This window comes from Salinisphaera sp., assembly GCF_035690525.1.
Lineage (GTDB): Bacteria > Pseudomonadota > Gammaproteobacteria > Nevskiales > Salinisphaeraceae > Salinisphaera.
Genome location: NZ_DASSKM010000136.1, coordinates 1 through 41,230, shown reverse-complemented (window position 1 = coordinate 41,230; position 41,230 = coordinate 1). Strand labels below are relative to the sequence as shown.

Genomic DNA, 41,230 nt, shown 5'->3' with positions numbered 1-41,230 from the left:
ATGGCGCGATTTTGGACTGCAACCCGAAGGGCCGGCGGCTATTTTTCCGCAATTCTGCGTTGCAGCTCGCTTATGTAGCTGGGCTACACCGCGCTCGCTGCGCCTTGCCTTGCGAAAAAATAGCCGTCGGCGCGGCGTCGTGAGGGCCATGAACAGGCTCTTGGCCGCCAATCGCGACGGCCTGGCCGCCTGATCCGTGGCGCTGGCCACCGTGTACAGCCGGGCGCAGACCGGCTTGATCGCGCCGCCGGTCGCGGTGGAGGTGGATCTGGCCGGCGGCCTGCCTCAGCTTGCGATCGTCGGGCTGCCGGAAACCGAGGTCAAGGAGTCCAAGGACCGCGTGCGCGCCGCGATCACCAACAGCGGCTACCAATTTCCCACGCGGCGGATCACGGTCAATCTCGCCCCAGCCGATCTGCCGAAGGAGGGCGGGCGCTTCGACCTCGCCATCGCGCTCGGCATCCTGGCGGCCTCCGGTCAAATTCCCGCCGACGCGTTGTCCGGCCACGAATTTCTGGGCGAGCTGTCATTGTCGGGCGCGCTACGCGGCGTACGCGGCGCGCTGCCGGCCACGCTCGCGGCCGCCGCTGCCGGGCGACGCCTCGTGCTGCCGGCCGACAACGGCGGCGAGGCCGCGCTGGCCGGTGACGATACGGCGCGAACCGCGAGCCATCTGGCCGATGTCGCCACCACTCTGGCCGGCGGCGAGACGCAGTGGCGGACGCCGAGCCCCGAGCCGGCCAAAAACGCCGCCGCCGTGCCCGACCTGGCCGAGGTGCGCGGCCAGCCGCAGGCCAAGCGCGCCCTGGAAATCGCGGCGGCCGGCGGCCATTCGCTGCTGATGATCGGCCCGCCGGGCGCGGGCAAGACCATGTTGGCCTCGCGTCTGGTCGGCCTGCTGCCGCCGTTGACGCGCGACGAGGCGCTGGAAGTCGCGGCGATCGCGTCGATCTCCGGCGGCGGCTTCGACCCGGCGCTGTGGGGCGCGCGCCCGTTCCGGGCGCCGCATCATACGGCTTCCGGCGTGGCCCTGGTCGGCGGCGGACCCACGCCGCGCCCCGGCGAGATCACGCGGGCGCATCGCGGCGTGCTGTTTCTCGACGAGTTGCCCGAGTTCGATCGCCGTGTGCTCGAAGTGCTGCGCGAGCCGCTTGAATCCGGCCATATCGTGATTTCGCGGGCCGCGCGTCAGGCCGAGTTTCCGGCGGCGTTCCAGTTCACGGCCGCGATGAACCCGTGTCCCTGCGGTTATCAGGGCGATGCATCGGGGCGCTGCCATTGCACGCCCGAGCGGATCGAGCGCTATCGCTCGCGAATATCCGGGCCGCTGCTCGATCGTATCGATATGCATCTCAATGTGGCGCCGATCACCAAAAAAGTGCTGATGGCACCCGAACCCGACGCGGAATGCTCGTCCGTGGTGCAAGCGCGCGTTATTGGTGCAAGGCGGCGCGCCGTCGAGCGCAGCGGCGGCGCCAACGCCGCGCTCGCGCCCGGCGAAGTCGACCGACACTGTACGCCCGGCACCGAGGCGGCGCGCCTGATCGAACGCGCGATCGACCGGCTTGGGCTGTCCGCGCGCGGCTATCACCGTATTCTGCGGGTGGCGCGCACCATCGCCGATCTGGCCGGCCACGGCCGGATCGAGGAGCCGGACATCGCCGAGGCCATCGGTTATCGCCAACTCGATCGCGGTTAGCCGCCCGGATTGCTGTTGACCTAGCAACGCACAGGCGCCACCCGCGCGGCATCGGCTGCTAAAATCGCGCGACCATGGCGCAACCCAAGCTCAACCCCCAGCAGGATGCCGCGATGCGGTATCTCGACGGCCCGTTGCTCGTTCTGGCCGGCGCCGGCTCGGGCAAGACCGGCGTGATCACGCGCAAGATCGCGCATCTGATCGCGCGCGGCTACGAGGCGCGCCGGGTGGTCGCGGTGACGTTCACCAACAAGGCCGCGCGCGAGATGAAACAGCGCGCGTCCAAGCTCATCTCGGCCGACGCGGCCCGCGGGCTCACGGTGAGCACGTTTCATAGCCTCGGCTTGCAGATAATCCGCGAGGAGCACGCGGTACTCGGCTACAAACCGCGGTTTTCGATCTTCGATGCCGAGGACACCGAAAAGGTGCTGGCCGATCTCGTGGGCCGCGACGCCGATCAGCGCAAAGCCACGAAAGCGGCCGTCAGCACATGGAAATCGGCGCTGATCGATCCCGAGGCCGCGCTGGCGCAGGCCACCGGCAACCAACTCCCGCTGGCGCGGGCGTACGGCGAGTACCAGCGCCGCCTGAAAGCTTATAACGCGGTCGATTTCGACGATCTGTTGACGCTGCCGGTACAGCTTCTATCGACCGACCACGGCGCGCGCGAGCGCTGGCAGAATCGCTTTCGCTATCTGCTGGTCGACGAGTATCAGGACACCAACGCCGCCCAGTACGAATTGATGCGCCTACTGGCCGGCGCGCGCGCCGCGTTCACCGTGGTCGGCGACGATGATCAGTCTATCTATGCCTGGCGCGGCGCCCGACCCGGCAACATCGCCGATCTGGCGCGCGATTTTCCGCATCTCAAGGTCATCAAGCTCGAACAGAATTATCGCTCGGTCGGCAATGTGCTGTCGGCGGCCAACCGGCTGATCGGCGCCTCGAGCCAGCGCGCCTATGAAAAGAATCTGTGGAGCGCGATGGGCCCGGGGGATCGCGTACGCGTGCTCGCCGGGCCCGACGAGGCCGGCGAGGCCGAACGCATCGCCAGCGAGATCGCTTCGCATAAACTGCGCGCCGGCAACGCCTTTGGTGCCTACGCCGTGCTTTATCGCGGCAATTTTCAGTCGCGCGCCTTCGAAAAAGCACTGCGCGAGCGCGATATCCCCTACCGCGTCTCCGGCGGGCGCTCATTTTTCGAGCGCAGCGAAATCCGGGATCTGGTGACCTATCTCAAATTGATGGTCAATCCCGATGACGATGCCGCTTTTTTGCGCATCGTCAACCTGCCGCGGCGCGAGATCGGCCCGGCCACGCTGGAGGCGCTGGGCCGCTATGCCGGTTCGCGCCATATCAGCCTGTTCGACGCGGCCCGCGGCATCGGCCTGGCCGGCGGCGTGGGCGAGCGCTCGGGCCGGCGCCTGGCCGATTTCGTCGACTGGACGCGGAATCTGGCCTGGGACTCCGAGGGCATGACGCCGCGGGAATTGATCGACCGGTTGATCGTCGATATCGATTATCGCAACTGGCTGCGTGAGACCTCGGCCAACACCCGGGCGGCGCGCAAGCGCATCGAGAACCTGGATGAATTCATCGGCTGGCTGGACCGTCTGGGCAATGCCGAGAACGGCAAGCCGGTCACGCTGGACGATGTGGTCCGGCGCTTGTCGCTGATGGACTTCGCCAATCAGTCGGAAAAAGACGTCGAAAACCAAGTCCACCTGCTCACGCTGCACGCGGCCAAGGGCCTGGAGTTCGATCACGTGTTCCTGGCCGGTCTGGAGGAGGGCCTGCTGCCGCACCACGCCTGCCTCGAGGACGACAAGATCGAGGAAGAGCGGCGCCTGCTTTATGTCGGCATCACCCGTGCGCGCAAGAGCCTGGCGCTGACTTATGCCCGCAAGCGTCGGCGCGCCGGCGAACAAACCGACAGCCTGCCCAGCCGATTTTTCGACGAACTGCCGGCCGACGAACTCGAATGGCCGAGCGCGACCGGTACGCGCGGCAAGGCGGCCAACGCCGAACAAAGCCGCGACCGGGTCGCCGAGCTGCGGGCGATGCTGGGGGCCGGCGGCTGATTGCCCGCCCGGGCCCGCGCAAACCCGGCCGCGCTCTTCGAAACCGGAGCCTGGCTTGGAAAATCGAGGCTTCGGGGTCGGCTTTGTATCAGCTGATTCTCGATCGGTTTCGCGTAGGTCGGCTTAGGCCGCAGGCCGCAGGCCGTAAGCCGACAGCCGTGCCCGGCGTCACGACGAGGCGGAGCTCGCCGCCGTTTCAAGGCTCGGTGTTTCGTTCTGTCGGATTACGCCTTCGGCTAATCCGACCTACTGGTCGCGAGGGGCCTCACGGAGGCCGGACCGACAATCGTGCCCCGGCTCATGACGACGCGGCGTAGACTGATGCCACGAATTAAAGCGCAAGTTTCGGAGCGCGAAATTCGCGACGCCGCGATATCTTGTGAACTCGGAATTTGATTCGCCGAGATCGATCGTCATGTCCAAAGCCCCATTCGACCGGAGCCGCTGGCAGGCAGTCGTGAGCAACGACCCGGATGCCGACGGCGATTTTTTCTATGCGGTCAAAACGACGGGCGTCTATTGCCGGCCAAGCTGTGCTTCCAGGCGTCCGCGGCCCGAGAATATGGTGTTCTTCGATACTGGCGCACAGGCGGAGCTCGCCGGCTATCGGGCGTGCAAGCGATGTGCCCCGGGCCGTGCCTCGCCCGCCGAACGAGATCGGGCCCGCGTTGCGCGGGCATGCCGGATGATCGGGATGAGCGAGAAGCCGCCCCGGCTGGCCGACCTGGCGAGCCGGGCCGGTGTCAGCCCGTACCATTTTCATCGCCTGTTTAAACGCATGACCGGATTGACCCCGCATCAATACGCGAGCGCCGAGCGGGACAACAAGGTTCGGGCACGGCTGGCTGAAGGCGGGCGTATGACCGACGCCCTGTTCGATGCCGGCTTTAATTCGAGCGGTCATTTCTACGCCGGCGCCCGGGACACGCTGGGCATGACGCCCAAATCGTTCCGCGATCGCGGCGCCGGCTGTTCCATACGCTTTGCCATCGGCGAGGCCAGGCTTGGCGCTATCCTGGTGGCCGGTACCGAGCGCGGTATTTGTGCGATCAGTCTGGGTGACGATCCGAAGCGCCTGGTCGGCGAACTCCAGGATCGGTTTGCCAACGCCGAGCTGCTCGGCGGCGACCGGGTGTTCGAGCGCTACGTCGCGCGCGTCGTCGGTTTCGTGCAGGCGCCCGGCACGGGTCTCGATCTGCCGCTGGATATTCGGGGCACGGTTTTCCAGCAGCGTGTCTGGCAGGCGCTCCGGCAGATACCTTGCGGTGAAACCGCCACTTACGCCGATATTGCGGCGCGCATCGGCTCGCCCAAAGCGGCACGGGCGGTAGCCGGCGCGTGCGCAGCCAACACGCTCGCGCTGGCCATCCCCTGTCACCGCGTCGTGCGCACCGACGGCGACTTATCCGGCTACCGATGGGGCGTGGAACGAAAGCGGACGTTACTCCGGAACGAGAAAAAGCGCTGAAAGCAGCCTGGCGTCCCAAGAGCGGCAGACTCCACACCAAAGTGCTTGTTATTTCAGGGACAGCGCTCGAGCGTACCGAGGTCATCCAATACGTCGTACAACACCGGGTCGGCGAAGTCGCCGACGACGAGCGCGGCTCCGGCGTCGCGTAGCTCGGCCGGATGGTGCGTGGTGACCAGCCCGATTACGGTTAGTCCGGCATCCACGCCGGCGGTAACGCCTCGCGGCGAGTCCTCGAAAGCGACACCGTGTTCCGGATTAACGTTTAACTTTTCCAGTGTGAGCCGATAAAGCTCGGGATCGGGTTTGAGCGCGCTGGCTTCGTCGGCAAACGTCATGGTTTCGAATGCGTCGGTTAGCCCGAGCGGTGCCAGCGAGGCGCGCGCATCGGCTTCGGGCGCGTTGGTTACGAGCGCCATGCGCCATCCCAGCTCGCCCCCAGCGACCATGAACCGGGTCAGCCCGGGAAGCGGTGCGGCGCGCCGCGTTCGCTCGCGATAGCTGTTGGCCTCGATTTCGCACAGGTGACGGCGCGCGTCGGCATCCAGATCGGGTAGCAGGCGGGCGACCACGTCGTCTTTGTCGCGACCGCGCACGTTGTCTTTATAAAACCGGAAATCGACATCGATGCCGTGGGGCCTGAGCACTTCCAGCCAAGTCGCGCGTGCAAGCCCGTGGGTGTCGCTCAGCGTGCCGTCGAGGTCGAAAAAGAGAACAGGACGCATGGATGATTTCTCGCGGTCGTATGGATTGAAAAAAGCGCGAGACGGGCCGGGCCGCCTCGCGCTTTGGTAACCGGGCGCGTTATAAGCGCCGGCGTAGGGCTTTAGACGTCGAACCAACCGGCGTCGCCGGCATCGTCCCAGTCGTTCTGGTCCCAGTAGCCGTCGTCGTTGGCGTCGTAGGCATCGAATACGCCGTCATAGAACTCGCCGGAATCCAGATAGCCATTGGAATCGGCATCCCAGGCGTTGTAGTCCCAGTCGTAGCCGAGGTCGTTGAACTCGTTTTCCTCGACCAGCCCGTCGTCATTGGTGTCCCAATCGCTATAGGTGCCGATATCGGCGGCCGAGCTATAGAACTCGTCCGTGCTGATCTTGTTGTCGTCGTTGGCGTCAAAACTGTCGAAATTGGCGGCGACGTTCGAGTTCGAGTTCGAGCCCGAGTTGTCGGTGTTGCTCGAGTTCGAGTCCGTGCCGGCGAATGCGGTGGTGCTGCCGAGCGCGATGGCGAGGCCGAGAATCAATTCTTTACGCATGGTCTTCTCCTGTTAGGGGGGGCGACGTGTATTCGTCGTCGTCGGGCGTGTTTCGCCCTGTTGCAGGGCCAACATGCGTGGCTTTTCTTATTTGGATCTTAATGAGACGGCTATCCGCGGCGATCGTGTTCGAAAACAGGTAGTGCTTTCCCTACCCGCCGGGCGCCGGTCAGACCGGCTGGAGAATCAGCGCGGCCAGCGGCGGCAGGGTCAGGGCGATCGATTGTTCGAAGCCGTGGGCGGCTTGTTCGATTGTCGCGATCGGGGCCTCGTTGGCCACGCCGCTGCCGCCGAAGCGTTGGGCGTCGGTGTTGAGCGTTTCCCGGTAGCCGGCGGCGGCCGGCACGCCGATGCGGTAGCCGTGGCGGACCACCGGCGTGAAGTTGAATACGCAGACCGCGACATCGTCCGCCGCGCGCGTTTGCCGGACGAAGGCGAATACGCTTTGGGCATGATCGCTGTGGTCGATCCAGCGAAAGCCGTCATGCGCGCAGTCGGCGCCGTGCAGAGCCGGGGTATCGCGGTAGCAGGCGTTGAGTTCGGCCACCAGCGCACGCACGGCGCCGTGCGGCGGCGTTTCGGCGGCCGCCCAGTCCAGACCGCGGGTGTGATTCCATTCGTCCGGCTGGGCGAATTCGTCGCCCATGAACAGCAGTTTCTTGCCGGGGTGGGTGAACATGAAGCCGTAATAGGCGCGCAGGTTGGCGAAGCGCTGCCAGTCGTCGCCGGGCATGCGGGCCAGGATCGAGCCCTTGCCGTGGACCACTTCGTCGTGCGACAGCGGCAGAATGAAGTTTTCGTCGAAGGCATAGACCAGGCTGAAGGTGATCTCGTTCTGGTGATGGCCGCGGTGCGCCGGGTCGCGCCGCATGTATTCCAGCGAATCGTTCATCCAGCCGAGATTCCACTTGTAGTGGAAACCCAGGCCGCCGTCGTGCGGCGGGCGGGTGACGCCCGGCCAGGCCGTGGATTCCTCGGCGATCATGATCGCGCCCGGGCGCTCGGTGCCGACTATATGATTGAGCTCGCGCAGGAAAGAGATGGCTTCCAGATTCTCGTTGCCGCCGTGGATGTTGGGCACCCAGTCGTCGGCCTCGCGGCTGTAGTCGAGATACAGCATGGAGGCGACCGCATCCACCCGTAGACCGTCGACGCCGAACCGTTCCAGCCAATATAAGGCATTACCGATTAGATAGTTGCAGACTTCGTTGCGGCCGTAATTGAAGATCAGCGTATTCCAGTCGCGGTGGAAGCCCTGGCGCGGATCGGCGTGTTCGTACAGATGCGTACCGTCGAAGCGGGCCAGGCCGTGGGCGTCGGCCGGGAAGTGGGCGGGCACCCAGTCCAGGATTACGCCCAGGCCGGCGTCGTGGCAGGCCTCGATCAGGGCGCGGAAGTCCGCCGGCGTGCCGAAGCGGCTAGTCGGCGCATACAGGCCGACCGGTTGATAGCCCCAGGAACCGTCGAACGGGTACTCGGAGACCGGCAGCAGTTCGACGTGGGTGAATCCCAGGTCGCGGACATAGGGCACGAGCCGCTCGGCGATCTCGGCATAGGTGAGATATTGGTCCGCGCCCTGATTGGAGCGCGCCCAGGAGCCGAGATGTACCTCGTAGACCGTGATCGGCGCCTCGCGCGCGTTGGCCGCTCGGCGGTCGGCGGACAGTGGCGGCGCTGGCGGCGGCAGTTCGGCGACCACCGATGCCCGCGCCGGGCGCAGTTCGGCGGCAAAACCGTAGGGATCGGCCTTGAGCGGCAGCAGTTCGCCGCCCGCCCCGACGATTTCGTACTGATACAGCGCTCCGATGGCGACGCCCGGCACGAACAGTTCCCAGACGCCGGCGCCGTGGCGCAAACGCATCGGATGCCGGCGGCCGTCCCAGTGGTTGAAGTCGCCGACCACGCTGACCCGGCGCGCGCCCGGCGCCCACACCGCGAAGCGCACCCCGGCCACAGCGTCGATCGCGGTCGGATGCGCGCCCAGACATTCGAACGGCCGGTGGTGGGTGCCCTCGGCCAGCAGCCACAGATCGTAATCGCCGATGATCGGCGCGAATCGATACGGGTCGTCGATATCGACGGTATGGCCGCCCCAGGTTACGCGCAGCCGGTAGCGTGGATTCGCGCCGGCATCGGCCAGTACGCCCTCGAACAGGCCGTCGTCGTGAATCCGCGCCAGCTCGGCCAGCGTGGCCCCGGTTTCGGGGTCGACGGCGGCGACGTGCTCGGCTTCCGGCAGCAGGGCCCGCAGGATCGTTTCGCCGGCGCGATAGGATTGCGGGCCCAGCACCGAAAACGGGTCGCCGTGGCGCGCGGCGACCAGCGCGCGGATATGTTCGCGGTTCAGCGTCGGTTTTGTGGTCATAGCGCGGCTCTGGTCCGTTTTTCGGTCCGTTTTTCGGTCCGTTTCTCGGCCGGCTGGCCGTCGCGCACCGGCGCGATACGCCAGATTTCGTCGGCGTATTGGGCGGCCATGCGGTCGCTGGAAAAATCGCCCATGCCGGCGACGTTGATCACCGCGCTGGCCAGCCACGCCGGGCGGTCGCGGTAATGCGCATCGATGCTGTCCTGGGCGTCCAGATAGGCGCGGTAATCGGCCAGCAGCTTGTAGTGGTCGCCGTGTGCGACCAGCGCTTCGACCAGCGGCGCAAAGCGCTCCGGTTCATCCGGGGAAAAGAATCCGGAAGCGATCCGGTGCAGCGCGTCGGCCAGCTCGGGGTCGGCGTCGACCCGGGCCCGTGGGTCGTCCTCACCCGCGCGCAGCGCCGCGATCCGGCCCGCATCGTGGCCGAAGATGAAGATATGGTCTTGGCCGACGCGCTCGCGGATTTCGATATTCGCGCCGTCCTCGGTGCCCAGCGTCAGCGCGCCGTTCATCGCCAGCTTCATGTTGCCGGTGCCCGAGGCTTCCGTGCCGGCGGTCGAAATCTGCTCGGAGAGATCGGCGGCGGGCACGATCAATTCGGCTTCGCGCACGCCGTAATCGGGGATGAACACCACCTTGAGCCGCCCGGCGACGCGGGGATCGCCGTTGACGATCGCGGCCACGTCGTGGATGAGCTTGATGATGCGCTTGGCGGCATCGTAGGACGAGGCGGCCTTGCCGGCGAAGATCACCGTGCGGGGCACCCAGTCGGCCTCCGGATCGGCCACCATGTGCGCATAGCGCGTGATCACGCCGAGCACGTTGAGCAGTTGGCGCTTGTATTCATGGATGCGCTTGATCTGGACATCGAACAGCGAATCCGGGTCGACGGTGATCCCGGTCCGATCGGCGATATGCGCCGCCAGCCGCGCCTTGTTGGCGCGTTTGACGGCGGCGAATTCACGCCGGAAACCGGCATCATCGGCCAGCGGCGCCAGGTCGGCCAGCCGGCCCAGATCGTCGCGCCAGGCGCGCCCGATGCGCGCATCCAGCAGTTCGGCCAGCCCCGGATTGGCCTGGGCGAGCCAGCGCCGCGGCGTCACGCCGTTGGTCACATACGTGAAGCGCTCGGGAAACAGGCGCGCGAAATCGGCGAACACGTGTTCGGCCAGCAGCCGTCCGTGCAGCGCCGACACGCCGTTGACGCGGTGGCTGGCCACCACCGCCAGATGCGCCATACGGACCCGGCGCCCGCCGGCCTCGTCGATCAGCGACACGCGGCGCGCGAGGTCGGCGTCATCCGGCTGTTGCGCGCGCACCCAATCGAGAAACCGCGCGTTGATTTCGAGGATGATCTCCAGGTGCCGCGGCAGCAAAGCGCCGAGCAGCGCCACCGGCCAGCTTTCCAGCGCTTCCGGCATCAGCGTGTGATTGGTATAGGAGAACACGCCGGTGGAGAGTGCCCAGGCGCGGTCCCAGTCGAGTTCGTGCTCGTCCACCAGCAGGCGCATCAGCTCGGCGACCGCGATCGCCGGGTGGGTGTCGTTGAGGTGGATGGCGACGGCGTCGGCCAGCCCGGTCAAGTCGCCGTCCGCGGTTTCCAGGTGGCGCCGCAGGATGTCCTGTAGCGAGGCGCTGACGAAGAAATATTCCTGGCGCAGCCGCAGTTCGCGGCCGGCATCGTTGCTGTCGTCCGGATACAGGATACGGCCGATGTCCTCGGCGCGGTCGGCCGACTCGAGCGCGCGCCGGTGTTCGCCGCGGTTGAACGCCGCCAGGTCGAAGGGCTCGGCCGGCCGGGGCGACCATAAGCGCAGCGTGAGCACGGTGTCCGTGGCGTGCCCCGGCACCGGATGGTCGCAGGCGATCGCCGTCACGCGCTCGGCCGCGATCCAGCGCGGGCCGTGGCCGTGGTCTTCGATCCGGCCGCCGAAGCTGATTGAATAAGCGATCTCCGGCCGGAAAAACTCCCACGGGCAGCCGTTCTCTGCCCAATCTTCGGGTGTTTCGATCTGCCAGCCGTCGCGGATGCGCTGGGCGAACATGCCGTAGCGGTAGCGGATGCCGTAGGCGATGGCCGGCAGGTCGTGCGTGGCCAGCGAGTCCATCAGGCAGGCCGCCAGCCGGCCCAGTCCGCCGTTGCCGAGCGCCGGGGCGTGTTCGTGCTCGGCCAGGGTGTCGATATCCAGGCCCAGGTCTTCGCAGGCGCGCGCCCAGGCATCGTAATCGCCGGCGGCCAGCATCGCGTTGGCGAGGATGCGGCCCGGCAAGAACTCAAGCGACAGGTAACAGGCGCGCTTGACGCCGGCCTGGGCGTGGCGCCGCTCGGTATCGATCCAGCGCCCGGCAAGTCCGTCGCGCACGGCGCTCGACAGCGCCCGGGTCCAGGCGCCGCCGGTCGCGCTCTCGGGCGGCGTGGCGGTCTCCTGCGCCAGCTTGTCGATCAGCGTGTGCGGCGCCGGCTCGTGGCCGCGCGCGTCGCCGGCGGAGTCGGGCATGTTCGGTTGGTCGCTCACGATGTAGTCCTTGAATCCGCGGCCGGCGCCAATGCCGCGTAGAGCGCGGCGTAGCGCGCCGCCGAGCGGTCCCAGCCGAAATCCGCGGCCATGGCGTTGCCGCGGATTTTGTCCCAGTCCCGGACGCGGCGGTAGGTCGCCATCGCGCGTTCCACGGTCTGGATGGTCGCTTGTGCGGAAAGCTGGGGCACCACGAAGCCGGTGGCGCTGCCGTCGGCCAGCGTTCGGCGGTTGCTGTCGATTACGGTATCGGCCAGCCCGCCGACCGGCGTGACCACCGGCAGCGTGCCGTAGCGCAAGCCGTAGAGCTGGGTTAGACCGCAGGGCTCGTAGCGCGAAGGGACGGCAATCAAATCGGCGGCCCCGATCAGACGGTGCGACAGCGCCTCGTCGTAGCCGAGCGTGACCGAGACCCGGGCCGGGTAGGCTTCGGCCTCGCGCCGCAGGGCGGCTTCCAGCGCACCGTCGCCGCTGCCCAGCAGCGCGAATTGGCCGCCGGCCGCGACGATCGCGGGCAGGGCGGCCGCGATCAAATCCAGACCTTTTTGCTCGGTCAGCCGACTGACCAAGCAGAACAGCGGCGCCGTTGGTTCGATCGCCAGGCCCAGTTCGGCCTGTAGCGCGGCCTTGTTGTCGACCTTGGGCGCCGGATCGGCCGCGGTATAGGCAAACGGCAGATGCGCGTCGGCGGCCGGATTCCAGACCTCGGTGTCCACGCCGTTGACGATGCCATCGAGATCGTCCGCGCGCCCCGAAAGCAGCCCTTCCAAGCCCATGCCGGCCGGCGCGGACTGAATCTCGCGGGCATAGGTGGGGCTGACCGTGGTCAGCCGGTCGGCGAAATACAGCCCGGCCTTCATGAAACTGGCCTGGCCGTGAAACTCGATGCCGTCGATATCGAAGAACCGCCCCGGCAGGCCGAGTTCGGGCGCCTGGTCCGCCGGCACCAGCCCTTGAAAAGCTAGATTATGAATCGTGAATACGCTGGCCGGACGTGGCCCGCCGAAGGTGGCCAGCCAAGCCGGCGCCAGGCCCGCGTGCCAGTCGTGGGCGTGCAGTACGTCGGCCCGCCAGCGGCCGTCGAAAAAGTGCGCCGCGGCCCAACCGAGCAGCGCGAAGCGGCGATGATTGTCGGCATAGTCGCGGCCGCGCTCGTCGACGTACGGATTGCCGGGACGGTCGTACAGCACCGGCGCGTCGAGTACATAGGCCGGCGCCGGGCAGCCGGGCAGACGGCCGGCCAGCACCCGAACCTTGGGGGCGCCGAACGCCGCGCCCAGTTCGGCCGCGGTCCGCGCTTGTTGCAGGCTGTCGACGATCGCCGGCAGGCCGGGCAAAAACAGCCGGACGTCGACGCCGGCGCGCGCGAGCGCGGGTGGCAGCGACGCGGTGACATCGGCCAACCCGCCGGTCTTGACCCAGGGATAGATTTCGCTGGCGACGTAGAGAACCCGCATCTGGGGTTAGTGTTCTGTAACGTAAGTTATTAACATAACTATAGTGATTTTTTGTGCCGGGCGAGGCGCCGTAGCGCCGCATGGCGCGAAAAAGCGCCGAAATCGTACTGCATAGCGCGTTACGGAACGCTAAACCTGCCCTCGGCCTCGCACAGCGCGGCCAGCATCGGGCGGGTGATCAGGGTGACGCCCGCGGCCGTACGTTCGAAGCGGGCGCTATCCTCGGCCTCGTCCTCGCCCACGATCAGGCCCGGCGGAATACGACAGCCGCGGTCGACCACGACGCGCTTCAGGCGCGCGCCCTTGCCGATGTGCACGCCCGGCAGGAGCACCGCTTCATTGAGCTTGCTGTCGGTATCGACCACGACCTCGGAGAACAGCACCGAGCTGCGCAGGGTCGAGCCGGTGACGATGCAGCCGCCGGCGAACGTCGAGTGGGTGATGGATTCGTTGAGCACGAACTTGGCCGAGGGCAGTTGTTGCTGATAGGTCCAGATCGGCCAACTGCGGTCGTAGAGATTGAGCGCCGGCGTGATTTCGGTGAGATCCAGATTGGCGGCCCAATAGGCGTCGATGGTGCCGACGTCGCGCCAGTATGATTCCTGCTCCGCGCCCTGACCGACGCAGGAACGGGAAAACGGATGCGCGTGGGCTTCGCCGTCGGCCACCGCGCGCGGGATCACGTTCTTGCCGAAATCGTGCTCCGAGGCCGGATCGGCGATATCGCGCGCCAGTTCCTCGTACAGAAACTCGGCGTTGAATACGTAAATGCCCATGCTGGCCAGCGCCCGGTCGGGCTTGCCCGGCATCGACGGCGGCTCGGCCGGTTTTTCCACGAAATCGGTGATGCGATAATCGCCGTCCACCGCCATCACGCCGAACCCGGTCGCGTCGGCCAGCGGCGCCTCGATACAGCCGACCGTGCATTCGGCGCCCGACTCCGCGTGATCGGCCAACAGCCGCGAATAGTCCATTTTGTAGATATGGTCGCCGGCCAGCACGACAATGTACTTGGCGCGATGGCCGCGCAGAATATCCAGGTTCTGATATACCGCGTCCGCGGTGCCGCGATACCAGGAGGATTCGTCGACGCGCTGCTGGGCCGGCAGCAGGTCCACGAATTCGTTGATCTCGGCGCGCAGGAAATTCCAGCCGTGTTGCAGGTGCCGAAGCAGGCTGTGCGACTTGTACTGGGTGACCACGCCGATGCGCCGGATACCCGAATTCAGGCAGTTCGACAGCGCGAAATCGATGATCCGGTATTTGCCGCCGAAGTATACCGCCGGCTTGGCGCGCCGGTCGGTGAGCTGCTTGAGCCGGCTGCCGCGGCCGCCGGCAAGCACCAGCGCCATCGATTGGCGGGTCAGTTGTTGGGACAGGTTCGGATCGTGTTCCATGGCGTCGTCACTCTCGCTGACGCAATCGGCCGCGCCGCGATCGCGCCGCGCGATCGGAGCGGGTACCAAGTCTGATTCGATCCTAGCCTACGAAACCGCGATTCATGACATGGCAATAGGTCGTACCGGCCGGCGAGCCGGCTCAGCGCGGCCCGGCGGTGGCCCGGCGGTGGCGAAGAACCGAGCGAACGGCGGCAGGATCAGCGCGGTGTCGTCCTGGCGCGCGGCCTCCGCCTCGGCAACCGGCGTGAGCGGCGGCCAGCCGGCGGTGTCGATCCGGGCCTGCGCGCCGCTCAGGTTGATCGCGACCAGCAGGCGTTGCGCCTCGGTCTCGCGCCAGAAACACAGCACGTCGTCGCCGGTGGCCTCGAAGGCAATCGTGCCGTCGCGCAGCGCCGGCTGGGTCTGCCTCCAGGCCAGAAACCGGCGACAGAAGGCGAGCACGGACCGCGGGTCGGCGTCTTGCACGTTCACCGCGCGGCCCATATGCCGGGGGTCCACGGGCAGCCACGGCTCGGCGCCGGAAAAACCGGCGTGCGCGGCGTCGGCCCGCCACGGCATCGGCGTGCGCGCGCCGTCGCGGCCCTTGAACTCGGGCCAGAAGTTGATGCCGTAGGGGTCCTGCAGGCGCTCGTAGGGCACCTCGGCCTCGGGCAGGCCGAGTTCCTCGCCCTGATAGATGCAAATGCTGCCGCGCAGGCATAGCAGGGCGGCGAGCGTGGCTTTGATCCATTCCCGGTCCGGGTCGTCGCCGCCCCAGCGGGTGGCCACGCGCATGACATCGTGATTGCTCATCGCCCAGGCCGGCCAGCCGTCCTTGATCCGCGCTTCCAGGGCTTGGACCGTGTCGCGGATATAGGCCGCGCCGCCGTCGCCGGACAGCAGATCGAACGTGTAGGCCATATGCAGCTTGTCGCCGCCGCCGGTGTATTCGGCCATCACCGCCAGCGCGGTGTCGGCGCCGACTTCGCCGACCTCGCCCATCAGCGCGCGGTCGTCGTAGCCGTCGATCAGCGTCCGCAGGCGTTTCAGAAAGCCGATGTTTTCCGGCCGCGTCTTATCGTAGACGTGGCGCTGCATGGCGTAGGGGTTGGTGGCGTCATACGCGGCCGGGTCGTCGCTGGCCGGGTTGTTCCGAAGTTGTACGTCGTGAAAATAGAAGTTGACGGTGTCCAGCCGGAAGCCGTCGACGCCGCGTTCCAGCCAGAACGCGATATCGTCGAGAATCTGGGCGCTGACTTCGGGGTGGTGATAATTCAGGTCCGGCTGGCTGGCGAGAAAGTTGTGCAGATAGTACTGCCGGCGGCGCGAATCCCAGGCCCAGGCCGAGCCGCCGAACACCGACAGCCAGTTGTTGGGCGGCGAACCGTCGGGTTCGGGGTCGGCCCAGACGTACCAGTCGGCCTTCGGATTGACGCGGTCCGCGCGGCTTTCGGTGAACCAGGGGTGGGCGTCCGAGGTATGCGAGAGCACCTGATCGATGATCACCCTGAGCCCCAGCGCATGGGCGCGTTCGACCAGGCGGTCGAAGTCGTCCAGGCTGCCGAACAGCGGATCGACGTCGCGATAGTCGGAGACGTCGTAGCCGAAGTCGGCCATCGGCGAACGGAAAAACGGCGACAGCCAAACGGCGTCGACGCCGAGCGCGGCGATATAGTCGAGCTTGTCGGCCGCGCCGGCCAGATCGCCGACCCCGTCGCCGTTGGTGTCGAGAAAGCTGCGCGGATAGATCTGATAGATCACCGCGCCGCGCCACCAGTCTGTCTGCCGTGCGGCCATTTGCCCTCCGGCCGTGTCGGGCCGTGATTTGTCAAACGAATAGGACAAGTATACCGGCTGGCAGCGGTATGCCGTTCATGGCCGTCTATGGCTGTTCATGGCTATCCATGGCCTTTGACTTATAATGTGCGGCTTTATCCGTATTGGGCGAAAATGCGAACCCTGGAAGCCGCTGAACGCATGTCGGATGCCTCATTTACACTGGAAACCGGCCGGGCCTGGCCGCTCGGGGCCTATCCGATCGACGGCGGCGTCAACTTTGCGGTGTTTTCCGCGCATGCGAGCGGCGTCGAGTTGTGTTTGTTCGATCCCGACGATCACCGCGAGATCGCCCGCCTACCGCTGCCCGGACTCACCGATCAGGTCTGGCACGGTTGGCTGCCCGACGCCGGGGCGGGTCTGCTGTACGGCTATCGCGTACACGGCGCCTACGCGCCGGACCAGGGACATCGTTTCAACCCGCACAAGTTGTTGCTGGATCCTTACGCGCGCGACTACGCCGGCGCGTTCGAATGGCACGATACCCACTATGGCTACACCCTGGGTGCGGCCGGGGGTGCCGATACCTTCGATAGCCACGACAACGCCGCGTTCATGCCCAAGTGCCGGGTCGTGGACGAGTATTTCAATTGGGAGGATGACCGGCCGCCGTTGATCCCGCTCGCCGAAAGCGTGATCTACGAGATGCACGTCAAGGGTTTCACCGCGCGTCATCCCGACGTGCCCGAGCACCTGCGCGGCACCTACGCCGGGTTGGCCCAGCCGGCGGTCATCGATTATTTGGTGGATCTGGGCGTGACCGCGGTGGAATTGTTGCCGGTGCACGCGTTCCTGGACGAACCCAACCTAGCCGCCGAGGGCCGGCGCAACTACTGGGGCTACAATTCGATCGGCTTCTTCGCGCCGATGGCGCGCTATAGCCTCGACGACGGGCCGGCCGAATTCAAGGGCATGGTCAAGGCGCTGCACGCCGCGGGGATCGAAGTCATCCTCGATGTGGTTTACAACCATACCGCCGAGGGCGACGAATTCGGCCCGACGCTATCGTTTCGCGGTCTAGACAACGCCGCCTACTATCATCTGCAGCCCGACGATCCGCGTCATTATCTGAACCACAGCGGCTGCGGCAATACGCTCGACGCCTCGCAGCCGAACGTGCTGGCCCTGATCATGGATTCGCTGCGTTACTGGGTCGATGTCATGCACGTGGACGGCTTCCGCTTCGATCTGGCGACCTGTCTGGCGCGTACCGGCCAAGGCTTCGACGGCCGCGCCCCGTTTTTGGATGCGGTGCGCCAGGATCCGGTGCTGGCCCGCACCAAACTGATCGCCGAGCCCTGGGACGTGGGGCTCGGCGGCTATCAAGTCGGCGCTTTCCCGCCGGGCTGGAGCGAATGGAACGATCGCTTCCGCGACGATGTGCGCGCGTTCTGGCTGCACGACGATCCATCCGCCGCCGCGTTGGCTTCGCGGCTGGCCGGTTCCAGCGATCTGTTCGCGCACGACGGCCGGGCGCCGCAGGCGTCCGTCAATGCCGTGACCACGCACGACGGCTTTACGCTGCACGATATGGTCGCCTACGCCGACAAGCACAATGAAGCCAACGGCCACGACAACACCGACGGCAGCGACAACGAAATTAGCGTCAACCTTGGCGTCGAGGGCGAAACCGAAGACCCGGCGATCAACGCCGCGCGCCTGCGGGCCCGGTGCAATCTGCTGGCGACCACGCTGCTCTCGCTCGGCGTGCCGATGCTGCTGGCCGGCGACGAAATGGGGGACAGCCAGGGCGGCAACAACAACGCCTACAACCAGGACAACGAAACCACCTGGATCGACTGGGCGGCCGCGGACGCCACGCTTCTCGCCTTCGCCCGCCGGCTGATCGCCCTGCGGCGCGCATATCCTGGGCTGCGCCGCGTGGCCTGGCTGAAAGGCGAGCGTAACGGCAACGGGGAAAAGGACGTCACCTGGCTGAACCGCCACGGCCGGCCGAAACAACCCGAACAATGGGAAAATGCGAGCAATCGGTTCCTCGGCATGCTGCTCGCGCCCTATGAACAGGACGGCTCAGGGTGGCTGCTGCTGGTCAACGGCGAGGACGAGCGTATCGATTTCATCCTGCCGGACGGGCCGTGGCGGCGCGTTGTCGACACCGATGATCCCGCCTGCCTTGAGGACACGCACATCGACGCCCCGCAGTACGCGCTCCAGCCACGAAGCCTGGCCCTTTTGCGCCGTGACGCTGGCGATTGACGGCCGGCGAATAATGATCCTGCCGATCCTGCCGGGTGGATATTTCTCGCGAGTCGATGGACGGTGCGGCCTACACCAAGTATCTCTGCTCATCGTAATGCGCCGTAGTTCAGCTGGATAGAGTATCGGCCTCCGAAGCTGACGGATCACTAGCCTTAATCCGGGTTTAATTTAAATTAAACCAAATACTTGGAGTTGCTGAGCCGGGCGACGCGTTCGACGTCGCTCTTGTGGCTATGGCCGGATTGCCGCAAGCGATGCAGTCGCAGTCTCGGCCGCGAGGCACGCGGGAGACATGTGCGGTACGGCCGGCGCGATCGAGTGCCCAGCCGAGTTTGGTAGATGGCTGGCGTTTCTCGCCCCATGATCGATCAGCTACCTAAGTGTGTAGCGTCGTCATGGGTAAAAATATCAATGCAATGATAAAGGCGTTATATCAGTAAGCCGAATAAAATGACGCTAATATCGTTTAAGTGATATTGTTTATTTATCATTTAAGCGAATAAATGCTGAGGCTTTCCCAACATGAAAGTCACAACGCTGAAGCAGCTTGGGGCGCTCATTCGCGACCAGCGTCGCCAGCGCAACTGGACTCAACAGGAACTCGCAGACGCATCCGGGACGCTACAGTCCTGGCTGTCGGGCGTCGAGAAAGGCAAGGGTAACCCTGAATTCGGAAAGCTCATGGCCGTTCTGCGGGCGCTGGATGTGACGCTGGATTTTCAGCAGCAAGCAACTGCGTCTAAGCCCGTGCCCCATGTAAAAGAAGGCGCGCCCAGGCCGGCTCGTGTCAAAGCGGCGCGGTCTACGGCAAGTGGGCATTTCGTCTCGACCAAGAGATCTCCGGCTCCGGCGACATCGAAAACCACCTCCCGAGGAAGCGCGCAAGAACCTTCTGTCCAAGCGCTTCGGAAGCGTTTCCAGAAGGGCGGCAACAAGTAGTCGGCATGCAACAGACAGTCGACCTTTTCTTGAATGCAAATCCGGTCGGCGCTGTCACCCGGCTGAGCGGAGGACGGTTCGAATTCGAGTACGCGGCGCCATATCGCGCGGACGAGGCCCACCATCCGTTGTCGCTATCCATGCCGACGACGGCGGCTGTGCACCGTGATTCGCGCGGCGAGTCGATCGTGAGCAACTTCATGTGGGGCTTGCTACCGGATGATCGGGAGGTGCTTCGACGATACGCCACGCACTTCAATGTGCCAGAGAACGATCCGCTGGCCATACTCGAGGCGATTGGCGAGGATTGCCCGGGCGCCGTGAGTTTCGGAACGCCCGGCCGAGAGCGCGGTCTTGGGCCACTCGATGAGGCAGCGATGGCCGATGTCATCGACGGGCTGAAGCGTGGTCGTACACCTGAAATTTTCGGCCGTAACCCAGGCTATTTCTCGTTGGCCGGCGCTCAGCCGAAAACCGCCCTGGTCTACCGGGACGGGCATTGGTATATGCCTCTCGGCGACGAACCGAGCACGCATATCGTCAAGCCGGCGATGCGTGATCTCGAAGACCAGCCGCTCAACGAGCATTTCTGTCTGCAGCTCGCACGCGAAGCGGGTCTGGCGGCCCCCGAGAGTTGGGTCGAGCAAGTCGGTAACGAGCAGGCGATCGTGGTGGAACGATTCGACCGTATTACCGATGACGGCTTAGGCACGCTCCGCATCCATATCGAGGATATGTGTCAGGCGTTGGGGTACGCCCCGAGTCAGAAATACGAGGAGAATGGTGGCCCGGGCATCCGCGCGATCGGCGAGTTGCTTCGCGACAACGCTACAGAGCCGGCTGCGGATCTCGAGCAATTCATGCGGGCGGTGATGTTCAACGTGCTTGTTTGCGGCACCGACGCGCATGCGAAGAACTACTCGATCTGGCATGTGGCAGGGCCTCAAATGGCGTTGGCACCGCTCTACGACATCAATAGCGTCTATCCGTACTTCCTACGGCGCAACGAACGGAAGATGGCGATGGCCGTTCGGGGCAAGAAGATCCAGCACGGTATCCGGCCGGAGCACTTCGAGGCAGAGGGACGGGCTCTGGGACTGCCGGCAGAGCAGGTTAGGGCGTGGTTGACCGAAATGGGCGAGCAGCTACCAGAGCGGGCCCAGGTCATCCAGGATCAGATGCCTTATGAATCGCTAGTCATCGATCGGATCGTCGGCGAGATCACGTCCTACACGCGGCGTCTTCTCGGACAGTTGCGCCGATCGCGCGCGAACTATGGCAAGAGATTTACGCTACAAGATGCTAGCGACGAACGGTCGTGATTCCGCGCAGAAAGAAATAGCCCACGAATATGAGCGTGGCCAGCACCGACAGGCCTAGGAACACGATCGGCATGGAGTAGACGCTGCTAAAGCTGAGCACGCTCATGGCGATCGTGCCTATGGCGGCGGTGGTCATTTGGGTGAAGCCGAGCATGGAGGAGGCCGCCCCGGCGGTGCGCTTGAACGGCGCCATGGCGTTGGTCGTGCATACGGGCACGACCAGTCCGACGCCGATGAAACAAATGGCGGTTGGGGCCAGGTATTCCGCCAGATTGCCGTGTTTGCCCACGATTAGGGCGACCGCGAGCTGGGCGATCGAGCCGATGATCAGCACCGCCAATCCGGCCGAGATGATCCATATATCGCGCACCCGGTTGCTGACCAGCGCACACGCGCCCGCGCCGGTGACGAAGCCGATCAGGATGGCGACCGCCACGATGACCACCGCGCCGGTGCCGAGCTGGAGGACGCTGATTACAATATGCGGCGCGCCGAGCAACGCGGTATAGACCACGCCGATACAGCAGCCGGCGAGTATGGCGTAGAACATGAAATCGGGGGCGGCGAGCGGGCGCTTGTAGTTGCGCCACAAACGCGCCGGCTCCAGTGCGCGCCGGTTGCGATTGGGCTTGGTCTCCGGCAGATAACGCCAGACCAGCAGCCACAGCAGCAGCGACAAGGCGAGCAGTATCGCAAAATTGTAGTGCCAACTCGTGACATGCGTTACCAGACTGCCCACCACCGGCCCGATGGCCGGGGCCAGCGCGAATGCGGCCTGCAACTGGGCGTAGACGCGCTCGCGCTGCTCCGCCGGATAGGAATCGCGCACCATAGCCTTGGCGACCACCCCGCCGGCGCAGGCGCCGACGCCCTGGACCAGACGGCCCGCGATCAGCGGCCAGATCCAGAAGCTGAGCAGACAGATCAACGCGCCGAGCGAAAGAATGCCGGCGCCGATAATCATGATCGGCCGCCGGCCGTAACGGTCGGCTAGCGGCCCGTAGGCCAGCTCGCTGACACCGCTGCCGATCAGATACGACGTCATGGTGATCTGGACCAGGCCGTAGCTGGTGCCCAGGGAATGGGCGATGCTGGGCATCGCCGGCGTGTACTCGGTGTCGCCGAAAGGCCCCACCGCCATCATCAGCGCCAGCAAAGGCAGCGCAGGTTTGACGATATCGGTTCGTCTGCGATCACTCATGTATGTGGACTCGGCTCGACTACGCTCGCTCATGCTTTGGGATCCGGACCTTTTTGTAACATTACCGTCCGGATGTCGTATTCGGCCACCATGGGTTCTGCCACGCGCCGACGGTGAAAATGACCATACACCAAGACGCTGTCGGGCTAATAAGGACATATCCTCATACAGCCGCGGTCCCGGAGTTGTTACCGTCAATTTTCTAGGCGAAACAAGTACGACAATGGATGTTTGAGAGCGTATGAAACGCGAGCAAGCCTACGTGGGCGGCCGCTGGGCCGGCGCGAAAAACAACACTCTGGATGTGATCGACCCGGCCGCGCGTGCAGATCGGCTGCCGGCTTGGCATCAGGGGTGCCCGGCAACCGCGAAGCGCTCGCCCGCCTGATGTCCAGTCAGGGCTCATCTGCCTCGACACAGCACGTTAAGCAGCTATTTCGCGAGCGCGTGACGCAACCGCTGGCCGCGTTGATGAGCCAGGAGCGGATGCAGGTCATCGTGTTGCTCGCCTGTGTGCTGGCGCTCGACGGGGCGGACAAAAGCACGGTCGGCGCCGTCGCCACCCAGCTCGAGGCCGCCCTGAATATCGGCAATACCGCGGTCGGCTTGCTGGTCACGGCCTCGACCGGCATCGGCGCCATCGCGACCCTGCCGATGGGCTTGCTGGTGGATCGCTTCAACCGTAAACGCCTGCTGACCGCGGCCATCGTGATCTGGTCGCTGGCCATGATCGTGAGCGGGTTTTCCGGCTCCTATCTCATGCTACTTTTCACGCGATTGGCACTAGGCGCGATCGTGGCCACCGCCGCGCCCGCCGTCGCCTCGATGACGGGCGATTTCTTTCCGTCGTTCGAGCGCGGCCGGATCTGGGGCTATCTACTCGCCGGCGAACTGGTGGGTACCGCGTTTGGCTTCGTGGTCTCCGGCGCCATAGCCGGGCTGGTGAGTTGGCGCGGCGCGTTCTGGTTCCTGGGGTTGATCGGCTTTGTCCTGGCGGTCGTAGTCTGGCGGCGGCTGCCGGAGCCGGCCCGCGGCGGGCACGCGCGCTTGCCGCCTTACCGGATGGGCTCGCTTTCCCAGCATACTGGCGAAGATCCGCAAGAAGATCAGAAAGAGCAGATCGAAAAAGAGATCGAAGCCGAGTCTATCCCGGCCCATAAGCACAAAATTCTCCGCCGCAATCCGGCTCGTCTGTCTTTCTGGCAGTCGGTGGTGTACGTGCTGTCGATCCGTACCAACGTGCTCCTGATCATCGCTTCGGCGCTGGGTTATTTCTACTTCACCGGCGTGCGCACTTTCGGCGTCGTGTTCATGGCCGGTCGTTTCAGCCTACCTACAGCGACCGCGAGCCTGATCACCGTCGGACTGGGTTTGGGTTCGATTATCGGCGTATTTCTCACCGGCTGGCTGGCGGACCGGCTGATTGCCCGCGGGCAGATCACCGCCCGGGTCGTCATCGCCGGGCTGGCTTTCCTGCTGCTGGTCGTGTTTTTTCTACCCGCGCTGCTCACCACCTCGCTACTCATCACGGCCCCCTTGTTTTTCCTGGCGGCCCTGGCCCTGGGCGGCACCAACCCGCCGCTGGATGCCGCCCGGCTGGATATCATGCATTCGCGTCTGTGGGGGCGCGCCGAAAGCATCCGCACCTCGTTGCGCTATGTTTTCGAGGCCATCGCGCCGCTGGCTTTTGGCTATATCTCGGGGTTGTTCGGCGCCAGCGGCGGCGCCTACGGGCCGACAAAAAGCCATATTCAGCAAGGCGCGATCGGCCTCGATTACGCTTTCCTGATACTGCTCGTAATGCCCTTGGTCGCCGGCATTATCTTGATCGCCACCCGCCACTCTTATCCGCGCGATACCGCGACCGCGCTCGCCTCGGAGCACGCCACCCCGGACAGCGAGGACGATTCCTATTGACCCTCGATACCGGGAAGATTTTTCATCGTCCGGTCTTTGGGCTCGTACGGGTCGCGGCGCTTGGCTGTGAACGATAGGTCGGGCTGGCACATTGGGCCTCGCTAACCAGAGGCCGTCATGGCACAATAGCGCCACAGCCAGGATGCATTCTCGCGCATGATTTTACAGCGTCATGCACTTTAACTCATTGCTTTCTAGGCAAAACCGTCAAGCGCCCGTAGCTCAGCTGGATAGAGTGTCGGCCTCCGAAGCCGAAGGTCGCAGGTTCGAATCCTGCCGGGCGCACCAGACATGAAACCCGCCTTGGGCGGGTTTTTTAATGCCTGAAACAAAGTCCGTCCGGGCCAGACAGAATACTTCCAGAAACTCCCTAGCCGAAAGACTACGGATGGCCCGCGTCGCTCGAGCCTCTAAATTGGATGGATATGTCGAAACCGATATTCGGAGGCTCGAGATGCCGTTCAATCCGATGCATGACGAGCACTTGCCGGTAACGTCGCTGCATAGTGGCGATGGCCACGAAGTGCTTACGGATGTGTATTGCCTGCCGGTACAGATCGTGAATGTGTACTTCATCGGTACGCCCGATCGGCCCGACAACTGGGTTCTCGTCGACGCGGGCATGCCGGGGACCGAGAGCGAAATCATGGCGGCCGCCCATGCCCGCTTCGGGCCCAGTGCGCGTCCGCGCGCCATCGTGCTCACCCACGGCCATTTTGATCATGTGGGCGCGGTCGTGGAACTGGCCCGGCACTGGGATGTGCCGGTCTATGTCCATCCGCGCGAAATGCCGTTCGTGACCGGGCAGAGCGCCTATCCCGAACCGGATCCGTCGGTCGGTGGCGGCATGGTGGCGCGCCTGTCGCGGTGGTTTCCGAACAAGCCGGTGGATCTCGGCGACCACGTCCGGGAACTGCCCGAGGATGGCAGCGTCCCCGAGCTGCCGGATTGGGAATGGATCCATACGCCGGGCCATACCCGCGGGCATATCTCGCTATTCCGGCAGGTGGATCGGGCGATGGTCGTGGGCGACGCCTTCGTCACGGTGCAACAGGAATCGTTGTACAAGGTGTTCACGCAACAGCGTGAACTGAGTGGGCCGCCACGTTATTTCACCGAGGACTGGACCGCGGCCAAGGCATCGGTGCAGCGCCTGGCCGAGCGGGCGCCCTCGGTGGCGATGACGGGCCACGGCATGGCCATGGGCGGCCCCGAACTCCGCGAGGGGCTGCGCGACCTGATCGAACGCTTCGACGAACTCGCGACCCCCGATTGAAGGCGGCCATGCTTGGCTTGCCACGATTACAATCGTCTATACCGATTGTCATATAATGAGTGAACGAGGTTCTCGTGGACCAACAGACCCGTATCGAAGTCGAGGCCGCGGCGTTCCGCGATCTGCTCGCGCATTTGAACGAACGAACCGATGTGCAGAACATCGATCTGATGAATCTTGCCGGGTTCTGCCGTAACTGTCTGGCCAAGTGGTATCGCGCGGAAGCCGAGCGGCGTGGCGTGGCGATGGATTATGCGCAGGCACGCGAACGCGTCTACGGCATGCCGTACGACGATTGGAAGGCGCGTTACCAAGCCGAGGCCGGCGCGGAGCAGCAGGCGCTGTTCGAATCGACCCGTCCCCGTCACGCGGATACCAGCGGCGGACATTAACGGCTATCGCTCCCGTTTTTGGCTACCGTTTTTCGCTATCGTCAAGCCGATACGGCGTGGCGGCGATTTACCGGGTCGCCGGCGCAGGGCGGTCGAGGTCCGCATGAGCCGAGGGTTGGGTGCGTCGCGAATGCTGATTCGCGTGACACACGTGCCGAAGCAGCACGCGGGCGATGCGATCGGCCGGATCGTTTCGGTCGGTGCGGGCCTGAAAATAGCGCCCCAGGCCGAACGTCGACGGGCCGGTCGAAATGATCGAGGCCGGATCGATCAGGATGCTGTTGAGCGGCGTGCCCGCGGCGTCGAACTCGAGTTGCAACGCGCGGGTGAAGCTGATCAACGCCTGCTTGGACACGCTGTACATCCCTTGTATCGGTGCGTCTTGCGCGGAAATGACCGAGCCGATGTTCACGATCGTGCCGTTTTGGATGCCGGAGCGCGACAAGTATTCGCCGGCCACGAGAGAACCGTTGACGGCGCTCCAGAGGTTGCGTTCGAACAGTTCGCGATGTCGATCGGTGTCGATGTCTAATAACGGGCCGAAGGACGCCCAGCCCGGGTCGTTAACCCAGGTGTCGAAGCCTCCGAAATGCCGGTCGGCGAGTTCGGCGATGTGAGCGAAGTCTTGGGTGTTGTTATTGCGCAACTGCGCGGTGATCGCCTGTCCGCCCGTGTGCGTGATTTCGGCGGCCAGCGCATCGAGCCGGTACGCCGTTTCGTCGACCAGCACACAGCGCGCGCCCGCGAGCCCGGCGCGACGCGCCGTGGCCATGCCGATGCTGGAAGCCGCGCCGTTGATGACAAGGGTTTGCCGCGAGAGATCGTGTCGGGGCCAAATAGTCATGGATTCTTTCCTGGCTAAGCGGGTCGAGGACGGGCGATCGAGATGCCGCGTTGCCTGGATCGTTTTATTGTTCTGCAACGAAAAGAGCGGCTTGTCATAGGTGGAATTCGGGCGGCAACCGGGCGGCAGGTGGGGTTCAGGCCAGAGGGGGTGGCCGTAGAGGCAGGTTGCACGCGGCAGCCGCCGCCCGAATTCACGATTCCAGAATGGCGGGTGCTGCCGGCCCTGTCATTGCGGGGTCGTCCTATACGCGGCTTGGGCGTGCCCGACGTATCAGCCGGGGTCCGGCGAGGCCTGGTCGTCGGTCGGCCAGTCCATCGTGGTTGTCGTATCGCTCTCGGCCGACTTGCCGCGCTTGGCGTAGCGGGCGCCGCCGCCGGCTTCCATCGAGACGCTCATGCGCGGCGCGCCGAGATTGACGTATTCGGTTTCCATCCGGCGCTTGAGCGCGAGGTTGAAGGCGCGCGATACATCCCACTGGTATTCGGGCGCGGTGCGCAGCCGCATGCGTAGGATCGGGCTGCCGTTGTCGAACTCGTGGATGCCCTGCATTTCGAGGTGCGAGCGGATCAGGCCGCGCATGAACGGATCGCGCTGCAGATCGGCGGCGGTACGCCGCATCAACTCGATGGCGTCGTCGATGGCGAGCTCGTGTGGAATGCGTATCTTGATCAGCGCGATGCCGAACTGGCGCGACATGTTATGGATCGCGTCGATATGGGAAAATGTCGTGATATGCACGACACCGTCGAGATCGCGCAGGCGCACGGCGCGCAGATTCAGCCCCTCGACCGTGCCCATATAGCCGTTGATTTCGACAAAATCGCCGACCGCCAGCGAATCCTCGATCAGGATGAAGATGCCGGTGATCAAATCGGCGACCAGGCTCTGGGCGCCGAAGCCGAGCGCGATCCCGATCACGCCGGCGCCGGCGAGTAGCGGCGTGACGTTCACGCCGACGGCCGCCAGCCCGGCGATGCCGGCGACCACGATAATTACGAACAGCGCCAAATTCCGGATCATCGGCGTGATCGTCTGGGCGCGGTTGGTATTGCGCCGGCGTCCGTGCAGCGCGCGCTCAATCGCGGTATCGATCACGATCCAGACCAGCCAAGCGATGACGACGGTTAGGCCGAGGCCCAGCAGGGCCTGCCCGATCCGGCCGCCGACCACGCCCCGTTCGCCGATGCCGAACAGCGAAAATCCCCATACCCGCACCGACAGTTCCGCGAATACCAGCCAAGCCAGGCCGTGCGCGAGCGTAAACCCGAGCTTGCGGAAACGTCCGGCGTACGGGCTCTTGCGCGGCCGCCGCGCGGCTCGCTCGTGCTGGCGCCGGATGATGCCGGTGGCCACCAGCGTCAGCACGAACAGCACGGTGCCGATCATCGCCCGGGCGAACGCGGCATGCGCTTGGCCGCCGGTGATGAAAATCGCGGTCAGTGACGCCGCGACCAGCAACAAGGCGGGGACGTGCCAAAACTGGGCGCCGATCGAGATCAGTTCGCGAAAGCCGCCACGGTCGCGGCGGTTGGCCAGCGTCCGGTTGCGGATCAAATGCTGGACCGGTCGCCGGATTCGTATAATCAGCGCGCCGCTGCCAAGCCCGGCCAGCATATTGGCCACCACCGACAGCCAGTCCGCCAGATGGTCGCCCAGAAGTTCCGACAGGCGGGCGCTGTTGACGGCGTCGCCGAAGGCGACCAAAGCGCCGATGAAAAACAACGGGCCGAGCGCCTTGGCATGAAGAATGGCAACGGCCACACGGCGGTGCCCACGGGTGAACAGCGCGATCACCACATCGAAAACGGTCGACAGCAACCGACCGCACAGCCCGATATAGGCCAGCACCAGCAGCGTAGCGCTGGCGGCCGCGGCCGGCTGGATCAGATGGATCGCGATCAGCAGGGCCGCGAACGTGATCACCCAGGGCGTCACACGGCGCAGGAAATGAGCCAGCAGCATCCACGGCCGAGGCTCGGGCGGCAGCGTAGTCGGCCAGCCGCGGCGCGCGAACAGGCGGTGCCCGGCCAGCGTCATCACCACCAGCGCGCTGGTAATCATGATCAGACCGAACACGATTTCGGCCCCGTTACTGATCAGCGCCTGCTTGCGGGTGCCCTCGAACAGGCTCTGGATATCGGCCGCCGCCTTGCGGGCGTTGCGCTGCCAGATCGCCCACGGCGAATCGCCATCATCGGTCTGCTCGCCGAGATTGCTGATCGAGTCGGAAAGGGCGCCAAGCAGGCCGCCGCGCGCGCCGGAGATCGGGCCGTTATTCTTGGCCTCGGCCCGCATGCCTTGACGCAGTTGCTTGAGATGATCGACCAGGGCGGTACGTTTTTTGTCGTTTTCCAGCGTGCTGATCACGTCGTCGAGCGAAGACGACAACTGCTTCGGGTCGGGTTTCTGATCCGCGCTGGGCTGCGCGTCATGCCCGCCGCCGAAACCGGGCAGGCCCACAGCGTTGCCGGTGCCGGGAATCACCAACAGGGCGGCGGCCAGCAAGGGTAGAAGGCGCCGTAGCGTGCGGGTCATGGTCAGCGTCATTCGATCCCGGATTGTCGTGAGCTTTCGATCCGTAGCCTGGCGCGCCGAGGGCCGCGCTCCAGTTCCGAGTCATGCGCCGGAAGCGCAACTGGATCAGGCAAGAGCGATCGGTTTACGGCCGCCGCCACCGCACTATGTGCGCGAGTCTAAACGATTCCGGATTGGCATCGATATTCGGCCGCATGTTACGGCGCCGGCGTGGCGCTGCCGAATAATCGGCTCGTATCATGCATTTGGATATTGCCGTTCGCCGGCCATCGGTCGTATACTCTGGATGACCCTATGAAAAACGTCGTTGATAGCCTTTGGGTGATCTTGCAACCGCGATCATCGCGGCTTTCAAGCGCTCGTTTCAGGTCGTACGAGGATAGCACCTCGATCGATTGAGTAGGGTGGGGGTAGTACGATACAGGGCTGACGTGTGGGGCTGTGGCGCTTGCCGGATTCGGCGAAACGCCTGTCGATGACGGTCACGCGCCACCTGCCGATCAACTCGCCTCCTGCTACGCATGCCGTGTACTTCTGGGAGCGCTTCAAGCGTCTGACGTGATGAAATTAGCCAGATTCCGTCCTGTTCGCGCCGTGGCTGTCCTGTGTCTGCTGCCGTTGGCCGGATGCAGTATGCAAAGCCTGACGGCTTTCTACACGGCCGGCGCCGTCGGCGCGGATGAGCGGGGCTTGATTGCCATCACGGCAGTGCTGATGCTGTTCGTCTTTATCCCCGTGGTGTCTTTAACTCTGTTTTTCGCCTGGCGTTATCGTGAGTCCAACGCCGAGGCGAGGTATTCGCCCAAATGGTCGCATTCGAATCTTCTGGAGGTCTTTCTCTGGGGCGGCCCGATCGTGATCATCGCGATCTTGGGCACGCTGACCTGGATATCCACGCACCGACTGGACCCTTACAATTCGTTGGCGTCCGAGAACCAGGACCCGGTTCAGGTCGAGGCGATCGCCATGGACTGGAAATGGTTGTTCGTCTATCCCCAATACAACGTGGCGGCCGTCAATGAGTTGGCGATGCCGGTCAATACGCCCATCAGTCTTCACTTGACCTCCGATACGGTCATGACAGCGATCATGATCCCGCGCATGGGCAGTCAGATCTATGCCATGTCGGGCATGCGTACCCAGTTGCATCTCTTGCCGACGCAGACGGGCGACTTCATGGGCAAGAATTATCAGTATAACGGCCGCGGTTTCGCGTCTGAGAGATTTCATGCCCGGTCCATGACGGACGAGCAGTTCAAGAGCTGGATCAAGAAAGCGAAAGCCTCCGGGCAACGGCTCGACGAGGCGCGCTATGCAGAACTGACGAAACCAAGCCAGCCCGAAGGCGTGACTTATTTTTCGCCGGTCAAACCGCATCTGTTGAATTACGTCATAAAGCAATATCACACGGGCTCACCGCGCAACCGAATAACCAGGACCGCCGAGCGCTAGCGCGTCTCGACGCCCACGGCAGCCGGCGCGATTACTGGTTCAGCGGAGTTAGAAATGCTTGGAAGACTCTCTCTAGACGCCATTCCCTACGACAATGGCATCATCATGTTCGCGGTCGCCCTGATGGCGATCGTCGGTGTGGTGGCGGTGGGTTCCACGACCTATCTCGGTAAGTGGGGCTATCTCTACAAGGAATGGCTGACCAGTGTCGATCACAAGAAGATCGGCATCATGTACATCATCCTCGCCTTCGTCTTTCTGCTGCGCGGCTTTGTCGATGCGTTGATGATGCGGGCCCAGCAGGCCACCGCCGGGCCGGGGCATAGCGGCTACCTGCCGCCCGAGCACTTCGCCGAGCTGTTCACCGGCCACGGCACGATGATGATTCTGTTCGTGGCGATGCCGCTGATCATCGGCATCATCAATATCGCCGTGCCGCCCCAGATCGGCGCCCGCGACGTGGCCTTCCCCTTCATGAACTCGATCAGCCTATGGCTGACCTATGCCGGCGGTCTGTTGATCATGGCATCGCTGGCGGTCGGCCAGTTCTCCACCGCCGGCTGGACGGGTTATGCTCCGTTCTCCGAGTATCCGGCCAATCCGTCGACCGGGGTGGACTACTGGATCTGGGCATTGCAGATATCCGGCATCGGCACAACGCTCACGGGGATCAATTTCCTTGTCACCATTCTGCGTGAGCGGGCGCCCGGCATGACGCTGATGCGCATGCCTATTTTCACTTGGACCGCTCTGATCACGATGATCATGGTCGTGCTGGCATTCCCGGCGCTGACGGTGGCGCTGGGCATGCTGACTCTGGACCGCCTGTTCGACTTCCATTTCTTCACGGGGGGTATGGGCGGCAACCAGATGATGTATATCAACATGTTCTGGATCTGGGGCCACCCCGAAGTCTATATCGTGATCCTGCCCGCCTTCGGCGTGTTTTCCGAGGTCACGGCCACCTTCTGTAACAAGCGTCTGTTCGGGTACCGAACCATGGTTTACGCGACCATGGTGATCGCCCTCCTGTCATTCACGGTCTGGGTGCACCACTTCTTCACCATGGGCCAGGGCCCGTTGCGCAACACCGTGTTCGCGATCTCGACCATGGTCATCGGTATTCCCACCGGGGTGAAGATATACAACTGGATGGCGACCATGTTCCGCGGCCGGATCGAGTTCAAGCAGCCGATGCTGTGGACGCTGGGCTTCATCCTCCTGTTCACCGTCGGCGGCATGACCGGCGTCATGCTGGCGATCCCGGGCATCGATTATAAGGTGCACAATAGCGAGTTCCTGGTCGCCCATTTTCATAACGTGCTGATCCCGGGAACTATCTTCGGCATGTTTGCCGGTTATACCTACTGGTTCCCGAAAGCGTTTGGCTTTCGTCTCGACGAGCAGTGGGGTAGGCGCGCATTCTGGGGCTGGACGATCGGTTTCACGGTTGCGTTCATGCCGCTTTATGTGCTAGGCGCGATGGGCATGCCGCGGCGTATGGTCAGCTATTCGAATCCAGCATGGACGCCTTGGCTCTGGGTCGCCGCCTTCGGCGCGCTGATCGTACTCTACGGCATTGCCTGCCAGGTCGTGCAGTTGCTGGTCAGCATCAAGAACCGCGATCGCCTGGCCGATTTGACCGGCGACCCCTGGGGTGGCCGTACGCTCGAATGGGCGATGTCGTCGCCGCCGGCGGAGTACAACTTCGCCGTCATTCCGACGGTTCACGGCATCGATGCCTTCATGGAAATGAAGGAGCAGGGCACGGCTTATCAGCAGCCGGCCGAATACAGTGATATTCATATGCCGAAGAGCACGCCGGCCGGTCTGGTTATCGGCGCGGGCGCCTTCGTATTCGGCTTCGGCGTGATCTGGTGGATCTGGTGGCTTGCCATTCTGGGCGGCCTGACCATGTTGGCATCGGTGATCTGGCGAGCCTGCACGGACGACGTCGAATTCACGATTCCGGCTGCCGAGGTCAAGCGAGTCGAGGACGAACGTTTCCGCAAGCTGGCGCTGGCCGGTCAGCGCGGCGATGTCATCGACACCGGTTCGCGCGGGCGCATGCCTTTCGGCGGCGATATGACCGGTCTGCATCCCGGTTAGCGTCCGGTAGCGCTGAGTATCGCAGTCTGTCTTGAATTCAAACTGGATTGGTAATGGCAACTACTGACGCGTCAATGCATGACGAAATTCAGGCCGAGGCGAGCCAGGGGACGGTCGTCAACTTCGGGTTCTGGATTTACCTGATGAGCGACGTCATCATTTTCTCGATGTTGTTCGCCGGCTTCGTGGTTTTGTCGACGAGCTATGCAGGAGGCCCCACCGGTCGGGAGTTGTTCGAGCTGCCGGGCGTGTTCCTGGAGACGCTGGCACTTTTGTTCAGCAGCCTGACCTATGGTCTGGTCATGATCTCGCTGCGTCAGGGCAACAAGAGGCGGGTGCAGGGCTGGCTGCTCGTCACCTTTTTGCTGGGCGCCTGCTTTATCGGCCTGGAACTGCATGAGTTTCTGAGTCTGGCGCTCGAAGGTCACGGGCCGCAGCGTAGCGGCTTTTTGTCGGCGTTCTTCACGTTGGTCGGCACCCACGGCACGCACGTCACGTTCGGGCTGCTCTGGATCCTGGTGATGGTCGGCCAGGTCGCGTACAAGGGCCTGACCCCGGCCGTGGCGTCACGGTTGACGCGCTTGAGCCTGTTTTGGCATTTCCTGGATATCGTGTGGATTGCGGTATTCTCAACGGTCTATCTCGGAGGCATGTACCGATGAGCCATTCGCCGTCTCCTGACGCCAAGGGCGGTAGTGAAGCTACCCTGGGTACTTACAGCGTAGGCTTTATTCTCGCCATCGTATTGACGGTCATTCCGTTTGCCATCGTTGGCTTTGGGTGGCTGCCGCGTACTGGTGCGCTGATCGCGGTCGGCGTCGCCGCCGTGATTCAGATCCTGGTGCATCTTTATTTTTTCCTGCATCTGGATGTATCCCGGGAGCACCGTGCGAACGCGATGACCGGCGTTTTTACGGCGTTGATCATGGCCATCCTGGTTGGTGGGACCATGTGGCTGTTTTACAATCTCCACTATCGCACCATGATCATGGGCGGTTAACAGGCGCGCTCGGATACCGGACGGCTTGGCCGCGCCATCGTTTTAAAGCGAATGGCGCGGGATTTCCGATCCCCGCTGGCATCGATGGATTCGTTCGCATGACGCCGCGCTAGCCGGCCGAGTTCCGGTTTTGATTTGAATGAGGCGCGGGGCTATAGTCTTTTGCGCTTTAGCGAACAGTCGTAACCGTTTTCTGGCAAAAGAACACAGCCTGAACATCCGCTGGAAAGCTGATTTGACGCTTATTCAATCTGCGTAAATCTGCGTTCATCTGTGGATAAATAACTTTAAAAAGGTGGGAATTGTTCTAACCGGCCACCGACCGTGGTGTTGCTACGCTCGCCTCATGGGCTGAAATCGGATCGGTATTGTGCTCCGGCTGGTCCGCCGGCGGCAATTAGAGCGCGGCGGTTTGGCTGGGCATGGGGCGGCCAGCCGGCTGGCTACGGGTCATACGATATCGCGCAGCGCCGGATAAAGCCGGGTAAAGTGCTCGTAGCGCGGTGCGTATTCCGCCACCAGCTCCGCGTCGGGCGACTCGAAGTGTTCGGGCGCCGACACCATGGCGGCGACCGCTGCGTCCACATTGGCATGCACCCCCGCGCCGACAGCGGCCAGCACCGTGGCGCCGTAGGCCGGGCCTTCCTGGTCTTGCTGGACCGCCACCGGCTTGTTGAGCACGGCCGCTAGGATGCCGCGCCAGACATCGCTGTGTGCGCCGCCGCCGCCCAGAATGAGCCGGTCCGGAGTCACGCCTTGAGCCTCGATGCGCACCAGCGAGTCGCGCAGCGAGAACGCCACGCCTTCGAGAATGGCGCGCACCATATGTCGCCGGTCATGCGACAGCGACAGCCCGATCCACGCGCCGCGGGCGTTTGGGTCCATGTGCGGTGTGCGCTCGCCGGCCAGATAGGGCAGAAAATACAGATCGTCGGCGCCGGGCGCGACGGTGGCGGCTTCTTCGGCGAGCAGGCCGTGCAGGTTGCGACCCAGGCGCTGCGCCACCGCGGCCTCGTCGCTGGCGATATGGTCGGCGAACCACTGCAGGCTGCCGCCCGAGGCCAGCGATACACCCATCAAGTGATAGGCGCCGGGCACGGCATGACAAAAACAGTGTAGTTCGCCGCTGGTGTCCGGCGTCGCCGATTCACTGTGCGCGAAGACCACGCCCGAGGTGCCCACCGACACGAAGGCGACCCCGGTTTTGACGATGCCGCCACCGACCGCCGCGGCGGCGTTGTCGCCGGCGCCGGCGACAATGGGCGTACCCGCCGGCAATCCGGTATCGCCGGCACCGGCTTCGGATACCTCGGCGGTGACCTGCGGGCTTTCGAAAACCTGCGGCAGCCACGCGCGCGAAATATCGAGCGCGGCCAGCACGTCGTCGGACCAGTCGCGCGCCTGGAGATCCAGGAGCAGCGTGCCGGCGGCGTCGGAGACGTCGGTTGCGAAAGCGCCGGACAGCCGGTAGCGGATGTAGTCTTTGGGTAGCAGAACGTGCGCCAGTCGGGCGTAATGCTCGGGCTCGTTATCGCGCAGCCACAGGATCTTGGGCGCCTGGAAGCCGGTCAGCGCCGGATTGCCGGTGATGCGCCGCAATCGCTCGCTGCCGACCTCTTGCTCGATTGTCTCGCAGGCCGCGCCGGTGCGCTGATCGTTCCAGAGAATGGCCGGGCGGATGACCGTGCCCGCGGCGTCGAGAAAAACCGCGCCGTGCATCTGACCGGTCAGGCCGATCGCCGCGATCGGCGCTTCGGCGTCGGCGACGAGCCGGCGCAACACGTCTTCGGCCGCGGCCCACCAAGCCTCCGGATCCTGTTCGGTCCAGCCCGGACGCGGTACGAGCAGCGGATAGTCGCCCGAGGCGCGGGCGATGACCCGGCCGGCGTCGTCGACCAGCACGCCCTTGGTGCTGCTGGTGCCGATATCCAGACCAATGAAAAGTTTGCGCGCGTCGTCGACCATCGGGGCATTCTCCTCGTGCACGGATTTGCATTACCTTGTCGTGTTTTGGCACGGGCGATAATGGCGTTATCCTAAAAGTCCGGGCCCAAACCGGGTATGCTGGCCGAAACCATACACTAGGTGCACGCGCTTCGTGCACCGATCGGCTTGAGAAATCAGCAAAGGATCCACCATGAAATTCTTCGTCGATACCGCCAACGTGGACGAAATCCGCGAGCTTGCCGATATGGGCATGCTCGACGGCGTGACCACCAACCCCAGCCTGATCAACAAGGCCGGCAAGGACTTTATCGAGACCGTCACCCAGATCTGCAAGATCATCGACGGCCCGGTGAGCGCGGAAGTGGCCGCCACGGATTACGAAACCATGATGAAAGAAGGCGAGAAGCTCGCCACCATCGCGGACAACGTCTGCGTGAAGGTGCCGCTGACGCCGGCCGGCCTGAAGGTCGGCAAGAATCTGGTCGACAACGGTCAGGAAATCAACGTTACGCTCTGCTTCTCGGCCGCGCAGGCGATGCTGGCCGCCAAGATCGGCGCGACCTATGTCTCGCCGTTCATCGGCCGCCTGGATGACATCGGCCAGGAAGGCATGCAGCTGATCCGCGACATCAACACGATTTTCACGGGCTACGACCAGATCCAGACCCAGGTGCTCGCGGCTTCGGTGCGCGGGGCGCAGCACGTGGTGCAGGCCGCGCTGGCCGGCGCCGACGTGGTGACGGTGCCGCCGGCGGTGCTGCATCAGATGTTCAAGCACCCGCTGACCGACAACGGTCTCGAGAAGTTCGTCTCAGACTGGAAGGCGACCGGGCAGTCGATTTTGTAGACTACGCCGCCTGTTCCTCCACCGCATTCGAACATGACCGATATCGTGACCTTCGGCGAGGTGCTCGCCGAATTCATGGCCGCCCGGATGAACCAGAACCTCGGCGAAGCCGGGCAGTTCGCCGGGCCTTATCCGGGAGGCGCGCCGGCCATCTTTATCGATCAAGCGGCCAAGCTCGATTCGACGGCGGCACTGGTCAGCGCGGTGGGGGATGACGACTTCGGGCGCATGCTGGTCGCCCGGCTGGCGGCCGACGGCGTCGATGTGTCGTCGATCGCCACCTTGCCCGATCAGACTACCGCGAGCGCGTTCGTCACCTATTACGACGACGGCTCGCGGGATTTCATCTTCAATATCGCCAACGGCGCCTGCGCCCATATTACCGAGGCTCAGTTCGCGCCGGTGCTGAGCGGCTGCAAGCTGTTCCACGTCGCCGGCACGGCATTGTTTTCCGAACATATGATCGAACTCGCCCGGGCGGCGATCAAGCGCGTCAAGGCCGGTGGCGGTCTGATCTCGTTCGACCCGAACGTGCGCAAGGAAATGCTCGATAGAGCCGGCGTGCGCGAAGCGCTGACGGGGTTGTTGTCATCCACCGACATATTGCTGCCGAGCGACGATGAGCTCAACGTGCTGGTCGAGCGCGAGGCCGAAGCCGAGGCGGTGGCGCGCGCTTTCGAACTCGGCGTGAGCGAAATCGTGCTCAAGCGCGGCGGCGACGGCTGTCGCTACTTTGACCGCCACGGCAGCCGCGAGATGGCCGGTTTCACGGTGAACGAGGTCGATCCCACCGGAGCCGGCGATTCGTTCGGCGCCACCTTCTGCACCCTGCGCAGCCAGGGCATGGCCGCCGCCGACGCGCTGCTCTATGCCAATGCCGCCGGGGCCAGCGCGGTTTCCCGCCAGGGCGCCATGGAAGGCACCTCCACCCGCGAGCAACTCGACGCCTTCATCGCCCAGCACGCTTAAAGCGATCGGAGTCGGCGGCCTGTCGTTCCATCCTCCGCGGCCAATTTCGTCAACGCAAGCGGCCGATTCGCTCAGGGCTCTCGCGCAGTGCTTCTGCTTTGGTCGTAAGAGTCGGTATAAGGGCCCTTTGGCTCACGTCAGCAGGTCAAAATTAACTATTTGTTGTTAAACAATAATTTTTTAATGACCGGAAAATGACTGGCCACGATCTCCCAGCCGGGTCGATCAAGACGGTCCGGTGATAGGCTCCTGGCGCCGCAGGGGCGAGCGACCCACCCATCCGATTAAAGGCGTATAGCCAAGCTTTGAATTAGTTTTCATACTAAGAAAAATATTTCAGGATGCCGTTGATTCGGCGCGTCGATGGGCTCGCTTATCAGCCCGTTTGTCTAACGAAGAAAAGAGGAGATCTTCCGTTATGAAAATCAGATACGCGATTGCGGGCATCGTGCTCGGGGCTGGCGGTATTACCGCCGCTCAGGCGGCGACCCAGCTTACGATCGCTACCGTGAACAATCCGCAAATGGTAGCGATGCAAAAGCTTTCTTCGGTTTTTGAGAAGAAATATCCCGATATCGAACTCAACTGGAACGTCATGCCAGAGAATGAGTTGCGGCAAAAAGTGACCGTCGATATCGCCACGAACGCCGGCTCCTACGACGTGGTGACGCTGGGCGCTCTGGAGGCGCCGCTCTGGGCCAAGAACGGATGGATCAAACCGTTCGATAGTCTTCCCAAGTCGTATGACGTCGAGGACGTCATCAAGCCCGTGCGCAAGGCGCTTTCTTATAAGGGTGAACTCTACGCATTGCCGTTCTATGCGGAATCGTCCTTCACCTATTACCGGAAAGACCTGTTCAAGAAAGCCGGCATCGAGATGCCCGAGCATCCGACCTGGAAGCAGATCAGTTCGTACGCCAAGAAGCTCGACGACCCCAGCAACGCGGTCAACGGCATCTGCCTGCGAGGCATGCCCGGCTGGGGTGAAAACATGGCCTTGTTCGACACCATGGTGAACACCTTTGGCGGTCGCTGGTTCGACATGGAGTGGAAGCCGAAGCTCACCTCCGAGGGCTGGCATAACGCACTGAGCACGTATCTCAATTTGTTGAACAACTATGGCCCGAGCGGTTCGACGTCGAACGGTTTTGTAGAGGTCGAGAATCTGTTCGCGAACGGCCACTGTGCCATGTGGGTGGACGCCACGTCCGGTGCCGGCTACATATCCGATCCGAGTACTTCCAAGGTTGCCGAGGACGTAGGCTTTGTTTGGGCGCCGGTCGCCAAGACCAAGCACGGCTCCCATTGGCTCTGGAGCTGGGCGCTTGCGATTCCGAAGAGTACCCGCAACACGGATGCCGCACGCAAGTTCATCGAATGGGCGACTTCCAAGGAGTATATCGAGCTCGTAGGCAAGAAAAACGGATGGGTGACCGTGCCGCCCGGCACCCGTTATTCCACCTATAAGAATCCGCACTACAAGAAGGCGGCCGGGGCCTACGCCGACCTGACCATGAAGGCGATCAACCAGGCCGACCCGAACAACCCGACAGCAAAGCCGGTTCCGTATACAGGCGTTCAGTTTGTCGCCATTCCCCAGTTCCAGGCGCTCGGAACGAGTGTCGGCCAGAACGTGGCCGCCGCACTCGCCGGCCGTATGTCCGTGGACGAGGCTCTGGAGAAGTCCCAGCAATCGGTCAAGGCCACAATGGCACAGTCCGGTTACTACGACGATTAAGCGTCCTGGGATAAGGCAACAATGGGGTGCCTTGATATGGCGGCGGGCCGGATACGGCCCGCTGCCGTTTCATGGCTTCGGGCATTGTGCCTTCTTTGGCTGTCGGTATCGATATGAGGGACGTCATGGGCGTCCGGGTTCTTGAACTTAAGCGCTAGAACCGTCATCGGATTGGTAAAACTGAAGGGGTTTGACAGGCTTATGGCCACGGGACCAAAAAGATCGACCGGAAAAATAAAACAGCGGCAACTCGGAAAAGCCAGCCCGGGCATGATTTCGTTCCTGCTGATCGGCCCGGCGGTTATCTATCTGTTTGTATGGATGCTCGTGCCGTTGGCAATGACCATCTATTACTCGTTCCGCAACTACAATTTGATCCGGCCGACCTTCACGGGCTGGGCCGGTTTCGCCAACTATGCCCACGTTCTGGCCGACCCTGACTTTCTGGCCGCGTTCATCAATACGCTCGTGCTGGTTGCCGCGTCATTGGTGCTGACTATTGTGCTCGGTTTGTTTTTTGCCGTGCTCTACAACAATGAACACGTTTTCGGCCGGAACATCCTCCGCACTTTCGCGGCTTCACCGTTTTTCATCATGCCGGTCGTAACGGGGTTGATCTGGAGCAACCTGATGATGAACCCCTCCTTCGGGCTGCTCGCCGCCCTGTGGCGAGGGCTCGGTTTGGTTCCGATCGATTTTCTTGCCCATTTTCCGATGCCGTCTCTTGTCGGGATCGTGACCTGGCAGTGGACCCCTTTCGCGATGCTGGTGTTGCTGGCCAGCCTTTCAGGCGTACCGGAGGATCTAAAGGAGGCGGCGGGCCTGGACGGCGCGGGCGCCTGGAAGACATTCAGGCATATCGTTCTGCCTCAGCTGGCTAGGCCGCTCTACGCGGTCGTCATGCTGGAGAGCATCTTTTTCCTGGTGATTTTCGGCCAGATCTACGTGACCACCTCGGGCGGCCCGGGTACCGCTACGACCAATCTTCCCTACTACATCTATCTGCAGGCCTTCTCGGCGTACGACATCGGCGCTGCTTCGGCGGGCGCCATATTTGCCGTGATTCTCGCCAACATCGTCGCGATCTTCCTGGTGCGGATGATCTACACGAATATTCAAGAGGAGGCGTGACATGAATAAGATGTCGTGGCCCGGCAAGATCGGTGTGAACCTGCTGGCCTGGCTGGTCAGCGTTCTGATGTTCTTTCCGATTTTCTGGCTTATCCTGAGTTCGTTTAAGACCAATGCGCTGGCGGCGGCCAGGGAGCCGGCGTTTATCTTTTCGCCGACTTTGGCGAGTTATGTCAACGCGCTGATCCAAAGCAACTACTGGCATTACGCTCTGAATTCGGTGTACACCGCCGTCGGTTCGACTTTATTTTGTGTTGTGCTGGGCGTACCGGCAGCTTATTCAATGGCGTTCCGGCGATCCAAGCGTACCGACTTCACGCTGCTGTGGATGCTTTCCACCAAGATGTTGCCGGCGGTCGGTATCCTGGTGCCGATTTATATCGTGTACAAGAACCTGCATCTACTCGATAGCGCGCTGGGTCTGACATTCATTTATACGGCGATGAATCTGCCGATCGTGGTATGGCTGCTGTATACCTACTTCAAGGACGTGCCCGGCGAGATTCTGGAGGCGGCCGAAATAGATGGCGCGTCGCTGTTGGACAATATCGTTCGGATCGTTATGCCGCTTGCCCTGCCGGGCATTGTATCGACGGGTCTGCTGGCCATCGTTCTGGCATGGAACGAAGCGTTCTGGGCGATCAACTTAACCAGTATTCATGGCTCGACGCTTTCGGTCTTTGTTTCGGGATTCAAGAGCGCTCGTGGGCAGTTCTGGGCGAACATGTCGGCCGCGTCGACCTTGTCGGTCTTGCCGATTCTGATTGCAGGATGGTTCACTCAGCGGCAATTGGTTCGCGGCCTGACGTTTGGCGCGGTCAAGTAATCCACAGACAGTCATCCGCAAATTAAACGCTAACGAAAGACAAGAAGACGATTAACCGCAGATAAGCAGGAAGACAATTAACCGCAGATCAACGCAGATTCACGCAGATCGAATACAGGCAGAAAGCATATCCACAGATTGCACCGATTTCTCAGATTTGAAGAACAAGAGGTTTGCGATTCGATTCGGGTGCCTCCGGCTCGGGCTTGCGCCGGCCGTGATGGAAGCGACGTCTCCAATTCGGCAGTCCGCTCCACGCCCAATCTGTGTACATCGGTGAAATCTGTGGATGACAAGTCTGTATTGATCTGCGGACTGAAAGAATTTCAGAGGAAAGACCCATGGCAGTGGTAGAACTCAACCAAGTCGGCAAGCGCTATCCGGGCGCCGAAGAACTCGCGGTCCAAAACTTCAACCTGATCACCGAAGACGGCGAATTCGTGGTCCTGGTCGGCCCGTCGGGCTGCGGCAAGACCACCACCATGCGCATGATCGCCGGCCTG

The 41,230-nt window shown here is 63.4% G+C and carries 31 protein-coding genes and 1 tRNA gene; 21 read left to right on the top strand and 11 right to left on the bottom strand.

What is annotated here, in order from left to right:
* The 4 genes from VFJ08_RS10575 to ada form a co-directional block, all read left to right on the top strand.
* Positions 1 to 193: hypothetical protein (locus tag VFJ08_RS10575; protein WP_324997171.1), on the top strand; the 193-nt coding region annotated here is incomplete at its 5' end.
* Positions 194 to 196: 3 nt separating this feature from the next.
* Positions 197 to 1,699, top strand: coding sequence for a YifB family Mg chelatase-like AAA ATPase (locus VFJ08_RS10570; RefSeq protein WP_324997170.1), 1,503 nt, complete (start codon positions 197 to 199; stop codon positions 1,697 to 1,699).
* 74 nt (positions 1,700 to 1,773) lie between these two features.
* On the top strand, positions 1,774 to 3,780 hold the full coding sequence (locus tag VFJ08_RS10565; RefSeq protein ID WP_324997169.1) for a UvrD-helicase domain-containing protein: 2,007 nt from the start codon (positions 1,774 to 1,776) through the stop codon (positions 3,778 to 3,780).
* A gap of 415 nt (positions 3,781 to 4,195) precedes the next feature.
* Positions 4,196 to 5,248, top strand: coding sequence for a bifunctional DNA-binding transcriptional regulator/O6-methylguanine-DNA methyltransferase Ada (ada, locus tag VFJ08_RS10560; protein ID WP_324997168.1), 1,053 nt, complete (start codon positions 4,196 to 4,198; stop codon positions 5,246 to 5,248).
* 53 nt (positions 5,249 to 5,301) lie between these two features.
* On the opposite strand, the gene VFJ08_RS10555 is transcribed toward ada, so the two are convergent.
* From VFJ08_RS10555 to VFJ08_RS10525, 7 genes are all read right to left on the bottom strand, one after another.
* On the bottom strand, positions 5,302 to 5,973 hold the full coding sequence (locus VFJ08_RS10555) for an HAD family phosphatase (RefSeq protein ID WP_324997167.1): 672 nt from the start codon (positions 5,971 to 5,973) through the stop codon (positions 5,302 to 5,304).
* Between the two features lie 101 nt (positions 5,974 to 6,074).
* The gene (locus VFJ08_RS10550; RefSeq protein WP_324997166.1) at positions 6,075 to 6,506 is read right to left on the bottom strand and encodes a hypothetical protein; all 432 of its coding nucleotides are present in this window, start codon (positions 6,504 to 6,506) and stop codon (positions 6,075 to 6,077) included.
* Positions 6,507 to 6,675: 169 nt separating this feature from the next.
* Entirely contained in the window at positions 6,676 to 8,871 is a 2,196-nt protein-coding gene (gene glgB, locus VFJ08_RS10545) for a 1,4-alpha-glucan branching protein GlgB (RefSeq protein ID WP_324997165.1), read from the bottom strand.
* Complete coding sequence (locus tag VFJ08_RS10540) at positions 8,868 to 11,387, bottom strand: glycogen/starch/alpha-glucan phosphorylase (RefSeq protein WP_324997164.1); 2,520 nt, start codon at positions 11,385 to 11,387, stop codon at positions 8,868 to 8,870. The genes glgB and VFJ08_RS10540 overlap by 4 nt, the downstream gene beginning before the upstream one ends.
* Positions 11,384 to 12,844, bottom strand: a complete 1,461-nt coding sequence (glgA, locus tag VFJ08_RS10535; protein WP_324997163.1) for a glycogen synthase GlgA — start codon at positions 12,842 to 12,844, stop codon at positions 11,384 to 11,386. The genes VFJ08_RS10540 and glgA overlap by 4 nt, the downstream gene beginning before the upstream one ends.
* Positions 12,845 to 12,963: 119 nt before the next feature.
* A complete protein-coding gene (gene glgC, locus VFJ08_RS10530; protein ID WP_324997162.1) occupies positions 12,964 to 14,241 on the bottom strand; it encodes a glucose-1-phosphate adenylyltransferase in 1,278 nt (425 codons plus the stop codon).
* A gap of 102 nt (positions 14,242 to 14,343) precedes the next feature.
* Positions 14,344 to 16,020, bottom strand: coding sequence for an alpha-glucosidase (locus VFJ08_RS10525; protein ID WP_324997161.1), 1,677 nt, complete (start codon positions 16,018 to 16,020; stop codon positions 14,344 to 14,346).
* A gap of 180 nt (positions 16,021 to 16,200) precedes the next feature.
* Between VFJ08_RS10525 and glgX the strand changes: the two genes are divergently transcribed.
* The 3 genes from glgX (at position 16,201) to VFJ08_RS10510 (ending at position 20,540) form a co-directional block, all read left to right on the top strand.
* On the top strand, positions 16,201 to 18,276 hold the full coding sequence (gene glgX, locus VFJ08_RS10520) for a glycogen debranching protein GlgX (RefSeq protein ID WP_324997160.1): 2,076 nt from the start codon (positions 16,201 to 16,203) through the stop codon (positions 18,274 to 18,276).
* Positions 18,277 to 18,801: 525 nt separating this feature from the next.
* On the top strand, positions 18,802 to 19,218 hold the full coding sequence (locus VFJ08_RS10515) for a helix-turn-helix domain-containing protein (protein WP_324997159.1): 417 nt from the start codon (positions 18,802 to 18,804) through the stop codon (positions 19,216 to 19,218).
* A 5-nt stretch (positions 19,219 to 19,223) separates the two neighbouring features.
* Positions 19,224 to 20,540 carry a type II toxin-antitoxin system HipA family toxin gene (locus VFJ08_RS10510; RefSeq protein WP_324997158.1) on the top strand — a complete coding sequence of 439 codons (1,317 nt, stop codon included), beginning with the start codon at positions 19,224 to 19,226 and terminating at the stop codon, positions 20,538 to 20,540.
* On the opposite strand, the gene VFJ08_RS10505 is transcribed toward VFJ08_RS10510, so the two are convergent.
* The gene (locus VFJ08_RS10505) at positions 20,521 to 21,741 is read right to left on the bottom strand and encodes a multidrug effflux MFS transporter (RefSeq protein ID WP_324997157.1); all 1,221 of its coding nucleotides are present in this window, start codon (positions 21,739 to 21,741) and stop codon (positions 20,521 to 20,523) included. The genes VFJ08_RS10510 and VFJ08_RS10505 overlap by 20 nt on opposite strands.
* Positions 21,742 to 22,083: 342 nt before the next feature.
* Here VFJ08_RS10505 and VFJ08_RS10500 point away from each other — a divergent pair, with 342 nt between their 5' ends.
* The 4 genes from VFJ08_RS10500 to VFJ08_RS10485 all read left to right on the top strand — a co-directional run bounded on the left by VFJ08_RS10500 (position 22,084) and on the right by VFJ08_RS10485 (position 25,326).
* Positions 22,084 to 23,658 (top strand): MFS transporter, encoded by a 1,575-nt coding sequence (locus tag VFJ08_RS10500; RefSeq protein WP_324997156.1) that lies wholly within the window; start codon positions 22,084 to 22,086, stop codon positions 23,656 to 23,658.
* Positions 23,659 to 23,869: 211 nt separating this feature from the next.
* Positions 23,870 to 23,946: transfer RNA gene (locus VFJ08_RS10495), tRNA-Arg, on the top strand.
* Positions 23,947 to 24,112: 166 nt separating this feature from the next.
* Positions 24,113 to 24,934: an MBL fold metallo-hydrolase gene (locus VFJ08_RS10490; protein ID WP_324997155.1), complete on the top strand. Its 822-nt coding sequence runs from the start codon at positions 24,113 to 24,115 to the stop codon at positions 24,932 to 24,934.
* A gap of 74 nt (positions 24,935 to 25,008) precedes the next feature.
* The gene (locus VFJ08_RS10485) at positions 25,009 to 25,326 is read left to right on the top strand and encodes a DUF1244 domain-containing protein (RefSeq protein ID WP_349256988.1); all 318 of its coding nucleotides are present in this window, start codon (positions 25,009 to 25,011) and stop codon (positions 25,324 to 25,326) included.
* A 67-nt stretch (positions 25,327 to 25,393) separates the two neighbouring features.
* Here the strand turns inward: VFJ08_RS10485 and VFJ08_RS10480 are convergent, their stop codons facing one another.
* Together VFJ08_RS10480 and VFJ08_RS10475 are read right to left on the bottom strand one after the other, a co-directional pair.
* Positions 25,394 to 26,170 (bottom strand): SDR family NAD(P)-dependent oxidoreductase, encoded by a 777-nt coding sequence (locus tag VFJ08_RS10480; RefSeq protein ID WP_324997153.1) that lies wholly within the window; start codon positions 26,168 to 26,170, stop codon positions 25,394 to 25,396.
* Between the two features lie 273 nt (positions 26,171 to 26,443).
* A complete protein-coding gene (locus VFJ08_RS10475) occupies positions 26,444 to 28,720 on the bottom strand; it encodes a mechanosensitive ion channel family protein (protein ID WP_324997152.1) in 2,277 nt (758 codons plus the stop codon).
* A gap of 429 nt (positions 28,721 to 29,149) precedes the next feature.
* Between VFJ08_RS10475 and cyoA the strand changes: the two genes are divergently transcribed.
* Genes cyoA through cyoD form a run of 4 tightly spaced genes read left to right on the top strand, consistent with a single transcriptional unit; the run spans position 29,150 to position 33,269 of the window.
* Positions 29,150 to 30,160, top strand: a complete 1,011-nt coding sequence (cyoA, locus tag VFJ08_RS10470; protein WP_324997151.1) for a ubiquinol oxidase subunit II — start codon at positions 29,150 to 29,152, stop codon at positions 30,158 to 30,160.
* Positions 30,161 to 30,214: 54 nt separating this feature from the next.
* Positions 30,215 to 32,269 carry a cbb3-type cytochrome c oxidase subunit I gene (locus VFJ08_RS10465; RefSeq protein WP_324997150.1) on the top strand — a complete coding sequence of 685 codons (2,055 nt, stop codon included), beginning with the start codon at positions 30,215 to 30,217 and terminating at the stop codon, positions 32,267 to 32,269.
* A gap of 53 nt (positions 32,270 to 32,322) precedes the next feature.
* Positions 32,323 to 32,931, top strand: coding sequence for a cytochrome o ubiquinol oxidase subunit III (gene cyoC, locus VFJ08_RS10460; protein WP_414707048.1), 609 nt, complete (start codon positions 32,323 to 32,325; stop codon positions 32,929 to 32,931).
* Positions 32,928 to 33,269, top strand: a complete 342-nt coding sequence (cyoD, locus tag VFJ08_RS10455) for a cytochrome o ubiquinol oxidase subunit IV (RefSeq protein ID WP_324997148.1) — start codon at positions 32,928 to 32,930, stop codon at positions 33,267 to 33,269. The genes cyoC and cyoD overlap by 4 nt, the downstream gene beginning before the upstream one ends.
* Positions 33,270 to 33,719: 450 nt before the next feature.
* On the opposite strand, the gene xylB is transcribed toward cyoD, so the two are convergent.
* The gene (gene xylB / locus VFJ08_RS10450; RefSeq protein ID WP_324997147.1) at positions 33,720 to 35,255 is read right to left on the bottom strand and encodes a xylulokinase; all 1,536 of its coding nucleotides are present in this window, start codon (positions 35,253 to 35,255) and stop codon (positions 33,720 to 33,722) included.
* A 151-nt stretch (positions 35,256 to 35,406) separates the two neighbouring features.
* Here xylB and fsa point away from each other — a divergent pair, with 151 nt between their 5' ends.
* From fsa to VFJ08_RS10420, 6 genes are all read left to right on the top strand, one after another.
* Positions 35,407 to 36,063 (top strand): fructose-6-phosphate aldolase, encoded by a 657-nt coding sequence (gene fsa / locus VFJ08_RS10445; RefSeq protein ID WP_324997146.1) that lies wholly within the window; start codon positions 35,407 to 35,409, stop codon positions 36,061 to 36,063.
* A gap of 33 nt (positions 36,064 to 36,096) precedes the next feature.
* Positions 36,097 to 37,032 (top strand): sugar kinase, encoded by a 936-nt coding sequence (locus VFJ08_RS10440; protein ID WP_324997145.1) that lies wholly within the window; start codon positions 36,097 to 36,099, stop codon positions 37,030 to 37,032.
* 418 nt (positions 37,033 to 37,450) lie between these two features.
* Positions 37,451 to 38,770: a sugar ABC transporter substrate-binding protein gene (locus VFJ08_RS10435; RefSeq protein ID WP_324997144.1), complete on the top strand. Its 1,320-nt coding sequence runs from the start codon at positions 37,451 to 37,453 to the stop codon at positions 38,768 to 38,770.
* A gap of 171 nt (positions 38,771 to 38,941) precedes the next feature.
* The gene (locus VFJ08_RS10430; protein ID WP_324997143.1) at positions 38,942 to 39,901 is read left to right on the top strand and encodes a sugar ABC transporter permease; all 960 of its coding nucleotides are present in this window, start codon (positions 38,942 to 38,944) and stop codon (positions 39,899 to 39,901) included.
* 10 nt (positions 39,902 to 39,911) lie between these two features.
* Positions 39,912 to 40,727 (top strand): carbohydrate ABC transporter permease, encoded by an 816-nt coding sequence (locus VFJ08_RS10425; protein ID WP_324997142.1) that lies wholly within the window; start codon positions 39,912 to 39,914, stop codon positions 40,725 to 40,727.
* A 341-nt stretch (positions 40,728 to 41,068) separates the two neighbouring features.
* The coding region (locus VFJ08_RS10420; protein ID WP_324997172.1) for an ATP-binding cassette domain-containing protein at positions 41,069 to 41,230 on the top strand (162 nt) is incomplete at its 3' end.

What these genes read in the sequence shown, in the direction of transcription:
- VFJ08_RS10565 (WP_324997169.1), top strand. Translation starts at nt 1,774, where the DNA reads ATGGCGCAACCCAAGCTCAACCCCCAGCAGGATGCCGCGATGCGGTAT.
- ada (WP_324997168.1), top strand. Translation starts at nt 4,196, where the DNA reads ATGTCCAAAGCCCCATTCGACCGGAGCCGCTGGCAGGCAGTCGTGAGC.
- VFJ08_RS10555 (WP_324997167.1), bottom strand. Translation starts at nt 5,973, where the DNA reads ATGCGTCCTGTTCTCTTTTTCGACCTCGACGGCACGCTGAGCGACACC.
- VFJ08_RS10550 (WP_324997166.1), bottom strand. Translation starts at nt 6,506, where the DNA reads ATGCGTAAAGAATTGATTCTCGGCCTCGCCATCGCGCTCGGCAGCACC.
- glgB (WP_324997165.1), bottom strand. Translation starts at nt 8,871, where the DNA reads ATGACCACAAAACCGACGCTGAACCGCGAACATATCCGCGCGCTGGTC.
- glgA (WP_324997163.1), bottom strand. Translation starts at nt 12,844, where the DNA reads ATGCGGGTTCTCTACGTCGCCAGCGAAATCTATCCCTGGGTCAAGACC.
- glgC (WP_324997162.1), bottom strand. Translation starts at nt 14,241, where the DNA reads ATGGAACACGATCCGAACCTGTCCCAACAACTGACCCGCCAATCGATG.
- VFJ08_RS10525 (WP_324997161.1), bottom strand. Translation starts at nt 16,020, where the DNA reads ATGGCCGCACGGCAGACAGACTGGTGGCGCGGCGCGGTGATCTATCAG.
- glgX (WP_324997160.1), top strand. Translation starts at nt 16,201, where the DNA reads ATGTCGGATGCCTCATTTACACTGGAAACCGGCCGGGCCTGGCCGCTC.
- VFJ08_RS10515 (WP_324997159.1), top strand. Translation starts at nt 18,802, where the DNA reads ATGAAAGTCACAACGCTGAAGCAGCTTGGGGCGCTCATTCGCGACCAG.
- VFJ08_RS10510 (WP_324997158.1), top strand. Translation starts at nt 19,224, where the DNA reads ATGCAACAGACAGTCGACCTTTTCTTGAATGCAAATCCGGTCGGCGCT.
- VFJ08_RS10505 (WP_324997157.1), bottom strand. Translation starts at nt 21,741, where the DNA reads ATGAGTGATCGCAGACGAACCGATATCGTCAAACCTGCGCTGCCTTTG.
- VFJ08_RS10490 (WP_324997155.1), top strand. Translation starts at nt 24,113, where the DNA reads ATGCCGTTCAATCCGATGCATGACGAGCACTTGCCGGTAACGTCGCTG.
- VFJ08_RS10480 (WP_324997153.1), bottom strand. Translation starts at nt 26,170, where the DNA reads ATGACTATTTGGCCCCGACACGATCTCTCGCGGCAAACCCTTGTCATC.
- VFJ08_RS10475 (WP_324997152.1), bottom strand. Translation starts at nt 28,720, where the DNA reads ATGACGCTGACCATGACCCGCACGCTACGGCGCCTTCTACCCTTGCTG.
- VFJ08_RS10465 (WP_324997150.1), top strand. Translation starts at nt 30,215, where the DNA reads ATGCTTGGAAGACTCTCTCTAGACGCCATTCCCTACGACAATGGCATC.
- cyoC (WP_414707048.1), top strand. Translation starts at nt 32,323, where the DNA reads ATGGCAACTACTGACGCGTCAATGCATGACGAAATTCAGGCCGAGGCG.
- cyoD (WP_324997148.1), top strand. Translation starts at nt 32,928, where the DNA reads ATGAGCCATTCGCCGTCTCCTGACGCCAAGGGCGGTAGTGAAGCTACC.
- fsa (WP_324997146.1), top strand. Translation starts at nt 35,407, where the DNA reads ATGAAATTCTTCGTCGATACCGCCAACGTGGACGAAATCCGCGAGCTT.
- VFJ08_RS10440 (WP_324997145.1), top strand. Translation starts at nt 36,097, where the DNA reads ATGACCGATATCGTGACCTTCGGCGAGGTGCTCGCCGAATTCATGGCC.
- VFJ08_RS10435 (WP_324997144.1), top strand. Translation starts at nt 37,451, where the DNA reads ATGAAAATCAGATACGCGATTGCGGGCATCGTGCTCGGGGCTGGCGGT.
- VFJ08_RS10425 (WP_324997142.1), top strand. Translation starts at nt 39,912, where the DNA reads ATGTCGTGGCCCGGCAAGATCGGTGTGAACCTGCTGGCCTGGCTGGTC.